The organism is Nocardioides gansuensis, assembly GCF_003076135.1.
Taxonomy (GTDB): domain Bacteria; phylum Actinomycetota; class Actinomycetes; order Propionibacteriales; family Nocardioidaceae; genus Nocardioides; species Nocardioides gansuensis.
In genome coordinates, this window is record NZ_QDGZ01000006.1 from 166375 (window position 1) to 224045 (window position 57671).

General features: G+C 71.8%; 46 protein-coding genes and 2 pseudogenes. 31 read left to right on the top strand and 17 right to left on the bottom strand.

Features of this window, described 5'->3' with window-relative positions:
- The first annotated feature begins 117 nt into the window (after window positions 1-117).
- Window positions 118-522 carry a hypothetical protein gene (locus tag DDE18_RS14790; protein WP_116573034.1) on the top strand — a complete coding sequence of 135 codons (405 nt, stop codon included), beginning with the start codon at window positions 118-120 and terminating at the stop codon, window positions 520-522.
- A 61-nt stretch (window positions 523-583) separates the two neighbouring features.
- Here the strand turns inward: DDE18_RS14790 and DDE18_RS14795 are convergent, their stop codons facing one another.
- Both DDE18_RS14795 and DDE18_RS14800 read right to left on the bottom strand, forming a co-directional pair.
- Window positions 584-1996, bottom strand: a complete 1413-nt coding sequence (locus tag DDE18_RS14795; RefSeq protein ID WP_116573035.1) for a phytoene desaturase family protein — start codon at window positions 1994-1996, stop codon at window positions 584-586.
- Between the two features lie 85 nt (window positions 1997-2081).
- Window positions 2082-2741, bottom strand: coding sequence for a FadR/GntR family transcriptional regulator (locus tag DDE18_RS14800; RefSeq protein ID WP_116573036.1), 660 nt, complete (start codon window positions 2739-2741; stop codon window positions 2082-2084).
- Between the two features lie 47 nt (window positions 2742-2788).
- Between DDE18_RS14800 and DDE18_RS14805 the strand changes: the two genes are divergently transcribed.
- Entirely contained in the window at window positions 2789-3997 is a 1209-nt protein-coding gene (locus tag DDE18_RS14805; protein WP_116573037.1) for a CynX/NimT family MFS transporter, read from the top strand.
- Here DDE18_RS14805 and DDE18_RS14810 read toward each other — a convergent pair.
- From DDE18_RS14810 to DDE18_RS23005, 5 genes and pseudogenes are all read right to left on the bottom strand, one after another.
- Window positions 3994-5001, bottom strand: coding sequence for a 5'-3' exonuclease (locus tag DDE18_RS14810; RefSeq protein WP_116573241.1), 1008 nt, complete (start codon window positions 4999-5001; stop codon window positions 3994-3996). The two genes, DDE18_RS14805 and DDE18_RS14810, sit on opposite strands and share 4 nt — an antisense overlap.
- Window positions 5002-5329: 328 nt before the next feature.
- Window positions 5330-5698: a YciI family protein gene (locus tag DDE18_RS14820; protein WP_116573038.1), complete on the bottom strand. Its 369-nt coding sequence runs from the start codon at window positions 5696-5698 to the stop codon at window positions 5330-5332.
- A gap of 247 nt (window positions 5699-5945) precedes the next feature.
- Window positions 5946-6512, bottom strand: a complete 567-nt coding sequence (locus DDE18_RS14825) for an HNH endonuclease signature motif containing protein (RefSeq protein ID WP_116573039.1) — start codon at window positions 6510-6512, stop codon at window positions 5946-5948.
- A gap of 16 nt (window positions 6513-6528) precedes the next feature.
- Window positions 6529-7215 (bottom strand): annotated as a pseudogene (locus tag DDE18_RS24265) (DUF222 domain-containing protein); the annotation flags it as partial.
- A gap of 248 nt (window positions 7216-7463) precedes the next feature.
- The gene (locus DDE18_RS23005) at window positions 7464-7634 is read right to left on the bottom strand and encodes a hypothetical protein (RefSeq protein WP_165821177.1); all 171 of its coding nucleotides are present in this window, start codon (window positions 7632-7634) and stop codon (window positions 7464-7466) included.
- 96 nt (window positions 7635-7730) lie between these two features.
- Between DDE18_RS23005 and DDE18_RS14835 the strand changes: the two genes are divergently transcribed.
- The 4 genes from DDE18_RS14835 (at window position 7731) to DDE18_RS14850 (ending at window position 14006) form a co-directional block, all read left to right on the top strand.
- Window positions 7731-8432 (top strand): hypothetical protein, encoded by a 702-nt coding sequence (locus DDE18_RS14835; protein WP_116573040.1) that lies wholly within the window; start codon window positions 7731-7733, stop codon window positions 8430-8432.
- A 92-nt stretch (window positions 8433-8524) separates the two neighbouring features.
- Window positions 8525-10576, top strand: coding sequence for a GAF domain-containing sensor histidine kinase (locus DDE18_RS14840; RefSeq protein WP_116573041.1), 2052 nt, complete (start codon window positions 8525-8527; stop codon window positions 10574-10576).
- Complete coding sequence (locus DDE18_RS14845; RefSeq protein WP_170313287.1) at window positions 10573-11226, top strand: response regulator transcription factor; 654 nt, start codon at window positions 10573-10575, stop codon at window positions 11224-11226. The genes DDE18_RS14840 and DDE18_RS14845 overlap by 4 nt, the downstream gene beginning before the upstream one ends.
- A gap of 605 nt (window positions 11227-11831) precedes the next feature.
- Window positions 11832-14006 (top strand): acyltransferase family protein, encoded by a 2175-nt coding sequence (locus DDE18_RS14850; RefSeq protein WP_116573042.1) that lies wholly within the window; start codon window positions 11832-11834, stop codon window positions 14004-14006.
- 280 nt (window positions 14007-14286) lie between these two features.
- On the opposite strand, the gene DDE18_RS14855 is transcribed toward DDE18_RS14850, so the two are convergent.
- Entirely contained in the window at window positions 14287-14727 is a 441-nt protein-coding gene (locus tag DDE18_RS14855; protein ID WP_165821178.1) for an ester cyclase, read from the bottom strand.
- A 145-nt stretch (window positions 14728-14872) separates the two neighbouring features.
- Between DDE18_RS14855 and DDE18_RS14860 the strand changes: the two genes are divergently transcribed.
- A complete protein-coding gene (locus tag DDE18_RS14860) occupies window positions 14873-15097 on the top strand; it encodes a hypothetical protein (protein ID WP_165821179.1) in 225 nt (74 codons plus the stop codon).
- 1359 nt (window positions 15098-16456) lie between these two features.
- Here DDE18_RS14860 and DDE18_RS24045 read toward each other — a convergent pair.
- The gene (locus tag DDE18_RS24045; RefSeq protein WP_281258395.1) at window positions 16457-16591 is read right to left on the bottom strand and encodes a hypothetical protein; all 135 of its coding nucleotides are present in this window, start codon (window positions 16589-16591) and stop codon (window positions 16457-16459) included.
- A gap of 17 nt (window positions 16592-16608) precedes the next feature.
- Here DDE18_RS24045 and DDE18_RS24050 point away from each other — a divergent pair.
- The 4 genes and pseudogenes from DDE18_RS24050 to DDE18_RS14875 form a co-directional block, all read left to right on the top strand.
- Window positions 16609-16824 (top strand): annotated as a pseudogene (locus DDE18_RS24050) (PKD domain-containing protein); the annotation flags it as partial.
- Window positions 16825-16863: 39 nt separating this feature from the next.
- Complete coding sequence (locus tag DDE18_RS23385; RefSeq protein ID WP_281258391.1) at window positions 16864-17667, top strand: metallophosphoesterase family protein; 804 nt, start codon at window positions 16864-16866, stop codon at window positions 17665-17667.
- A gap of 302 nt (window positions 17668-17969) precedes the next feature.
- Window positions 17970-18644 carry a CBS domain-containing protein gene (locus DDE18_RS23705; RefSeq protein ID WP_245916726.1) on the top strand — a complete coding sequence of 225 codons (675 nt, stop codon included), beginning with the start codon at window positions 17970-17972 and terminating at the stop codon, window positions 18642-18644.
- A 180-nt stretch (window positions 18645-18824) separates the two neighbouring features.
- Window positions 18825-21575 carry a DEAD/DEAH box helicase gene (locus DDE18_RS14875; RefSeq protein WP_116573244.1) on the top strand — a complete coding sequence of 917 codons (2751 nt, stop codon included), beginning with the start codon at window positions 18825-18827 and terminating at the stop codon, window positions 21573-21575.
- A gap of 67 nt (window positions 21576-21642) precedes the next feature.
- Here DDE18_RS14875 and DDE18_RS14880 read toward each other — a convergent pair whose 3' ends face one another.
- From DDE18_RS14880 to DDE18_RS23390, 4 genes are all read right to left on the bottom strand, one after another.
- Window positions 21643-22410, bottom strand: a complete 768-nt coding sequence (locus DDE18_RS14880) for a MerR family transcriptional regulator (RefSeq protein ID WP_116573046.1) — start codon at window positions 22408-22410, stop codon at window positions 21643-21645.
- Between the two features lie 15 nt (window positions 22411-22425).
- Window positions 22426-23235: an ABC transporter permease gene (locus DDE18_RS14885; protein ID WP_116573047.1), complete on the bottom strand. Its 810-nt coding sequence runs from the start codon at window positions 23233-23235 to the stop codon at window positions 22426-22428.
- A complete protein-coding gene (locus DDE18_RS14890; RefSeq protein WP_425437571.1) occupies window positions 23232-23888 on the bottom strand; it encodes an ATP-binding cassette domain-containing protein in 657 nt (218 codons plus the stop codon). Before DDE18_RS14890 ends, DDE18_RS14885 begins: the two co-directional genes overlap by 4 nt.
- Window positions 23889-24044: 156 nt before the next feature.
- Window positions 24045-24407 carry an ATP-binding cassette domain-containing protein gene (locus DDE18_RS23390; RefSeq protein ID WP_116573049.1) on the bottom strand — a complete coding sequence of 121 codons (363 nt, stop codon included), beginning with the start codon at window positions 24405-24407 and terminating at the stop codon, window positions 24045-24047.
- 220 nt (window positions 24408-24627) lie between these two features.
- On the opposite strand from DDE18_RS23390, the gene DDE18_RS14900 reads away from it, so the two are divergent.
- The 8 genes from DDE18_RS14900 to DDE18_RS14935 are packed head-to-tail and all read left to right on the top strand — an operon-like array spanning window position 24628 to window position 36002.
- Window positions 24628-25905 (top strand): alanine racemase, encoded by a 1278-nt coding sequence (locus DDE18_RS14900; protein ID WP_116573050.1) that lies wholly within the window; start codon window positions 24628-24630, stop codon window positions 25903-25905.
- Window positions 25906-25929: 24 nt separating this feature from the next.
- Window positions 25930-27303, top strand: coding sequence for a diaminobutyrate--2-oxoglutarate transaminase family protein (locus tag DDE18_RS14905; RefSeq protein ID WP_116573051.1), 1374 nt, complete (start codon window positions 25930-25932; stop codon window positions 27301-27303).
- The gene (locus DDE18_RS14910; RefSeq protein ID WP_116573052.1) at window positions 27300-28679 is read left to right on the top strand and encodes a pyridoxal phosphate-dependent decarboxylase family protein; all 1380 of its coding nucleotides are present in this window, start codon (window positions 27300-27302) and stop codon (window positions 28677-28679) included. The genes DDE18_RS14905 and DDE18_RS14910 overlap by 4 nt, the downstream gene beginning before the upstream one ends.
- On the top strand, window positions 28676-30391 hold the full coding sequence (locus tag DDE18_RS14915; RefSeq protein ID WP_116573053.1) for an IucA/IucC family protein: 1716 nt from the start codon (window positions 28676-28678) through the stop codon (window positions 30389-30391). Before DDE18_RS14910 ends, DDE18_RS14915 begins: the two co-directional genes overlap by 4 nt.
- Window positions 30388-31674, top strand: coding sequence for a lysine N(6)-hydroxylase/L-ornithine N(5)-oxygenase family protein (locus tag DDE18_RS14920; protein WP_116573054.1), 1287 nt, complete (start codon window positions 30388-30390; stop codon window positions 31672-31674). Before DDE18_RS14915 ends, DDE18_RS14920 begins: the two co-directional genes overlap by 4 nt.
- A complete protein-coding gene (locus tag DDE18_RS14925) occupies window positions 31671-32903 on the top strand; it encodes an MFS transporter (protein WP_133241230.1) in 1233 nt (410 codons plus the stop codon). Before DDE18_RS14920 ends, DDE18_RS14925 begins: the two co-directional genes overlap by 4 nt.
- A complete protein-coding gene (locus DDE18_RS14930) occupies window positions 32881-34650 on the top strand; it encodes an IucA/IucC family protein (protein ID WP_116573056.1) in 1770 nt (589 codons plus the stop codon). Before DDE18_RS14925 ends, DDE18_RS14930 begins: the two co-directional genes overlap by 23 nt.
- An 8-nt stretch (window positions 34651-34658) precedes the next feature.
- Complete coding sequence (locus DDE18_RS14935; protein ID WP_116573245.1) at window positions 34659-36002, top strand: glutamine synthetase family protein; 1344 nt, start codon at window positions 34659-34661, stop codon at window positions 36000-36002.
- A gap of 49 nt (window positions 36003-36051) precedes the next feature.
- On the opposite strand, the gene DDE18_RS14940 is transcribed toward DDE18_RS14935, so the two are convergent.
- Window positions 36052-39252: a response regulator gene (locus tag DDE18_RS14940; protein ID WP_116573057.1), complete on the bottom strand. Its 3201-nt coding sequence runs from the start codon at window positions 39250-39252 to the stop codon at window positions 36052-36054.
- 156 nt (window positions 39253-39408) lie between these two features.
- Window positions 39409-40734: an MFS transporter gene (locus DDE18_RS14945; RefSeq protein ID WP_116573058.1), complete on the bottom strand. Its 1326-nt coding sequence runs from the start codon at window positions 40732-40734 to the stop codon at window positions 39409-39411.
- A 182-nt stretch (window positions 40735-40916) separates the two neighbouring features.
- On the opposite strand from DDE18_RS14945, the gene DDE18_RS14950 reads away from it, so the two are divergent.
- From DDE18_RS14950 to DDE18_RS14995, 10 genes are all read left to right on the top strand, one after another.
- Window positions 40917-41741, top strand: coding sequence for a PaaX family transcriptional regulator (locus DDE18_RS14950; RefSeq protein WP_116573059.1), 825 nt, complete (start codon window positions 40917-40919; stop codon window positions 41739-41741).
- Window positions 41742-41827: 86 nt separating this feature from the next.
- Entirely contained in the window at window positions 41828-44191 is a 2364-nt protein-coding gene (locus DDE18_RS23015; protein WP_165821180.1) for a hypothetical protein, read from the top strand.
- 15 nt (window positions 44192-44206) lie between these two features.
- Window positions 44207-45316 (top strand): cupin domain-containing protein, encoded by a 1110-nt coding sequence (locus DDE18_RS14960; RefSeq protein ID WP_245916728.1) that lies wholly within the window; start codon window positions 44207-44209, stop codon window positions 45314-45316.
- Window positions 45313-46137 (top strand): fumarylacetoacetate hydrolase family protein, encoded by an 825-nt coding sequence (locus tag DDE18_RS14965; protein WP_116573060.1) that lies wholly within the window; start codon window positions 45313-45315, stop codon window positions 46135-46137. Before DDE18_RS14960 ends, DDE18_RS14965 begins: the two co-directional genes overlap by 4 nt.
- Window positions 46134-46721, top strand: a complete 588-nt coding sequence (locus DDE18_RS14970) for a maleylpyruvate isomerase family mycothiol-dependent enzyme (RefSeq protein WP_116573061.1) — start codon at window positions 46134-46136, stop codon at window positions 46719-46721. Before DDE18_RS14965 ends, DDE18_RS14970 begins: the two co-directional genes overlap by 4 nt.
- A gap of 20 nt (window positions 46722-46741) precedes the next feature.
- Complete coding sequence (locus DDE18_RS14975) at window positions 46742-48256, top strand: FAD-dependent monooxygenase (RefSeq protein WP_116573062.1); 1515 nt, start codon at window positions 46742-46744, stop codon at window positions 48254-48256.
- On the top strand, window positions 48253-50325 hold the full coding sequence (locus tag DDE18_RS14980) for an acetate--CoA ligase family protein (protein ID WP_116573063.1): 2073 nt from the start codon (window positions 48253-48255) through the stop codon (window positions 50323-50325). Before DDE18_RS14975 ends, DDE18_RS14980 begins: the two co-directional genes overlap by 4 nt.
- On the top strand, window positions 50306-51979 hold the full coding sequence (locus DDE18_RS14985; protein WP_116573064.1) for a (2,3-dihydroxybenzoyl)adenylate synthase: 1674 nt from the start codon (window positions 50306-50308) through the stop codon (window positions 51977-51979). The genes DDE18_RS14980 and DDE18_RS14985 overlap by 20 nt, the downstream gene beginning before the upstream one ends.
- Before the next feature lie 31 nt (window positions 51980-52010).
- Window positions 52011-52514: a nucleoside deaminase gene (locus DDE18_RS14990; RefSeq protein ID WP_116573065.1), complete on the top strand. Its 504-nt coding sequence runs from the start codon at window positions 52011-52013 to the stop codon at window positions 52512-52514.
- On the top strand, window positions 52511-52918 hold the full coding sequence (locus DDE18_RS14995; protein WP_245916729.1) for a VOC family protein: 408 nt from the start codon (window positions 52511-52513) through the stop codon (window positions 52916-52918). Before DDE18_RS14990 ends, DDE18_RS14995 begins: the two co-directional genes overlap by 4 nt.
- Window positions 52919-52938: 20 nt before the next feature.
- On the opposite strand, the gene DDE18_RS15000 is transcribed toward DDE18_RS14995, so the two are convergent.
- Both DDE18_RS15000 and DDE18_RS15005 read right to left on the bottom strand, forming a co-directional pair.
- A complete protein-coding gene (locus DDE18_RS15000) occupies window positions 52939-54408 on the bottom strand; it encodes an NAD-dependent succinate-semialdehyde dehydrogenase (RefSeq protein ID WP_116573248.1) in 1470 nt (489 codons plus the stop codon).
- An 82-nt stretch (window positions 54409-54490) separates the two neighbouring features.
- The gene (locus DDE18_RS15005) at window positions 54491-55768 is read right to left on the bottom strand and encodes an NAD(P)/FAD-dependent oxidoreductase (RefSeq protein WP_116573066.1); all 1278 of its coding nucleotides are present in this window, start codon (window positions 55766-55768) and stop codon (window positions 54491-54493) included.
- A gap of 180 nt (window positions 55769-55948) precedes the next feature.
- Here DDE18_RS15005 and DDE18_RS15010 point away from each other — a divergent pair, with 180 nt between their 5' ends.
- Window positions 55949-56629, top strand: coding sequence for a haloacid dehalogenase type II (locus tag DDE18_RS15010; RefSeq protein WP_116573067.1), 681 nt, complete (start codon window positions 55949-55951; stop codon window positions 56627-56629).
- 118 nt (window positions 56630-56747) lie between these two features.
- Window positions 56748-57428: a GntR family transcriptional regulator gene (locus tag DDE18_RS15015; protein WP_116573068.1), complete on the top strand. Its 681-nt coding sequence runs from the start codon at window positions 56748-56750 to the stop codon at window positions 57426-57428.
- Window positions 57429-57671: the final 243 nt, after the last annotated feature.

Consider the following 57671-nt stretch of genomic DNA (forward strand, 5'->3'; position numbering starts at 1 on the left):
CACGGTACGGCGTGCGACGCGCTGTCGGACCGTGTCCAGAAGACCGTCTCACCAAGTTTTCGGACACAGTGGGTCGAGGCGCTGGCCTGCGACCGCGGTTCGGCCGAGGGTGGGGCCATGACGACCACGACCCACACCACCACGACCACGTCGATGGGGCGCGCCCTGGCGCGGCACTACCTCGAGATGGTGGTCGCGATGTTCGCCGGGATGCTCGTCCTGGGCTCTCTGCGCAGCGTCCTCGGCCTCGACGTCGAGCTCGGCGACCACCCCGGCACCTGGTACGTGCTGATGGCCACCGACATGTCGGTCGGCATGGCGGCATGGATGCGCTACCGCGGACACGGCTGGGGGAGCACCCGGGAGATGTGCGCGGCGATGTACGTGCCCGCGGTTCTGGTGGTCCTCGTCTGGAGCGGCGCGATGGGCGCGTCGGCGTTCATGACAGCCACCCACGTGCTGATGTTCGTCGCCATGGCCGCGGTGCTCTGGCGCCGTCGCCACGAGTACGCGCACTGCTGATCCGAGGCCGCGGCGTGCGGGGGCTCTCCGCCTCACGTCTGCCCGACCCGGTCCTAGCTGGTCAGCGCAGCAAGGCGAGCGCCGCCTTCGCTGCGTTGTAGCCGCACATCCCGTGCGCACCCGCCCCCGGCGGGGTGGCGGCCGAGCACAGGTAGACGCCGGGCACGCCGAGGGCGTACGGGTTGAGCGCGGCCCTCGGCCGGAAGACGAGCTGGCGCGGGGAGTTGGCCCCGGTCACGACGTCGCCGCCGACGTAGTTGGGGTTGTGCTCCTCCATCTGCGCGACGGAGCGGACGTGCCGCGCCAGGATCCGCTCCTTGAAGCCGGGGGCGAACCGCTCGATCTGGCTCTCGATCGACGCGGTCGCATCACCGGTGTATCCGGCCGGCACGTGCGCGTAGGCGTAGAGCGGGTGCCGGCCGTCCTGGGACCGGCTCGGGTCCGCGAGGTACTGCTGGCCCACCAGCACGAACGGACGCTCCGGCATGGTGCCGCGGGACACGGCGTGCTCTGCCTCCGCGATCTGGGCCAAGGTGCCGCCGACGTGGACCGTCCCGGCACGCCGGGAGTCCTCGTGGAGCCAGGGCACGTCGCCGTCGATCGCGAAGTCGACCTTGAAGACCCCGGGTCCGTGCCGATACCTGCTCAGCGGACGGCGTACCCGATCCGGCATCCGGTCGCCGACGAGGGACACCGCCGCGGCGGGAGTGGTGTCGAGCATGACGATGTCGGGGTCGTCGAGCTCGGCCAGGGAGCGCACCCGGCTGCCCGTGACCACCTTGCCGCCGGCGCCCTCGAGCGCTGCGACCATGGCGCGGCTGATGGCCGCCGAGCCGCCCTCGGCGACGGGCCAGCCGTACGCGTGCGCAGCTGTCCCGAGGGCGACCCCGATGGCCGATGACATCGGCGAGGACAGCGGACGCATCGCGTGCGCAGCCACGCCGGCGAACAGCGCCTTCCCCTCGGGGGTCCGCCACCCGGCGGCCAGGAGCGAGGCCGGAAGGCTCGAGAGGACACCGAAGCGGGCCAGGGCCAGCGGGTGGGCGGGCACGTGGATCATCGGCCGGAGGAAGTCAGCGGTGATCTGGTCGAACCGCCTGGTGAGCGGCCCGAAGACCGCCGACCAGCGGCGTCCGTCAGCGCCCAGCCCCGCCGCGGTGTCCTCCACCGAGCGGAGGCTCGCCGCCCCCCGCCGGCCGTCGAGCGGGTGCGAGTACTGCACCTCGGGCCACCGCCAGCGGAGGCCGTACGCCGCGAGGTCGACGTCGCGGGAGAACGCCGTGTCGACCGCGAGCGGGTGGAAGCCGGAGCACTCGTCATGGACCACGCCCGGCAGGGTCAGCTCGCTGCTCCGGGTGCCGCCGCCGGCCACGTCGGCTGCCTCGAGCACGGTCACCCGGACCCCCGCCCGCGCAAGGGTGACCGCCGCGGCGAGCCCGTTGGGCCCGCTGCCGACGACGACCGCAGTGGTCACGAGGTCACCTCAGGCTTCGACTCGGCGGTGTGCCGGGCACGTGGGGATCGGCTGCGATTCCCCCAGCAAACCACGGCCCACGTCGTCAGTGGCCCACACCAGCAAGCAGCCGGCCGGTCGCGGCTGCGGCTGCCTCCGGGTCGCGTGACCGGATCGCCTCGAGGAGGGCGACGTGCTCGCCGCGAAGCGCGTCGTCGTGCGCGAGCGGGAGCAGGATGCTGCTGCGGAGGTTGTCGGCGAAGCCGCCGTAGAGCTCGACGAGCAGCGGGTTGTGGGCCGCGGCGACCACGCCGAGGTGGAAGTCGGCGTCCGCGTCGACGAAACCCTCTTCGTCCTGCGTCGCGACCGCGCGGTCGCGACGGCCCAGCGCGCGCTCCAGGACGCGGAGGTCCTTGGCGGAGCGGCGCTCCGCTGCGAGCGCCGCTGCTTGCGACTCGATGGCGTGCCGCACCTCCAGCACGTGGCGCAGGTCGGTGCGTGCGAGCTGTTGCCGCACCAGCGCGGTCACCTCGTTCGGCGCCGCGACGTAGGTGCCGTCACCGCGGCGGACCTCGAGCACACCTGTGTGCGCCAGGGCCCGCACTGCCTCGCGGACGGTGTTGCGGCTGACGCCCAGGGCCTCGGCGAGCGCCGGCTCCGGCGGGATCCGCATGCCGACCTGCCACTCGCCGCTGGCGAGCAGGCCGCGCATGCCCTCGATCGCCTGGTCGACGAGGGAGAGGGCCGTAGTGGGGGAGAGAGGCATCGCCCGTCCTTTTCGTCCAATCATCCGATGTTTGTCATCATAGGGTCATGGCAACGGAACTCCAGCACTGTCCGGTCCCTCCCGTCGGCTCCCCGGAGCACGTCGGCGTGCGGGTCCGGACCGGTGTGCTGCTGGTCGCGGTGCTGCTGATCGCGGTCAACCTGCGGATCGGGATCACCAGCCTGGGCGCCCTGCTCGAACGGCTCGAGGACACGGGCGTGTCGGCCGGCGTCTCGGCGTTCCTCACCTCGCTGCCGGTGCTGTGCTTCGCCGTGTTCGGCGCCGCGGGCATGACGCTCGCCCGTCGCGTCGGCATACACCGCGGCGTGGCCGTGGCACTGGTGCTCCTCACGGTCGGCCTGGTCGCGCGGGTCCTCGGCGGGCCGATGGTGCTCGTCGTGGGCACTCTCGTCGCGTGCTCCGGCATCGCGCTGGCGAACATCCTGCTGCCCGCCGTGGTCAAGGAGCACTACCCGACGCGGGTCGGGCAGGTGACTGGCGCCTACAGTGCGGTGCTGTCGATCGGGGCCGCCCTCGGAGCCGCCGCGACCGTCCCGGTTGCGGACCTCGCAGGGGGGTGGCGTGCCGGGCTGGCCGTCTGGGCGCTCCTGCCCGTGGTCGCTCTCGTGCTCTGGCTGCCCTGGTGCCGGGCGCGCGACCGCGCCCAGCGGAGCGGCAGCCGCACGCGCCTGTGGCGCAACCCGATCGCCTGGTCGGTGACGGCCGTGTTCGGCATCCAGTCCGTGTTCGCGTACGTCGTGATGAGCTGGGTGCCGAGCATCTACGCCGATGCCGGCTTCTCCGATGCCCACGCAGGGCTGCTCCTCGCCGTCTCCATCCTGGTCGGGGTGCCGGTCTTCTTCGTGGCGCCACCGCTGGCCGCCCGGCTGCGGGCGCAGGGACACCTGATCGCGGCGCTCTCCTCGATGATGGCGCTCGCGTTCCTGGGCCTGTGGTGGGCCCCCGTCGGCGGAGCCCTGCTGTGGGCGGCGCTGCTGGGAGTCGGTGGAGCCGTGTTCCCCGTGACCCTCACGCTCTTCGCGCTGCGGACCAGGACCGCCGCCGACACCGCGGCGATGTCCGCGATGGCGCAGAGCGTCGGCTACCTGTTCGCCGCGGCCGGTCCGTTCGTCGTGGGGCTGGTCAGCGAGGCGACGGGCTCCTGGGCCTGGCCCTGCGGCCTGCTCGCCGCGCTGGCCGTGGTTCAGGTCGTCGTCGGCTACGTGGCCGGCCGGCCGGTCGTCATCGAGGGCTAGCGCGAGGCGGATGCCGGGTCCCCGCTGAGCACGCGGATGGCGAGTGCGGTGGTCGCCTCGACGTTGAGGAAGCCGACCACATGGCCGACGTGGTGCGGGTCGAGGGGGAGCAGCCCCGGGCTCCCGGGCACGTGCGGAGTGAGGCCGAGGTCGAGGTCGTCGTGACCCGACATGATCCGCACGTTGAAGTCGTAGCGCTGCCGGGCGCCCGGGGCGCTGAGCCGGCGTACGACGCCGGCACCCAGTCGCCGCGCGCCGGTCTCCTCCGCCCACGAGTCCAGGGCCGCGGCGAGTGCGCGCCCCTCGTTGTGGTCGATGTCGGCCCAGACCGCCTGCATCGACCCGGCCTGCTCGAGCAGGATGGCAGCGGTCTTCTCCCCGATGCCGTGTACGCCGGGCAGGTTGTCGCTCGCGTCACCGCGGAGCGCGGCGTACTCGAGGTAGCGCTCCGCGGGGACGCCGTACATGGTGCGCAGCCGTGCGGGGTCGAGGAGTGGAGACCCCTGGATGCCACCATCGATCAGGCGCAGCACCCGCGTGTGGTCGCTGATGTGCGCGAACGCGTCGCGGTCCGAGGTGATGATGATGCAGTTCCAGTCGTTGCTGCGCGCCCAGGTGGCCCCGGACGCGTTCACGTCGTCCGCCTCGAGGCCCGGGGGAGTGAGCGTGGCCAGGCCGAGGGCGTCGAGCAGCGGGCCCGCACGCTCGAGCTGCTCGACCAGCTGCGGGTCCTTCTCGGCCCTCCCGGCCTTGTAGGCGGGGTAGTAGTCCCTGCGCACCGATGCGGTGCGGTCGTCCAGCCCGAAGATCACGGCGTCCGGTGCGAAGGTGTCGATGGCCTCGATGATCTGGCGCACCATGCCGTGCAGCGCCCAGGCGGGCCGGCCCGAGCGGTCCGAGATCCTGGTGTGGGCCCGGGCGTGGTGGTTGCGGTGCAGGAGCGACGGGGCGTCGACGACGAGCAGCAGCTTGCGGCTGGGGGCCTGCGCTTCGGATCGGGGCATGAGGATCGACGTCATCGTAGAGGCCCCGACCGCCAGTGAGGGCCGGGTCGCCGCGAACCCGCAGTTCTTTGCTGGCTGCGGCACGTCTCAACCGCTTCCGCACCTTCCAGCCGGCGATGCCGCGCGTCCACGGACATGGGCAACGTCCCCCGGATGGTGCCGGCCATCCACCCCTACGTCGGCATCGGCTCGCTGCCCGCCCTCAACCACCAGCCTGAGTTCGCCGCCCACTGCGTCGGGGAGACGCGGAGAAGGCGCTGCTGGAGGCGGCGACGGCCCTCGCCTGGACCGCTCTCGACGTCGCCGGCGCGGGCGGCTTAGTCGAGGATCACTCCGGCAGCCCGGTCTGGAAGGCACGCACCTCGACCTTGCCCCTGCACGCCTTCGAGGCCTGGGCCGCGAGGTCCATGGCGACGTCGCGGCTCGGAACGTCGATCACCCAGAAGCCGCCGAGGTGCTCCTTGCTCTCGAGGTAGGGGCCATCGGCGACGAGCGGCTGCTCACCCTGCGCGTCGACGACGGCCGCGGTAGTCGCCTGCTCGAGGCCGTCGGCGAACACCCAGTAGCCGGCGTTCCGCAGCCGCTCGTTGAAGGCCTCCGTCTCGGCCATCGACTGCTGCATCTCCTCGCGCGAGGCGTAGCCGAAGTTCTCGTCGTACTCGGCCGGTCCGTAGACGGACATCATGTACTTGGTCATCACTGCTCCCTGGTCGTGGATCCGTGGCGGCCCCTCTGGCCACCCTCCACCTAGACCACGGACGGGCTCAACCCGATACGACACCTACCGCGCCAATTCTTCTTCGCTCATGCCCCAGGACCCGCTCGAGGTAGGCCTTGGCGAAGAGGCGGCCCGGGGGTCGACCGGTTATCCACAGCGATCAGGACCGCCCCTTGTCGGGGGAGGCGGGAACGACGCTGGTGCGACGTTCTTCCTGCCTCTGCCCCTAGGTCCGACGGCTGAACCTGACATCGCCGTTGGGAAGGCGTTCGGGGTTGTAAGCCTGGTCGTGGGCGCGGTGGTGGTGGTGGCTGCACAGGAGTACGGCGTTGTCGAGGTCGGTCTTGCCGGCGAGTGTCCAGGCGATCCAGTGGTGGGCTTCGGCCCAGGTGCCGGGGATGTCGCAGCCTTCGGCGCGGCAGGTCTTGTCCCGGATGAGCATCGCCTTGCGCTGGGCGGCGGTGTAGAGGCGTCGCGCGCGGCCGAGGTCGAGGACCTCGGCATCGCTGCCGAGGACGGCGGGGATGAGGTTGGCGGTGCAGGCCAGGCGGCGGGCTTCGGCAGCGGTGATCGCCTGGCCCGAGTTGAGGTCGCCCGGCACGAGGGTGTTGTCGAGGAGTCCGGCGGTGGCGAGCTCCTTGCGGAGTGCCTCGAGGGTGATGGTGACGATGAGAGTGGTGGCGTCGCCGCCGTGGATGGGCAGACGCTTGGGGTCGGCCGCCTCGAGGAACTGGCAGAAGGCCTCGCCGAGCCGTCGGGGATAGGGACAGCCGGGCGACCGGGTCGACCCCATCAGGGCTCTCCTGGCCCGTGGCGTGGTGACGGGGGTTGGTGAAGGCCTGGAGGTAGGTGGCCAGCCGGGTCGCGGCGGCGTCGGGAAGCCGGCCCGACAGCCGGGTGGTGCCGTCACCGAGGCGGCGCAGGGTGAGTCGGGTGTGGCGGCGGGCGGCGGACTCGAGCTCGGCTAGTCGGCGGGCCTCGGCCTCGTCGACCACGTCGGGGGCGACGACTTCGAGGATGTGCCGGCCGAGCCGGGCCAGCTGGCGGGGGTCGAAGTCGGCGGCATAGCCCACGAGGGCCGCCTCCGCCTTGGCCAGGATCTCGGCGGGAGTGGTGTCGGGGAGGTCATCGAGGGCCCGGACGATGACCCGCGCCTGGGGCAGGTTGACCCGCCCCTCGGCCAGCCCGGACGCGACCTCGTCCCAGCGGCGGTCCAACGCAGTCGCCAACGCAAGCTCGCCGCGCATGGCATCGGGCCGCAGCCGGGCGTAGCGGGCCAGCCATGCCGCGGCATCCCGGCTCCCGTCCTGCGCAGCGACATCGGTGGCGTCGGCGAGGATCCGCAGCCGCAGCTCGGCCACCCGCGCCTCGAGAGTCGCGAGCTCCAGCAGCGCGGCTGCCTTGTCGCCGGTGGTCATGAAGGTCGGGTTGGCGTCGGCGACAGACTTCAACGCCTCGCTCATCGCCGCGGCGGCCGCCAGCACGGGATGCGACATCGGGGTGGCCTCCTCTCGACGACACCCGCACACACATAGGCATGTGGCAGTAGGGGTGATCGCCGCTCCTGGAGGCCCTCATCGGGCAATTACTGACCCTCGCGACTCGGCCGGAGCGCCGCTGGGCGGGTTCACTCGAGCCTTGGCTCGATCCTGTCATCTGCGCGCACTATTCGCCAATATGTTCGCCCACGGCGAAACGCGGCGAGACGGCTTGAAGCGGATGATCTCGCGCCGATGATCCGTCGTCAGGTCCGGACCGCGCCCAGGTTCGCCTCCAGTGGCGCGTGGCCGAACACCTGCCGGATCCGCCGCGTCTCTGCTGACGTCAGCTCATGGAGCGGCTGCTGGAGGACGAGTCCATGGACCACGGGCGCCGGCTCCGCCTGGTCGAGCGAGGTCGAGAACACGCGGGACACGCCCGGGACAACACCTGCCCCCTTGTCCCTGCCGCGCGGGACACCGCGCCCGGCAGATTCGGGTCATCGCACCACCCACCAACGAAGGATTCCACGATGACCACCATCACCACCCACAACCCCGTCCGCTCCGACGTCCCGGCCGCCCCGGCTCCGACACCCCGCGCGGGGCAGGGACGCGGCTGGGCGCTCGCCGGCGTCGGTGCGGGCCTCGCCGGCATCGGCACGATCGTCACCAGCAGCGCCGTGAGCGCCGTCTACGACGAGGACCTCCTCGGCGACGCCGCCGGGATCGCGGCCAAGCTGGAGACCCAGGCGGGCTGGATGTTCGCCTTCCACTCGATCACCGTCGTCGGCGCCCTGCTCACGGTGATCTTCGCCGCGGGCCTCTACCGACGGCTCGCCGGCGCCATGCCCGACAGCTCCGTCCCGCTCGTCGCGTTCGCCGGCCTCTTCGGCACGGCGGTCGTCTCGGTGCTGGGCTCGGGCCTGGACACCGAGTTCATGATGTCGTTCGCCTTCGGCGACGGGGTCGTCGCGGCGGACAACGCCGCGATGTACAACCACTGGATCGGCACCATTCCGTGGGTCTGGGTGCTCTCCGGGCTGACGGGCACGGGCCTGTACGCCGCCGCGCGCCGTGGCGTCGTACCGCGCTGGATCGGCCGGGTCGGCCTGGTCCTGGGCGGCCTGACCCTGGCCTTGGGCATCTCGCCGCTGGAGTACATGGCCGCCGCACCCGGCGCGCTCTGGCTGCTGGCAACCGCCGCCGGCTTCGCCTTCGGCGACCGCGCCTGACTCTCCCTGGTCGAGCGAAGTCGAACCCAACCATGCAGGAGCAATCCGCCGGTCCGGCCACGCGCGGGCCGGACCGGCACCACAATGACGCCGTGCTCCGCGATCAGTTCACGAGGCCGGCCGCCGCCCGCTGGGCGGGGGCCGGCTTCGTGGTCGTCACCGGGGCGCTCTTCGTCGCCACCGTGCTGCTCGACGTCGCCACGGACCCGGCAGGCACCGGCGCCCGGCTCGCCCCGGGCTGGGGCTGGAGCTATGCGCTGCTCGGCCCGATCCTCGGCGTACTCGCGACCGTCATCCTGGTGCGCGACCCGCGCCAGGGGTTCGGCTGGGGGCTGGCCTGGCTCGGCTGCTTCTGGTCGCTGGACGGCGTCGCGCAGTCGTGGGTCCGCTACGCCGTGCGCGCCGACGAGGCACTCGCCGGGGTGAACCTCGCGCTGTGGTTCCTCAACCGGGTCGGGGCGTTCCTGCCGGCGACCGTCGCGCTGCTCCTTCTGCTTTTCCCGACCGGCCGCTTCCTGCCGGGCGGGTGGCGGATCGCGTCCTGGGTCGCGACCGTCTCCATGGCGCTCGGCGGCCTGCTGGTCGTCCTCGCCCCGGCGCGCAACCTGCCCGAGGTCGCCCTCCCGCCCGGCGTCGACCTCGACGCCGGCGCGCTCCCGCTGTCGGACGCGGTCGCCGACGCCGCATTGCCGCTCATGATCGCGGCCTCGGTGGCGGGGCTGCTCCTCGCGATGACGACGGTGCTCGTCCGGCATCGCCGCTCGCGCGGCCTCGAGCGCGACCGGATGCGCTGGCTGCTCTGGTCGGTGCTCGCGATGGCGGTGCTGATCGCCGCCTCCTTCGGGGCCGAGCTGCGGACCCTGCAGGACCTCGCGGTCTTCCTCATCATGGCCCTGCCCGCGGTGGCGATGACGATCGCGATCGTCGACCCCACCCTGGTCTCCATCGAGGACCTGCTGCTGCGCACGCTCGTCTACGGCGGCCTCTCGGTGCTCGTCGTCGGCGTCGACCTCGCTGGGCTCGCGCTGCTGACCGAGCTGCTGGGGGACCGGCTCGACGACCGCCAGGTCGTGCTCACCGTCGTACTCCTCTCCGCTCTCGTGTATGCGCCGCTCCGGCGGCGCGTCGCCCGCTGGGTGCGGCGGCTGATGCTGGGGGAGCGGGCGGACCGGTACGACGCCGTCGCGGGCCTCGCCTCCACCCTGGAGACCACCGACGAGGGCGGTGAGCAGCTGGCGGCGGTCGCGCGGGCCGTGGCCGACGCGTTCCGGGTCGGGTTCGTCAGCGTGGAGGTCGACCGCGGCAGTGGCGGGACGCTGGCGGCGACCTACGGCGAGCACCCTGCGGAGGCGCGCAGCCTGCCGATCACCTACCGGGGCGAGCGGGTCGGGCGGCTGGTGCTGCCCGCACGCGGCCTGCGCAGCCGGCTCTCGCCGCGCGACGAGCGGCTGCTCGGCGACCTCGTGCGGCAGGCCGCGACCGCCGCCCGGACCAGCCGGCTCGCCGAGGAGCTGCAGGCCAGCCGGGAGCGCCTCGTGGTCGCGCGGGAGGAGGAGCGGCGCCGGATCCGGCGCGACCTCCACGACGGCCTCGGCCCCGCCCTGGGCGGCGTCGTCTTCCAGCTCGAGTCCGCGCGCCTGCTCGTCGAGCGCGACCCCGCCCGGGCGCAGGAGCAGCTCGCGGCCACGACCACGCTCGTGCATGACGTGGTCGCCGACGTACGCCGCCTCGTCCACGACCTGCGGCCGCCAGCCCTGGACGACCGTGGGCTCGCCGGGGCGCTCGCCCAGCAGGCGGAGCGGGTCAGCGCGTCCGGGCCCGCGACGGCGGTATGTGCCGGCGACCTCGGCACCCTGCCGGCCGCGGTCGAGGTGGCTGCCTACCGGATCGCCAGCGAAGCGCTGGCCAACGTCGCGCGGCACGCCGACGCGCGGCGCTGCGACATCCACCTGGCCGTGGACCGCGGCGCCCTCGTCGTCACCGTCCGCGACGACGGTCGCGGCATCGCCGACGACGCCGAGGCCGGGATCGGCCTGGTCTCGCTGCGCGAGCGCGCGGCCGAGCTCGGCGGGCACGCCGAGGTCACCTGTCCCTCCTCCGGCGGCACCCTCGTGACCGCCGTACTGCCCCTGGAGCGCCCATGAATCCCATCAGGGTGGTCGTCGTCGACGACCACCAGATCGTCCGCGACGGCCTGGTCGCCCTGCTCGGCGCGCTGCCCGGCATCGAGGTCGTCGGGGCGGCCGCAGACGGGCAGGAGGCGATTCATGTCGCGGGGGAGACCCGGCCCGACGTGGTGGTGATGGACATCCAGATGCCGCGCCTGGACGGCATCGAGGCCACTCGCTTCGTCACCGGCCGCTTCGAGGGCGTGCGCGTCGTGATGCTCACGATGAACGAGGACGACGACACCATCCTCGCGGCGATGCGCGCGGGCGCCGCCGGCTATCTCCTCAAGGGCTCCGGCGCCGAGGAGGTCGAGCGGGCAATCCGGTCCGCGGCCGCCGGCGGCGTGGTCTTCGGTGCCTCCCTGGCCGCCCGGGTGGGGGAGTTCTTCGCCCGCGCCGGGGCTGCTCCGCGGCAGGTCGAGCACCCCTTCCCGGACCTCACCGAGCGCGAGCGCGACGTCATCCGCCTCCTCGCCGCAGGCCGCACCAACGACGCCATCGCCTCCGAGCTCTACGTCTCCGGCAAGACCGTCCGCAACGCCGTCTCGTCGATCTACGCGAAGCTGCATGCCTCCGGGCGGGCAGAGGCGATCGCGAAGGCCCGGGCGGCGGGGTTGGGGGAGTGAGGCGCGTGCGCAGTTGTTCGACGCGCGTGAGGCGGGGCGGTTGACGCGCGCGTGAGCCGTTTTGGCATCGGCAGACCCGGACAGACCTTCGCGACCGCGCCGGAAATGACGCTTCCCGCCACTTGACGACCACAGCGTCTGGCCACCACGGACTAGAGAATGACGCGACAGTTGGCCCATCGGCGCCGGGACCCTCCCCATTTAATTCTTGTCGGCTCTTGTCGACGGTCCAGCTGGCGCGGTTCGGAGGCGTCGCAGTAGTGCATGCCAGCCGTTCGGTCCCGGCAACGTCGCCGGTCGATTGCGGTGTCGACCTCGAAGTCAGGCGTCCTACGCGGGCCGCGCCCGCCTCCTTCCGCGTCCCGCCACAGGGGCGTTTCCTCCCGGGCGCCCGGGTCCGCAGGCCCATGACACGCGCACCTCAGCCATCGACGATGGTCAAACGGGCGCGGATCGTCGGGTGCTACCTGGAGGCGGAACATGCGAGTCATGGCCTGCACCACCACCATCGTGGTGGACACGAGCTCATCGAGCGCTTGGTCGGCCAGTCCCCCCGACCTTCAAGAGCCGCGGATGCGACGTACCGGTCCTGGTGGTGAGCGCGCATGACCGCCGCGACCACCGCCCAGGGCCGCGCCAGAACCGCGCCAGAACCCCGCCATCCCCAAGCCGATGCTCCCAGCGAGGCTCCGGCCCACGTGCCGGCCCTGGACGGAATCCGGGGCGTGGCCGTCGCATCGGTGCTTGCATTTCACGGCGGGCTGCCGTGGGCGACCGGCGGCTTTCTCGGTGTGGACGCGTTCTTCGTGCTCTCCGGCTACCTGATCACGGCGCTCTTGTTGGCCGAGTGGACTCGCAGCGGAGGACGGATCGACCTAGCTGCTTTCTGGGGACGGCGGGTACGGCGGCTGCTCCCGGCGCTGCTCCTGATGGTCACGGCCGTCGCGATCGGTGCGCGGGCGCTGCTGCCGCCCGAGGAGGTTCGGCTGCTGCGCGGTGACGGGATGGCAGCCCTGTTCTACGTCGCCAACTGGCGGATGACCTTCCGGGGCGGTGACTACTTCGCTCAGACGGCTGCGCCGTCGCCGCTGGAGCACACTTGGTCGCTGGGCATCGAGGAGCAGTTCTACCTGGTGTGGCCACTGGTGCTGTGGGCGGTGCTGTATCCCGGGCGGCCAGGCCGCACGTCGATGCGCGCTCTTGCGAGGGGTCGGGTGCGGGCTCATCTGTGCTGGCTCGTCGTCGTGTGCGGCGTGGGAGCTGTTGCTTCGACGGCGGCACTCGCGGTGACGTACTCCGCGGAGGACCCGGGCCGGGCCTACTACGGGACCGACACCCGCGGTGCAGCCATCCTGATCGGGGCTGCGCTTGCGGCCTTGTTGGCGCTCCGGAGCCAAGGGCACACCGAGCTGCGCGGCGAGTCGGCGGCGCCGGTCAGTCCACGGTCGGTCACCCCGGGGTGGCGTCGAGTGGGTCTGGGTGGGTTGGCAGCGGCGGCGGCCGTGGCCGCGTTGTGGACGTCGACCCATGTGTCGGGCACGGACGAGGTGCTCTACCACGGAGGGATGGCCAGCTTCGCGCTCGCCGTGGCGGTGGTGATCGCGCACGTGGTCTTGGTCCCGTCGGGGTTGTCCGCCCGGCTGCTCTCGGTGCCGCCGCTCCCGGCGCTGGGTCGGATTTCCTACGGCGTCTACCTGTGGCACTGGCCAGTGTTCATCGCTGCCAACGCGGATCGGACCGGACTGACCGGCCTGACCCTGTTCACGGTGCGTTGCCTCCTGGCCGTGGGCATCGCTTACCTCTCCTATGTGCTCGTTGAACGCCCGATCCAGCTACGAGTGCGGTCGAGGCGCCCGGTGTTCGCCGCGACCGGGGCAGGCGTCGCGCTTGCGGCCGGAGCTGCGGTGTTGGTGGTCACGACAACAGTGCCTCCGCTGCCGGCGCGGCCGGCGGACGCGTCGGTCGTCGCTGCGGTGGACCGTTTCCTGGAGGGCGATGGGGACGCCGAGGACGGGGCCACCAATGACCGCCGGAACAATCCGTTCAGAATGACGACCAAGCCGCCCCGGTCCCGGCCGAAGCCGCCACTGCATCACCGGCGGCCCGGACAGCCGGTTGTGGTCGACGTGTTCGGCGACTCGATTGCCTGGACGCTGGTGAACTATCTGCCCAGCCATCCCGACCTCGACGTTCGCGACCGCACGCTCATGGGCTGCGGGGTGAGCAGGACTGCCCCCTTCCGCTACTTCGGCCGCCTCTACCCCGGGCTGATGCCGACGTGCCGGGACTGGCCCCGGATCTGGCGGGCTGCGATTGCCAGGGACAATCCGGACGTCGCGTTCATCCTGGTCGGGCGGTGGGAAACCATGGACCGGGTCCTCGATGGGCGGTGGACGCACATCGGCGACCCCGAGTTCGACGCGCACCTACAGTCCGAGCTCGACCTGGCCATCCGCGTGGCCGGCGCCCGGGGGGCGCACGTGCTGCTCGCGACCGAACCCTACAACCGGCGCGGCGAACAGCTGGACGGGAGCCTGTATCCGGAGGACGAGCCGCAGCGCGTGACCGACTGGAACCAGCTGCTGCGCAGTGTCGCGAGCCGCCATCCGAATGTGACCGTCATCGGCTTTGGCGAACGAGTCTCCCCGGCGGGCCGCTTCACATGGACCGCCGGCGGCTATCAGGTCCGGTCGGACGGGCTGCACCTGACCCCGTCCGGCGTCCAGGGCTGGATAGCCCCATGGCTCCTGCCGCAACTGATCGGCGCCGTACCGAAGTGACGTCTTCGCGCCAGCCCCTGACGTAAGCGACGGACGTCATCTCGGCGGATCCGGTAAAGCAGCGTTTGGCGGCGGCATGGGGCCACTCTGCAGCGACAAGTTTGCGCTCAAACAGCGTTCAATTGGTCCGACATCCGACGCCAACGCTCCTTGGCCTGGCGCTGCACGCACGCTGACCACGGATATCCCAGCGGGACTTCCAGGCATGACCACTGGCGACGCCGACTTCGAACCCGGGCATGCGGCGGTGGCAGGTGCCGTGGTCGTGTCGTGTGTTGGGCTACTGAGTTGTGGCTGCCTGTCCGGCGCTGACTCCGAGCTGCGCCATCAGCGCGCCGGTGTCGAGGTAGCTGCGTTGCGCCTTGATCTTGCCGTCGGCGAACTCGATGACGTCGCACAAGTGCAAGGTGACCGACCGTCCAGTCGCCGGGAGAGAGCCGGCGGGGGAGGACAGAGTCCCGGTGTGGGTTCCTTGGCCGGTGTACTCCACGGTGACGAAGTCGTCTTGTGCGATGACCTTGTCGACTGTGATCCGGCCGTCTGGGAAGGCGTCCGCCCAGGCGGTGTTGTACTGGCGGGCGCCGTCGGGGCCGCGGAAGGTCTGACCACTGCCGACGTCGGTGATGGAGCCGTCGGCGGCCATGCAATCGGAGAGATAGTCGAAATCGCGGTTGTTCCAGGCCTCGTACAGGCTGCGTGCGAGGTTGGTGTTGTCTGCCATGAGAGCCTCCGCTCTGGCACCTGCCCACCCTGACCTTGGCAATCTAGTTTCCCGGGCCAGTGGGCGACAATAGCGCCATCGGGCGGTTCTCGCGCGGGGGAGAGACTCGCTCCCGGAACCCGGCTTGAAGAGGAGGTGTCGGCTAGTGTTCTGGTCCCGGTACATGCCCTGTGAGCGCTGTGGCGCGTCGCTGGACCGGACCGCCGCGGCGTCCCATGAGTGTGACCCCGAACGGCTGGCCGAGTACCAGATGTTCGGGATGCGGCACGAGATCGCGGGCTTCGAGAAGCGGCTGCGGGATTACCTGGACCGTGCGCATGGGCGGTTCGAGGTCTGGCTGGCGGCCCACCACGTCCGCCGCAAGACCTGATCGGGTGCAACTCACGGAGGCGCATCGCGCTCACGCTGGATTTCGTGACGGTTCGCGCGCCGCAACCCCGAGCAAGCAGTGCGTCGAAGTCCCCGGCTTGAAGGGAGCGCAGCCGCATAGGCATCCAGGACTTCGCACGGCATGCGAAGCGACCACGACCGGGGAGCGGGTGGGCTGGAGCTCGGTGAGCCGGAGGGCGAACTGGTGAGGCTCGATGTAGCGCGGGATGCGGGCGCGGGACTCCGGCAGCGCCCATTCGGTGGGCCCATTGGCTCAACGCCTCCGCGAGCCGGACCTGCCCGGCGGCGAAGGTGGGGGCGTCGAGCAGCCCCGTCCCCGAGGTCCGCCTCCGCTGAACGTGTGCCGGGAACCGCCGGGCGACCAATGTCCGCGTGTCTATCGCGAGCGGACCAATCGACCACCGGACACAACCCTGGAGGTCGCAGGGGCTTGCCGTTTATGGGTGATGCGACGACCGATCGTGCCGTTCTAATCTGGCGCGACGGCAAGACGGACGAGTCTGCGCGGATTTTCTTTGCCCCCGGAGCCAGGCGCACGTCCCCTGGCTGACCTGAAGGACCAGCTGCGCCCCCGGGAGGATCTCCATGGCTGCGACAGCTGTCCCGTCTCGACACCCGCGACCGGGAGTCGGTTGGCCCTGGGGGTTGGCGATCGCGGTGATGCTCACCATGGCCTGGGTCGGGGTGGCGCCGACCCAGCCGGCCACGGCGGCAGGAGTCGTGAGCTACGGGGGCGCCACCTCGGTCGCGCAGACCACGAAGACGCGTTCGGTGACCCTCACGAAGCCGGCCCGTGCGGCGGTCGGAGACGTGCTGGTCGCGAGCTTCACCACCAACAACACGCCGAAGATCGGCTCGAGGCCGGCGGGATGGACCTCCCTGCTCCCGGGCAGGTTGAGGGCAGGAAGCAGCAGCAGCTTGTTCGCCTTCTACCGCGTGGTCACCGCCACGGACGCCCAGCGCACCAGCTGGACCTGGACCCTCTCCTCACGCCAGGGCTGGAGCGGCGGTATGGCGCGCTACGTGGGTGTGGACCCGGACCGTCCCATCGACACCTCGGTGTCGGTGGCGAGGAGCTCGAGCAGGACCACGATCAGGGTGCCGAGCGTGACGACGACGACGAGCGGGACGATGCTCATCGGCGGCATCGGCGCCAACGCCGGCAGGTTCACCACGACCCAGCCCGCGGGGTGGACGCAGGCCTGGGAAAGAGCCCGCGGCGAGGCCTCGGCGCACGCCTACCGTCCACAGCAGAAGGCTGGAGCCACCCGTGGGCAGACCTGGACCGTGAGGTCGGCGCGCACGCTGGCTGGCTGGATGACCGCGCTACGGCCTGCACCTACGGCACCGACAACTCCGGCACCGACAACTCCGGCACCGACAACTCCGGCACCGACAACTCCGGCACCGACAACTCCGGCACCGACAACTCCGGCACCGACAACTCCGGCACCGACAACTTCGGCACCGACATCCCCGGCACCCACAGCCTCCTTCACCGTGACCCCAGCCAGCGGCACGGCGCCGTTGGCGGTGACCTTCACCGACACCTCCACCGGCAGCCCGACCAGCTGGCTGTGGGACTTCGGCGACGGCACCACCTCCGCCACCCAGCACCCCACCCACACCTACACGACCACCGGCACCTACACCGTGTCCTTGACGGCCACCAACGCCGCAGGCTCCGACACCGCCACCCGGACCGAAGCGGTCACCGTGCAAGCACCACCCCCCGGCGATGTCCCCGTGCTGGTCGGTGCCGGCGACATTGCCGACTGCAGCCTGTCGGAGGACAGCGCCACCGCGGCGCTGCTCAGCTCGACGCCCGGCACGGTCTTCACCCTGGGAGACAACGCCTATCCCGACGGCACTACGGCGGACTTCGCCGACTGCTACCACCCCACCTGGGGGATCGTGAAGGACCGCACCCGACCGGTGGCGGGGAACCACGAGTACCACACCACCAACGCCGCCCCCTACTACGCCTACTTCGGTGCCGCCGCCGGCGACCCGACCAAGGGCTGGTACAGCTACGACATCGGCACCGACTGGCACGTCGTCGTGCTGAACAGCAACTGCTCCTTCGTCGGCGGGTGCGGAGCAGGCTCGCCACAGGAGCAATGGCTCCGCGCCGACCTCGCCGCCAGCACCCGCGCCTGCACCGTCGCCATGTGGCACAACCCGCGCTTCAGCTCGGGCATCTACGGCGACGACTCCTCGACCAACGCGTTCTGGCAGGCCCTCTACCAAGACGGCGCCGAGCTGATCCTCACCGGCCACGAGCACCATTACGAACGGTTCGCGCCCCAGAACCCCGCCGGCGTCGCCGACCCGGCATACGGGATCCAGCAAATCATCGTCGGGACCGGCGGCAAGGACCTCCGCTGGTTCAACACGATCGCAGCGAACAGCCTGGTCCGCAGCGTGACCTCCCACGGAGTGCTGAAGCTGACACTCCACAGCGCCAGCTACGACTGGAACTTCCTGCCGATCCCCGGAGACGCCCTCAACGACAGCGGCACGAACACCTGCCACGGCGCCCCTTCCTAGAACGCCGCAGGTTCAGGTTGGTGGTCCCTGAGATGCGCGACCGCCCCGGGTCGCCTTCGGCAGAGTCGTCACGGTGGGGAGGACTTCCAAGCCTGGACGGTACGCGGCGGTCACATGGGCGACGGCGTCTGGGCCCGGGATTTTTCGTTGTGCGAGTGTGGGGCCGAGACGGCCCCTGACCGCGCTTCCACCCGGGACGCCGCGTCACATCAGCCGGCCTGGGCACTGTACGGCGACCCTGCCACGGCATAGCGTCAGAGATGATGCAACAGCGCATCTGTCAACGCTGGAAGGAGGAGCAGATGACATTCCTCGACAAGGCGAAGGCGACAGCCGAACGGGCGCGGGAGCAGGCCACACACGGCGTCGAGCTGGGCCGGACCCGGTTGGAAGGGGTGCAGGTCCACCGGAAGTACCTCCGGCTCCTGGAGAGGCTCGGTGAGGCGTACTACGCCGAGCAGAAGGGCACCGGGACGCACGAGAAGGTGGCTGCGGTGCTCGAAAAGGTGGACGCTCACACACGGTCGCACCCAGAGGTGACAACGGGCGTGGCCCCGACCCGCGCCGCGCGAGACATCATGCACGCCGGTGCCGAGTGCGTCGGCGAGAGCGACAGCCTGCTGACCGCAGCGCAGAAGATGCGTGACCTCGGCGTGGGTTCGATACCGGTCTGCGGCGCCGACGACCGCCTGCACGGGATCATCACCGATCGGGACATCACCATCCGTTGCGTGGCTGAGGGCCGTGACCCGGCCACGATGCGGGCGGTCGACCTGGCCCAGGGTGAGGTCTTCTGGGTGGACGCCGCTTCTGGGATCAACGAGGTGCTCCGTGAGATGGAGACCCACCAGGTCAAGCGGCTCCCGGTCATCGAGGACCACCGTCTCGTAGGGATGATCAGCGAGGCCGACCTGGCCCGGCACCTCAGTGAGGACCAGCTCGCGGAGTTCGTCGAGAAGGTCTACGGCGCAGCCTGAAGTCGCCGACATGAAGTGGCCGGGTGCTACCAGAAATGTGGCACCCGACCACACCACGGCGCAACCGGGCGGCTGAGCGCATGGTCATGCGCGCGGGGCGCCAGCCACCTCCTCGCTCGTTGGCTTGGGGGTGCGGCAGAGTTGGGCCGCGGCACGCGCACGCCGCCCTACGCTGGCCGCGTGACCCCGAGCGTCGAGGCAGCGCCGCCGCAGCTCCGCCACCACCAGCGCCTGGCACTCGACTCCCTCGACGCGGCCTGGGCGGAGGGGTGCACGCGCGCGTGGATCGTCCTCCCGCCCGGCGCGGGGAAGACGCTCGTCGGCGTGGAGACGGTCAGGAGACTGGTGGGCGAAGGCAAGGCCCGGCGGGGCGTCGTACTCAGCCCGAACACGGCCATCCAGGGGCAGTGGGTGGCGGCCGCGCAGAGCCGTCGGCTCACGGCCGGCACGGGAAGGGCGCTCGACCACGAGCTGACATCGCTGACCTACCAGTCCGTCGCGACGTTCGACCCGGACGACGAGGACGACGTCGACAGGGAGGGCGAAGGCTCGCTCATCACCAGGCTCCACCCCAACGGCGAGGCGCTCGTACAGTCGCTGAAGGACGCCGGCGAGCTGATCCTCGTCCTTGACGAGTGCCACCACCTGCTCCAGGTGTGGGGCCGGCTGCTGGCCGAGATCCTGCGCGAGCTGCCCAAGGCGACAGTCCTCGGGCTGACGGCGACGCCGCCCGACGCGATGACGCGGGAAGAGTCCGAGCTGGTGGCAAGCCTCTTCGGGCCGACGGTCTTCGAGGCGTCGATCCCCGGTGTGGTGCGGCAGGGCGACCTGGCGCCGTTCGCCGAGCTGGTGTGGCTGACCGAGCCGACTTCGGGGGAGCGGGACTGGCTCGCCGAGAGCGCCGTGCGCTTCGCCGAGCTGACCACGGACCTCCTCGACCCGGCCTTCGGCTCGGTGCCGCTGCTGCATTGGCTCGACCAACGGTTCGGCCCGAGCGGGCCGTCGTGGGCGGCGCTCAGCAAGGCCGAGCCGGAGCTCGCCCGCGCGGCACTCAGGCTCCACTACGCCGATGTGCTCGCCCTCCCGCAGGGCGCGACCCTCCACGAGGAGCATCGCCGGCCGCCGACAGCCGACGACTGGGTCCGCCTCGTCGACGACTGGGCCCGCGGCCACCTGCTGAGCAGTGACAAGGAGGAGGACGAGCGGGTCGTCCAGTCGCTCAAGCGGGCGCTGCCTTCGGTCGGCTATGTCTGGACCCGGCGCGGCATCCGCGCCGGCCGTTCGCCCGTCGACCGGGTGCTCGCGCGCTCGGAGTCCAAGACCACGGCGACCACCGCGATCGCCGCGCGCGAGTGGCTGGCGCTGGGGGAGCGGCAGCGGCTGCTCGTGCTCTGCGACCACGAGCAGGCCTCGGCGACCCTGCCGGCCGACCTCCACGGGGTCATCACCGCCCAATCCGGCTCGGCCCGCGCCGTGCTCCACGCGCTGCTCGACGACCCAGCCACCCCCGCCGCCCTGCTCGTCACCGGGGCCAACGTCGCCGGCGCCAAGGACACCCTCGCCGCACTCGTCGACCACGTCGCCGCGACCGACCCCCAGCTCGCCGCCGGCTTGGTCATAGACACCTCCGACGGCCTGCCCCGCCTCGTCGGCTCGTGGAGCAGCCGCGCGTGGGTGCCGCACGTGACCCGCTTCTTCGAGGCCGGCGGCGTCCAGGTGCTCGTCGGCACCCGCGGCCTGCTGGGCGAGGGCTGGGACGCGCGCCGGGTCACCGGCATCGTCGACCTCACGGCCGTCACGACCACCACCGCAGTCACCCAGACCCGCGGCCGGGCGCTGCGCACCGACCCAGCCCACCCCGACAAGGTCGCCATCAACTGGACCGTCGTCTGCGTCGCCGCCGGCCACCCGCGCGGCGACGGCGACTGGGGACGGCTGGTGCGCAAGCACACCGGCTACTTCGGCGTCGACCCCGACGGCTCCGTCGTCGACGGGGTCGCGCACATCGACGCCGCGCTCTCGCCGTACGCACCCCCGCCCGCCTCCGACTTCGACGCCATCAACGCGAGGATGCTGGCCCGCGCGGAAGCCCGCGCGATGATGCGCGAGCGCTGGCGCATCGGGGAGCCGTACGACGACCAGGCGGTGCGCACCGTCCGGCTGCGCCCTGGCGCCCCCGATCGGCTCGGCAGCGTCACGACGGTGCCGGCCGTCGTCGTACGCGAACAGGGCCTGGACGTGCGCGCCGACCTGCCGTGCCCCCTGCGCCCGGTGCCGCCCGCGATGACGTGGAGCGGGATCGTCGCCAGCGCAGGCTGGCTCGCCCTCGAGCCGCACTGGCTCGGCGCGCTGCCCCTCGCCCTGCCCGCCCTCGCGCCGCTGGTGCGCCGCTGGTCGTACGCCGAGCGCGGGCGCGCGCTGGTCGAGGCCGCCGCGGTCTCCCCGAGCCCGCTGCAGGTCGCCTCCGCGGTCGCGGACGGCCTGCACGAGGCAGGGCTCGTCTCGCAGGGCGCGGAGGCGCTGACCGTCTCGCTCACCGCGACGGGGGAGTACCGCATCCGCCTCGGGTCCGTCCCGGAGCAGCAGTCAGGCGCCTTCGCCGCCGCCCTGGAGGAGGTCTTCGCCCCGATCGCGTCGCCGCGATACGTGCTGCCGCGCTACGTCGTGGTGGAGGGCGAGCGGACCACGAAGGAGCTGGCCTCCATCGGCCGCGGCCGATCCTTCGCCGCCGACGGCGTCGTCTGGCACGCGGTTCCGTCCTGCCTGACCACGCGCCGTCGGGTCGAGGACTACGCGAAGGCGTGGGACCGCTGGGTCGGCGGCGGCACGCCCGTCTACACCGGGTCGCCCGAGGGCGCCGGCGTCCTGGCCGCCCAGCGTGGCAGCGACCCCTTCGACGTGACGACCGTGATCCGGCGGGAGTGGAGCTGAGGCTGATCACTCCAAGGCCCACGCCGAGCAGGCGAGGACGGTCGACTGGATGTCCGCGTCACCGACCTCAGGGGAGCCGCTCCAGCCGGGTCCAGCCGGTCCACCCGCGCTCGCGCATCAGCTCCATCAGCCGCTCGCCCCGGGGATCGGACTCGACCACGAGCGCATCGAGCAGATCGACGAACGGCACGTCCTCGAAGGCCTCGTCCTTGTGGTCCAGCTCACCGCGTGCGGACGCCTGTTCGACTATCTCGACCAGGATGTCGGCGGCCTCCGCCAGCCGTGAGTCGTCCGCGCCCGGCTCGAGGACGTCGCCGAGGAGGCGGTAGAGCCGGACGGTCAGCGGGTCCTCGAGCTGGGCGAACTTCTCCGGCATCCATGCCGCGATCCGGTCGGGCCAGCGAGCCGCGATCAGGATCCAGCCGTCCCGCTCGCCCTCGACCATCCGGTCCGACACCCCGAGCTCCCGGAGCCGGTCCAGGTAGGCGACCACCTCCGCGGGGAGGGCCAGGCTGTCTCCCGCCGCCAGCTGCGCGATCTGCTTCCGGTTGGTCTGCAGGCGCCTGATCTCGCTGCGCAGCCGCTGGTCGATCTCACGGACGGCGTGGCCGAAGGTCTCCTCGTCGGCGTCGAGCAGCTCGCCCACCTTCGCCAGCGGGACGCCGGCGTCGGCGAGGGTGCGGATCTTGATCAGCTGCACGACGGCCAGGGCGCCGTAGCTGCGGTAGCCGGAGGCGTCCCGCTCCGGCTCCGGCAGCAGCCCCACCTGGTGGTAGTGCCGCACCGCCCGCACCGTGACGCCGGCATAGGCCGCCAGCTGGCCGATCGTCAGCATGACCTGATCATGCCCTCAGCTCGCCTGGACCCGGGTGAAGAGGCGGCGTGCCCACAGGTTGCTCAGCACGCCGATGAGCACGCACCAGCCGACCGCCCACGCCGCGTCCGAGCCGGCCGAGCCGCCGCTCATCCACGCCCGCAGGGTGTCGATCATCGGCGTGAACGGCTGGTATTCCGCGAACCAGCGCAGTCCGGCCGGCATCGAGTCGGTGGGCACGAAGCCACTGGAGAGGAAGGGCAGGAACATCAGGGGCATCGGGGTGTTGCTCGCCGTCTCGGCGTTGGGCGCGGCAAGGCCGAGGCCGACGGTGAGCCAGGTGAGCGCGAGCGTCATCGACAGCACCAGCAGGGCCACGCCGAGCCAGCCGAGGGCCGTGCCGCCGCTGCGGTAGCCGAGCAGGAGGGCGACCCCGAGCACGACGACGAGGGCGACCACGGTCTGGATGATCGCGCCGAGCACCCGGCCGGTGAGGACCGCCGACTTCGCGATGGCCATGGCGCGGAAACGGTCGATGATCCCCTTCTCCATGTCCAGGGCGATCGAGTAGGTGGTGCTGAGCGACACCGACGCGATCGTGATCATGACGATCGCCGGCAAGATGAACGCCAGGTAGTCCGCGCGGTCGTCACCACCGGGGAGGCCGGCGCCCATGGTCCCCCCGAAGACGTAGACGAAGAGCAGCAGGAAGAGGAGCGGCTGAGCGATCAGCATCAGCGTCAGCGACTTGTAGCGCACCATCTGCAGCAGGTTGCGGCGCAGCATTGTCCAGCTGTCGCGCAGGGGCTGGGGGCCGGCGTTGGTGGCGATGCTTGGCGCGCTCATCGGGCGGCCTCCTCGGTCTCGTGGTGCTCGGATGCGTGGGTGGGGTGGCCGGTCAGGGCCAGGAAGACGTCGTCCAGGTCGGGCGTGTGCACCTCGAACCCGGTCACGGCGTCGTCGTCGAGCCGGCCGACCAGGGACTGCAGCGAGCTGAGCTCGCCGTCGTGGGGCACGCTGAGGGTGAGGCTCTCCTCGTCGGCGGTGGCACCGGGGAAGGTGGCCATTGCGGCGGACAGGCCTTCCCACGAGGTGAAGGTGATCTCCACCCGGCCGCCGGGCACCAGCCGCTTCAGCTCGGCCGGCGTGCCCTCGGCGACCAGGGTGCCGCCGTCCAGCACGCCGATGCGGTCGGCGAGCTGGTCGGCCTCCTCGAGGTACTGCGTGGTGAGGAGGATGGTGACGCCGTCGGCGACCAGCTCCCGCACGATCTGCCACAGCTCCCGGCGGCTGCGCGGGTCGAGGCCGGTCGTCGGCTCGTCGAGGAAGATCAGCCGCGGTGAGCTCACCAGGGTCATGGCGAGGTCGAGGCGGCGCTTCATGCCCCCGGAGTACGTCGCGGCGCGACGGTCGGCCGCGTCGGTGAGGTCGAACCTGGCGAGCAGCTCCGCGACCCGGCTCGTCGCCTCGGCGGCTCGCAGGTGGCCGAGGTCCGCCATCAGCCGGAGGTTCTCCCGCCCCGTGAGGAGCTCGTCGAGCGCGGAGAACTGCCCGGTGACGCCGATCGAGCGGCGTACGGCGTCGGACTCGCGGCGTACGTCGAAGCCGGCGACCCTCGCCTCGCCCGCGTCGGTGAGGTCGAACCTGGCGAGCAGCTACGCGACCCGGCTCGTCGCCTCGGCGGCTCGCAGGTGGCCGAGGTCCGCCATCAGCCGGAGGTTCTCCCGCCCCGTGAGGAGCTCGTCGAGCGCGGAGAACTGCCCGGTGACGCCGATCGAGCGGCGTACGGCGTCGGACTCGCGGCGTACGTCGAAGCCGGCGACCCTCGCCTCGCCCGCGTCGGCGGTGATGAGGGTCGAGAGGATGCGGACCATGGTGGTCTTGCCGGCGCCGTTGGGGCCCAGCAGGGCGTAGACCGTGCCCGTGTGCACGGTGAGGTCGATGCCACGCAGGACGGCGTTGTCGGCGTACGACTTCGTCAGCCCGGCGACCTCGATCGCAGTGGTGTGGTTGGTCATGACAGCAGCGTGCAGGGTTGACGCTGCGTCAAGGTCAAGCCGCAACCTCGGGCGCACTCGGCGCTGCCCCCGTCGCCGAGGTGGCTGCGCTGCGTCGGGATGTGCCGCAACGAGGAGTGAGTCGATGGTCACAGCGTCCCTCCGTGACGCGTGACTTGACTTGCAGGGCCGACACTGGGTTGGCTGCCACTTAGGTAAGGCTTACCTAAGGAGAATCTCGGTGCTTTCCCCTGTCACCGCTGCCGGCACCCGGTGTGCCCGCGCGCTGGACGCGGAGTCGCTGCCTGCCGTCGTGCGCGACCACCTGCTCGAACGCGCCGGCCGGGAGCCGATCAGCGGCTATGTCTACGACGCGAGCGTCGCAGCCTCGCGTGCGCGCATGTTGCGCGCTGCGCTGCCGCCGTGGGCGACGCTGCTTTTCGCGGTGAAGTCCAACGGGCACGCTCCGGTGCTCCGGGCACTGCTCGCCGAGGGCGGCGTCGACGGCCTCGAGGTCGCCTCCGCCCACGAGGCGCGCCTGGCCGCGACGCTCCTGCCTGCGGGTGCCCCGCTGGCCGCCGCGGGTCCCGCCAAGCACCCGCAGCTGCTGGGTGAGCTGCTCGACGCCGGCGTCACCGTCCTCCACGCCGAGAGCGAGCTCGAGCTGCGCCGGATCTCCGTGGCGGCGCAGGAGCGGGGCGTCCGCGCTGCCGTCGCGCTGCGGGTGAACCCGGCGGAGGTCGCGGTCACCGGCACGCTCGCCATGGGTGGCCGCAGCTCCGCGTTCGGCATTCCCGAGCCGGACGTGCCCGCCGCGATCGAGCACGCCTTAGGCCTGCCGGGCATCGACCTGGTCGGCTTCCACATGCACGCCGTCTCCGGCAACAGGGACGCCCGAGCCCACGCGGCGTACGTCGGCTGGGTGCTGGACTGGTCGCTCGAGACCGCGCGCACCCGCGGCGTGGACCTGCGCTGGGTCGACGCCGGCGGCGGCCTCGGCGTGTCCTACGACGGCTCGCCGGAGCTCGACCTGGCCGTGCTCGCCGAGGAGCTGGACCGCCTGCAGCCGCCCGCAGGCGTCGAGGTGGTCCTCGAGCCCGGACGCTGGCTCGTCAACTCGTGTGGCTGGTACGCCGCCGAGGTCGTCGACATCAAGGACTCCTACGGCCAGACGTTCGTCATCGTCCGCGGCGGCATCGGCGGCTATGCGCTGCCGGGCACCGAAGACTTCCCGTTCCCCGTCGCGGTGCTCCCGCGCGAGGAGTGGGCGGGCCCCGGCCCGCGCCCGGAGCGTCGTACGACGGCGGTGACCGTCAGCGGCGAGCTCTGCACGCCGGAGGACGTCCTCGTCCGCGACGTCGTCATGGAGCGCGTCCGCGTGGGCGACCTCCTCGTCTTCCCGCAGGCGGGCGCCTACGGGCACGAGTTCGCCCTCAACGCCTTCCTCGGCCACCCCGTGGCGACCCGCCACGTCCTCGCCGGCACGCCCGTGCCCGGCGCCCTGTCCAGTCCCGCCTGATCCCTCCCAAGAACCGGAGACCCCATGTCCGTCGACGTCCAGTCCCGATCCCGGCACCACGACCGCGAGCAGGTGATCAGCCGCCAGGACACCCGTGAGTCGTCGGCGCGCACCTACGCCCGCACGCTCACCATGGTCCCGGTCAAGGCCCGTGGCATGACCATCACCGGTGCCGACGGCCGCACCTACCTCGACTGCCTCTCCGGCGCCGGCACCCTCGCGCTCGGCCACAACCACCCGGTGGTGGTCGAGGCCGTACGCCGCGTCATCGACGACGGCGCCCCGTGGCACAGCCTGGACATCGCGACGCCGCAGAAGGACGAGTTCACCGACGAGCTCTTCGCCACCCTGCCCCGCTCGCTGCAGGAGAAGGGCCGGATCCAGTTCTGTGGACCTGCCGGCACCGATGCGGTCGAGGCCGCGCTCAAGCTGGCCCGCACCGCCACCGGCCGCCAGCCGGTCCTCGCCTTCACCGGCGCCTACCACGGCATGACCGCCGGGGCGCTGGCGATCAGCGGCGGCGTCTCCGCCAAGACCCCCATGGCCGGCGTCGCGGCCGAGGGCGTCCGCCTGCCGTTCCCCTACGAGTACCGCTGCCCGTTCGGCGTCGGCGAGGGACGCACGGATGCCCTCTCCGCGGCGTACGTCGAGCGCTTCCTCGACGACCCGAACGGTGGCCTCGTCGAGCCCGCCGCCATGATCATGGAGGTCGTCCAGGGCGAGGGTGGAGTCATCCCGGCTCCGCACGCCTGGATGCTGGCGATGCGCCAGATCACCGCCGACCGGGACATCCCGTTGATCGTCGACGAGGTGCAGACCGGCGTCGGCCGCACCGGGACGTTCTGGGCGAGCCAGGGCGCGGGCATCGAGCCCGACGTCATGGTCATGTCGAAGGCGATCGGCGGCACCCTGCCGCTCGCGGTCATCGTCTACGCCGACCACCTCGACGCGTGGGCCCCGGGTGCGCATGCCGGCACCTTCAGGGGCACGACCCTGGCCATGGCTGCCGGTGCCGCGACCCTGCGCCACGTCCGCGTGGAGGGCCTCGCCGACCGCGCCGCCGAGCTCGGCGAGCGCATCGTCGGCCGCCTCCGCGCCCTCCAGGCGCAGCAGTCCTGCATGGGCGACGTCCGCGGCCGGGGCCTGATGCTCGGCGTCGAGATCGTCGAGCCTGGCTCCGCCCCGGACGCCGCGGGCAGCCGCCCGGCCGCTCCGGCCCTCGCGCTGCGGATCCGCCAGGGGTGCCTGTCGCGGGGCCTGATCGTCGAGCTCGGTGGCCGCCACGACGCCGTCGTCCGCCTGCTGCCGCCGCTCGTGATGACCGACGAGGAGTGCGAGACCGTCCTCGAGCGACTCTCCGAGGCGATCGCCGTCGCGGAGCGGGAGGCGACCACGTGAGCGCCTCCCTGCCCCTGGAGTCACTCGTGGCGACCGCGCTCACCGCGCTCGCTGCCGGCCGCAAGGAGCGCGGCGGCCCGCTGCCCGCGGCCACCCCGGCCGAGGTCGAGGCGGCAGTCGATGCTGCCCTGGCGGGGGAGGCGCTCCCGCTCGACGGCGTGGGGGAGGAGGAGGCGCTGGCGACGCTGGCCGCCACCGTGGCCGCCGGCGCTGCCGACCCGGCCGACCCCGCCTGCACCGGCCACCTGCACTGCCCGCCGCTCGAGGTCGCGGTCGCCGCCGACCTCGTCGCGAGTGCCCTCAACCAGTCGATGGACTCGTGGGACCAGGCGCCCGCGGCCACCGTGCTGGAAGAGCGCGTGGTCGAGGCCCTCGGCGACCTGGCCGGCCTTTCGGGCGCCGCCGGGGTGATCACCACCGGTGGCACCGCGAGCACCTACACGGCGCTGATGCTGGCCCGCGACGCCGCTCCCGACCCGGTCACCGTCTTCAGCTCGGAGCTCGCGCACTTCTCCGCCGACCGCGGCACGCACCTGCTCGGCCTGGGCGAGGTCGTCAAGGTCCCGTGCGACGCGGACCAGCGCATGGACGTCACCGCGCTCGCCCGCCTGCTCGCCGGGTGCCCCGCCGGCACCCGCCCGATCGTCGTGGCCACCGCCGGCACGACCGACTTCGGCAGCATCGACCCCCTGCGCGAGATCGCCGGCCTGGTCCACGCCCGCGGCGGCTGGGTGCACGTCGACGCGGCGTACGGCGGCGGCCTGCTCTTCTCGCAGCAGCACCGCCACCTGCTCGACGGCCTCGAGCTGGCCGACACCGTCTCGCTCGACCTGCACAAGCTCGGCTGGCAGCCCGCGGCGGCCGGCGTGCTGCTGGCCCGAGGCCCGGAGCTGTTCGGCCCGCTGGCCCGCCGGGCGGCGTACCTGAACCCGCTCGACGACGAGGAGTCCGGCTACACCTCCCTGCTCGGCCGCTCGCTGCGCACGACGCGCCGTGCCGACGTGCTGAAGATCGCGGTCACGCTGCGTGCCCTCGGCATCACGGGCCTCGGGGAGCGGGTGGACACGTGCCTCGAGCTGGCCGGCTACGCCGCCGAGGCGGTCCGCCGGCGCCCTGACCTGCAGCTGCTCTGCGACCCGGTGCTGTCCACCGTCGTCTTCCGCTACGTCGGTCCGGCCGGCACCGCGGACGACGAGGTCAACGGCCGCCTGCGCCGGGCGCTGCTGGCGTCGGGCAAGGCCGTCGTCGGCCGCACCGAGCACGAGGGCCGCGTGCAGCTCAAGCTCACCGTCCTCAACCCGGTGGCGACGCGGGCGGACGTGGACTCCGTCCTCGACCTGGTGGTCGCCGCCGGCCGGGCGGAGCAGGCCCGATGAGCACCACGCAGGCCGCCTCGTCGGCACGGTCGGCGGAGGTCGTGCGGGCGCGCGCCGGCCTGCTGGCGCGCGACGTGCTGCTGCGCTGCTGGCTGCGCGAGACCGGGCAGGAGGTGACCCGCACCGGCCCCCTCGAGGTCGAGCTGCCGGCGACGGGGGAGCGGGTCGAGGTGGAGGTGCTCGCGGTCTCGCCGATCGGCGCCCACGGCCTCGGTGTCGTTCTCGACCGCGAGCGCCGGGTGCTCTCCCTCCCGGCGCTGGCCGGGATGCTCACCCGCGAGGCCGCGGCCCGTGGGGGCGGCGACGCCGCCGACGCCCTGGCCCGCATCGTCGAGTCCGCCCGGCGCCTGGAGGGGTACGCCGTGGCGCGCGCCGAGGAGGTCGGGGCGCCGGACCTGCCGCGATGGCTGCTCGGCGAGCAGGACCTGGTCTCCGGCCACCCGTGGCACCCGATGACCAAGAGCCGCGACGGCCTCGCCGACGAGCTCGACGCCCGCTACGCGCCCGAGGCCCGCGGTCGCTTCGCGGTCCACTGGCTCGCCGCCGCGCCCGAGGTGGCCGCCTTCGGCGGCACCGGGCTCGACGTACCTGCCTTGATGCACCGGCTCGCCGGTCCGCTCGCCGAGGACCTGCCCGAGGGCTGGCTGCCGGTGCCCGCCCACCCGTGGCAGGCCGACGACCTCAGGAGCCGCCCCGCAGCCGCGGCCCTGCTCGACGCAGGCCTGCTGCGCGACCTGGGCCCCGGTGGCGCCCCCTGGTGGGCGACCTCGTCCCTGCGCACCGTCGGTCGTCCCGGCGAGGACGTCATGCTCAAGCTCAGCATGGGGCTCCGGGTCACCAACAGCCGCCGCGAGAACACCCGGGACGAGGGCCGGCTGGCCGTTCACACCGCGGAGCTCGTCGACGCCGGCCTCGGCGACGCGCTGGCCGCCGCGCACCCGCACTTCGGCCTGGTCCTCGACCGCGGCTGGCTCGGCGTCGACGGCAACGGCCCGGTGGGGCTCGAGACCGTGCTGCGCCAAGTGCCGTTCGATCCGGCCGCCGACGTGACCTGTGCCGGTGCCCTGCTCGACCCGCGCCCCGACTGCTCGCGCCCGCCGGTCGCCGAGGCGGTCTCGCGCACTGCGTCGGCCCACGGCCTCGGTGTCGTCGAGGCTGCGGAGCTGTGGCTCCGCCGCTGGCTCGAGGTGGTCGTCGAGCCGATCCTGTGGCTGCACGGCACCTGGGGCATCGGCCTGGAGGCGCATCTCCAGAACGTGCTCGTGGAGCTCGACGCGGACGGCCTCCCGTGCCAGGGCTGGTATCGCGACAACCAGGGCTGGTACGCCGCCGAGTCGGCCGTGCCGCGCCTTGCGACGATCCTGCCGACCGTGGGCCGGGACGCCCCGCTGGTCTTCGCCGACCGGCTCGTCGTCGACCGCGTCGCCTACTACGTCGGCGTCAACCACGTGCTCGGCGTGGCAGCGGCGGTGGCAGCGGCCACCGCGGTGCCGGAGCAGCGGCTGCTCGCCGTCCTCGCGGAGCACCTCGAGGCCCACCTGGCCGGTCCGGCCCCGTCGGCCGTCGCGGAGCTGCTGCTCCACGCCCCGACGCTGCCGACCAAGGCCAACCTGCTCACCGGCGTGGATGGTCGCGACGAGGTCGCCGCCCCCGTGGAGACCCAGTCGGTCTACGTCGAGATCCCCAACCCCCTGCGTGAGGTGACCCGATGACGCACGACCTGGTCGGAGTCGGCCTGGGCCCGTTCGGCCTCTCGCTGGCCGCGCTCGCCGACGGCGTACCGGAGCTGGACGCGGTCTTCGTCGACCAGCGTGACTCCTTCTCCTGGCACCCGGGGCTGCTGATCGAGGGCGCGACCCTCCAGGTGCCGTTCCTCGCGGACCTGGTCACCCTGGTCGACCCGACGAGCCGCTGGTCCTACCTCAGCTACCTGCGCGAGCAGGGCCGGCTCTTCCGGTTCTACTTCGCCGAGCGGTTCCTCGTGCCCCGCCGTGAGTACGACGCGTACCTGCGCTGGGTCGCCCATGCGCTGCCGTCGTGTCGCTTCGGCACCCGCGTCGACGCGGTCGTCTGGGACGAGGTGGGCGAGGTCTTCCGCGTGACCACGACCGAGGTCGCCAGCGGCCGCAGCGAGACGCTCGAGGCGCGGGCCGTCGTCCTCGGCGTCGGCACGGAGCCGGTCGTGCCCGAGGCGTTCGCCGGCGCGCTGGGCAAGCAGGTCGTGCATGTCGCGGACTACCTCGACAGCCGCCCGCTCCTGCTCGATGCGGGCAGCGTCACGGTCGTCGGCTCGGGCCAGTCGGGTGCCGAGGTCTTCCTCGACCTGCTCCAGGCCCAGGCCGAGACGGGCAGCAGCTTGCGCTGGCTCAGCCGCACCCAGGCGTTCGCACCGATGGAATACTCCAAGCTCGGGCTGGAGCACTTCACGCCGGACTACACGGCGTACTTCCACGGCCTGCCGGAGGAGACGCGTGACGCGCTCGTGCCGTCGCAGTGGCAGCTCTACAAGGGCATCAGCGCCGACACGATCGCCGAGATCTACGACCTGCTCTACGAGCGCACCGTCGACGGCCGCACCGTCGACGCGGAGCTCCGCCCGGGGGTCGGCGTCACCGCCTGTGCCACGGACGGCGACCGCCTGCGGCTGACCTGCCGGCACCTGACGCAGCAGCGCGAGTTCGAGGTCGGGACCGAGGCCGTCGTGCTCGCCACCGGGTACGCTGCCCGCCGGCCCGCCTTCCTCGAGCCGCTGCTCGACGTCCTGGACCTCGACGACCGCGGCCGCTACCAGGTGGCCGCGGACTACCGGGTCGCCACCGCCCCGTCGGTCACGGGCGGCCTCTACGTGCAGAACGCCGAGGCGCACACCCACGGCGTCGGTGCGCCCGACTTGGGCCTCGGCGCCTGGCGTGCCGGGACGATCCTGTCCGCGGTCACCGGCCGGCAGCTGCTGCCGGCGCACCAGGGCGCGTTCACCACCTTCGGGGCGCCGTGAGCAGCCCCCCGGCCGGGGGCGGCCACGCCCGCGCCGTGCTCGCCGGCGTGGTGGCCCTGCAGCTGGTCGCCGAGACCGCGCTGACGCCGTACTGGCCGCTGCTGTTCCGCGAGCTGTTCGGCATGCACGAGCTCGCGGCGACCGGCAGCTACCTCTCGGTGTGCCGCTTCGCCGGCCTGCTGGCGATGCCGCTGTGGGGGCTGCTGGCGCTGCGGCTCCCCGCGCGGAGCCTGATCGTGGCGGGCCTGCTGGGCAGTGCGGTCTTCGACCTTGCGCTCGCCCTGGCGCCGACCTGGTGGACGTTCACGGCGTGCTCTGCGGGGGTCGTCGCCTGCGGCTCCTCGCTGGTGCTGGCCTACCCGGCGCTCGTCTCCGTCGTCGAGCAGGACGGCCGGCGGGACCGCCGGAGCGCGGTCGTGCTCTTCTGGGCGGTCTTCCACGTGGCCGCGGTGGGATCGACGCTGGTCGGAGCCGCGGTCGTCGGGATGGAGCAGCCGCGCTGGGGCCTCGGCGCCTTCGCCGTGGTGGACCTGCTCCTGGCTGCGCTCGTGTGGGCGAGGGTCGAGCGCCGGCCTGCGGTCGAGACCGCGGCGCCGGCCGAGCAGCCAGCGGTTGCCGCGACCACGGCGCCCTCGCGGCGCTCGTTGCTCCTCCTCGTCGTGGCCGTCGTCGCGGCCGATGCGGCGATCGCCGTGGCGCGCCCGTTCTTCGTCGAGCTGCTGGTCGCCGGCGGCACGTCGGTCGAGGTCGCGGGCTGGATGTTCCTGCTCCCGGCCGTCGGGTCCCTGGCGGTGCTCCCGGTCGCAAGCCGCCTGCTCGACCGCCCGGGTGTCGCACTGGTCCCGGCGTGCGCCCTGATCGCCGCGGCGGCCTACCTGGTGCAGGCAGCCACCAGCGACCACCTCCTGGCCCTCGCGGCCGGGCGGCTGCTGCTCGGTGCCGCCACCGGCGTGCTGCTCGTCGCGCTCGACCTCGCGGTCTTCGCGCAGGTGGGCACCGCCGGGCCGGCGTTCACGGCGGTCGAGACCGGGCGCTCCGCCGCTCTGCTGGCCGCCCCACTGCTCGCCACCGTCCTCGCCGGCCCCTCGCTCGGCGGGCCCCTCCTCGGTAGTGCCCTGCTCGTCGTGGTGTCCGGTGTGCTGCTCGCGCTGCACGGCCGCCGCACCCGTGTCCCTTCCGTCCCTCCGACCCCCCAGGAGCCCCTCCATGTCGTCGACCCTGTCGCCTGAGACCCAGGTCGCGCTCGCTCCGTCGGCCGAGCAGTTCGCGCGCGCCGGCGCGCACCTCGTCGCGCGCGCCCTCTCCGAGCTCGCCCACGAGGAGCTGGTCCGTCCCGAGTCCGACGCCGACGGCCACCAGCTCCGGCTCGGCGAGGTCACCTACACCTTCGCCGCCGAGCGTGACGCGTTCACCGCGTGGCACGTCGACGCGGCCAGCGTCCGCCGCGACGGCGTGCCCGCCACCGACCCCGTGCGGTTCTTCCTCGACGCCCGCCACGTCGCCGGCTTCGACGCGGTCACGCTGTCGGAGATCGTGACTGAGGCGACCCGCACCTGGGCCGCCGAGGCGCGCTGCCTCGCGGCCAGTCGCCCGGTCACCGAGCTGCTCGAGCTGTCCTACGCCGAGCTCGAGCAGCATCTCCCGGGCCACCCCGTGCTGGTGCTCAACAAGGGCCGCATCGGTCTCGACGCCGACGACCTCGACCGCTTCGGCCCCGAGGCCCGCCGCACCGTCACCCTGGTCTGGTACGCCGCCCACCCCGACCTCGCGACGTACGCCGCGGAGCACGGGCTCGACCTCGGTCGCCTCCTCGCCGAGGAGCTCACCGACGAGGAGCGCACGACCTTCGAGGCCGCGCTCGCCGCCGCCGGAGCAGGCAGCTGCGACTGGGTCTGGTTCCCGGTGCACCCCTTCCAGGACAAGACCGTCGTCCGGACCCTGTTCGCCCCCGAGCTCGCCGCGGGCCGGCTGGTCCGCCTCGGCGAGGGCGTCACCGACTACCGACCCGTCCAGTCCGTGCGCAGCCTCGTCGGGGAGGCACACCGCGACGTGAAGACGTCGCTGCTCATGCGCAACACGCTGGTCTGGCGCGGCCTGGGCGCGGACGCCACCGAGGCGGCCCCGCTCGCCAGCGAGTGGCTCGGCCGCCTGCACGCCGAGGACCCGGAGCTGCAGGCGACCGGCATCGCGTTCCTCCGCGAGGTCGCCACCGTCGTCGTCCGGCACCCGCACTTCCGCGACGTCCCCGACGCCCCCTACCGGTACGCCGAGCTGCTCGGCGCCGTCTGGCGCGAGCCGGTCGAGCGCCAGCTGGCGCCGGGGGAGCGGGCCCGCTCGCTCGCCACCCTCCTCTACGTCGACCCCGGCGGCCACGCGCTCGTCGCGGAGCTGGTCCGGCGCTCGGGCCTCGACGCCCGCGCCTGGCTGCGGCACCTGTGCGACGCGATGCTGCCGGGCCTGCTGCTGTGCCTGACTCGCCACGGTGTGGCGTTCTGCCCGCACGGCGAGAACACGATCCTGGTCTTCGAGGGCGCGCTGCCCACGCGGATCCTGCTCAAGGACTTCGCGGAGGACATCACCCTGCTGCCCGGTCGCGACTACCCGGGCCTCGACCCGGTCGCCGAGAAGGTCCTGGTGCGCTGGCCGCTGGCCGAGATGGCGCACAGCATCATCAGTGCCGTCTTCACCGGCCACTTCCGCTACCTCGCGCCGCTCATGCGCCAGCACGCCGGCCTGGCGGAGGACGCCTTCTGGGCCGAGGTCCGTGCCTCGCTGCTGGCCTGGCGTGCCGCCCACCCGGAGCTCGCCGAGGCGTTCGACGAGCTCGGCCTGCTGGCGCCCCACTACGAGCGCATCGCCCTGAACCGCGAGCAGCTCACCGGCGGGGGCTTCCACGACCGCGCCGAGCGCGACGCCGAGCCGGACCAGATGCACGGCCACATCCCGAACCCGCTCCACGTGGGGGAGGAGGCGTGACCGGGCCGATGACGATCGACGCCCTGCGCGAGGCGGTCGCGGCCGGACAGGTCGACGAGGTCGTCCTCGCGCTGCCCGACCTCGCCGGCCGCCTCCAGGGCACTCGCCTCGGGGCGCGGTACTTCCTCGACCACGTCCTCGACGACGGGTTCGGCGCCTGCACCTACCTGCTCACCACCGACGTCGAGATGAACGTCGTGGCCCAGGTCGCCCAGCTCGACCCCGATGGCACCGGCTACGGCGACATGGTGCTCCGCCCGGACCCGTCCTCGCTGCGGCCGCTGCCGTGGGACGAGGGCACCGTCCTGGTCGTCGCCGACGCCCACCACGCCGACGGGCTCCCGGTCTCGGTGGCGCCGCGCCAGGTGCTCCGCGACCAGGTCGCCGCGCTCGCCGAGCGCGGGCTGACGGCGTACGCAGGCTTCGAGCTGGAGTTCCGGGTCTTCACCGAGAGCTATGCGCAGGCCGCGGCCGCCGGCTGGCGCGAGCTGACCCCCGCCACCCGCCACGGCGTCGACTACGCGCTCAACGGCCTCGAGGGCCTGGACCGGCTGACCCGCCGGCTGCGCCGCGAGATGGGCGCCGCCGGGCTGCTGCTCGAGTCAGCGCGCGGCGAGTGCGCCCCGGGACAGTACGAGATCGTCTTCCGGTACGACGAGGCGCTCGCCGCCGCGGACCAGGCGGCGTTCTTCAAGACCGGCGTGAAGCAGGTGGCCGCCCAGGAGGGCTTGGCCGCCACCTTCCTCCCGAAGTACGACGCGGGGGAGGGCAGCTCGTGCCACTTCCACGTCAGCCTCCGCGACGCCGACGGGCGGCCGGTCTTCCCGGGCGAGGGCCCGCACGGCATGTCGGAGCTGCTGCAGCACGCACTGGCGGGCCAGGTCGCGCTGCTGCCGGAACTCACCCTGCTCTTCGCGCCGACGGTCAACGCGTTCAAGCGGCTACGGCCGGGAGCCTTCGCGCCCGTCCACGCCGCGTGGGGGCCCGACAACCGGCTCACCGCGCTGCGGCTGGCCGGCCGCGGTGGCTCCCTGCGCATCGAGCACCGGGTGCCCGGATCCGACGCCGACCCTTACCTCGCGCTCGCGGGCATCCTGCTCGCCTTCCGCCACGGCATCGAGGAGCAGCCCGACCTGCCGCCGGCGACGGTCGGCGCCCCGGCCGCCGACGCGGTCGCGCTGCCGGACAGCCTGCCGGCGGCCGCGCGCCTGCTCGAGCAGAGCCAGGTCGCGCGCAAGGGCCTCGGCGATGCCGTGGTCGACGCGCTGGTCGCCGCTGCCCGCGCCGAGTGGGCGGCGTACTGCTCGGTCGTCAGCGAGTGGGAGCGCGCCCGCGGGTTCGAGCGACGCTGATCGCGTGCCGCTCCGGGTGTCCGATGCGGAATGCCCGCCCGAGCGGGCGTCAGCGAGACCCGTTGGTGCGGTCCCGAAGTGCAGCGACCGCGGCCTCCACCTCGTGGGTGAGCCTGGCGAGGATCTGCCCTGATCCCTGGATCTGGCCGGCGTCGCCGAGTGCCTCCAGCTCGGCGGCGGAGTCGGCCACCCGGGGGAGGCCGAGATTGAGCGCGCTGCCCTTGAGCCGGTGGGCGGAGGCGACCAGCGAGGTGGCGTCGCCCTGGTCGAGGGCGGCGCGGATCGCTGCAAGGTGGTCGGCGGCGTTGGCCATGAAGGAGGCTGCGGTGCGTTCGAAGAAGCTGATGCCGTCCTTGACGAGCTCGTCGAGCATCTCGATCCGGTCGGGGTCGAGGACGCCCGGGTCGGGCGCGTCAGCTCTGGCGGGCGCGGCGGACCAGTCTGGTTGCGCGGGTGGATCCGTGGCCGCCTGACCCGTGGACGGCCGGGTCCTGGTCCACTCTCCGATGGCGCGGGCCAGCTCGTCCGCGTTCACGGGCTTGGTGAGGAAGTCGTCCATGCCGGCCGCGAGGCAGCGCTCGCGTTCTCCCTCCAGGGCGGACGCAGTCATCGCGATGATCGGCACTCGCTGGCCGGCGGGCTCATGCTGTCGCACGATCCGGGTGGCATCGAAGCCGTCCATGCGGGGCATCCGGCAGTCCATGAGGACGGCACCGTAGTCGTGCGGGCGGGTGAGCCTCTCGACCGCCTCGATCCCGTCACCGACGACGTCGACGGCACATCCCATCTGCTCGAGCAGGCCGATGGCGACCAGCTGGTTGACGGGGATGTCCTCGACGAGGAGCACGCGGACGCCGAGTCCCGGCGCTTCGTCCCTGCCGGGCTCGACGAGGTCGAAGGGTGACCCGAGGAGCGCGTGGAGCCGGTTGTGCAGGTCGGCGTGCCGCACCGGTTTGGCGAGGGTGTGCTCCGGCCGGAGGTCTCCGGCTTCCGGGAGCGCCAGCGCGGGGTCGGGGGAGAGCAGCAGGATCGACGTCTCTCGCAGCGCGGGATCGTCGCGCATGTGACGGGCGAGCGCGAGGCCGTCACGCCCGGGCATCTGGTGATCGACCAGGGCGATGTCGAACGGCTCGCCCGACCCGACCGCGTCCGCGAGGATCTTGATCGCGGCGTCGGCTGACCCGGCTGACATGGTCGTCATGTGCCAGGCGGAGAGCTGCCTCTCGAGTCGCAGGCGGCTGGTGTCGTTGTCGTCGATGACAAGCACGCGTCGACCGCGGAGCTTCGGGACCGGGGACGTGCGTGCCGTGGCGGGATCGGCCCGCTCGAGCGTGGCGGTAAAGGAGAAGGTGCTGCCGGCCCCGGGCTCGCTGGTCACCCAGATCTCGCCGCCGAGCGCCGCGACGAGGCGCTTGCAGATCGCCAGCCCGAGCCCGGTGCCGCCGTGCCTGCGGGTGGTGGAGGCGTCGCCCTGGATGAAGGCGTCGAAGAGTCGTTCGCTCTCGTCCGGCTCGATGCCGACGCCGGTGTCGATGACGTCGACACGCAACGCCACGTCGGTGGGCGTTTCGCGCTCGATGCGGGCGTCGATGACGACCTCGCCCTTGTCGGTGAACTTCACCGCGTTCGACCCGAGATTGATGACGACCTGCCCGAGGCGCACCGGGTCACCACGAAGCCGGAGCGGGACGTCAGGATCGCAGGCGACGACCAGCTCGAGGCCCTTCTCGTGCGCGTGTCGGCTCAGCACGGAGGCGGCCCGGTCGAACACGGCACGGACGTCGAACTCGGCCGTCTCGAGCTCGAGCTTGCCGGACTCGATCTTCGACAGGTCGAGGATGTCGTTGATGAGGTCCAGGAGCGTCAGGCCCGCACCCTGGAGGTTCTCCACCAGTCGGCGCTGCTGCTCGTCGAGGCCGGTGCTCAGCAGCAGCTCGGTGAGCCCGATGACGCCGTTCAAGGGAGTGCGGATCTCGTGGCTCATCGTGGCCAGGAACTCCGACTTCAGGCGAGAGGCCTCGAGCGCGGCGTCCCGTGCCTCCCGGAGCTCGATCGCGGAGCGCTCGCGCCCGGCCACCAGCGCCAGGTGGGCCGCCATCTGCTCCATGATCTGCTGGGAGTTCTCATCAGGTGGCTGCTTGTCGGTGAGCAGTTCTACGACGCAGATCACCTCACCATCGAGCACCACCGGCATGGCCACCAGGCTCTGCGCCTCATCGATCGTCGAGGGAGTGCCGACCTCGATCTCCCCGGATGCGCGGGCGGCTTCCGCCAGCAGGTGATCGGGTGCCACACCCTGGTCGACGTCGAAGACCACGACGTCGCGCGAGCCAGCCGGACCGCTGAAGAGATGGGCACACACCGCCGTCCAGTTCGTGAGCTCTGGCAGCCCGTCGGCAGCCATCTCCAGCGCCTCGCGAAGGGTTGCTGCGCTGTTCGCAGCGGCGAGCATCTGCTGCTGGACATAGAGCCGGCGGGTCGCTTCCCGTGCCTGCTCATCGGCCCTGCGCATCTCGGTGATGTCCTGCGCGGTGCCGCTCAGACGCACGACCGCCCCGTCGGCGCCGTACTCCGCGACGCCCCGGCCGCGGACCCACCGAAGTGTGTCGTCGGCCCGCACGACGCGATGGTCGAAGGAGTAGGCCTCGCCGGTCTCGACCGCACGTGCCACCGCGCTCGACGCGAGCTCCCGGTCATCTGGATGGATCAGCTCGAGGTAGGACTCATAGGATGCCGGCGCCCCTTGGGAGACACCGAAGATTCGGTACAGCTCGTCCGACCACCGGATCACATTGCTTCCGACGTCCCACTCCCAGCTGCCGACATGGGCGATCCGCTGCGCATTCTCCAGCTGTTCGAGGAGCTTCTTGCGCTCGGTGTACGGCGTCACCCGGTGCAGCCAGCCGATGCGCCGCCCCTCGTGGTGGACCGGCGCGAAGCTCACCAGCCCCCACACGGTCGTGCCGTCAGGGCGCACGAGATAGGAGTCGATGTTGGTGCCGCCCTCGCCGGTGGCGCGCATCCGCGCGAGGGCTCGTTCGAAGTCGTGACGCCCCTGCTGGTCCAGTGTCTCCACGACCCGCAGGCCGACCATCTCCTCGAGCCGACGGCCCAGCATCTGCGCCATTCGCTCGTTCGCCCACCGGGTGACCCCCTCGTCGTCGATGAGCCACAAGCCGTCGGGGACTGCGTCGAAGAGGCGGAGCTTGAAGTCCTCGTCCTCGGAACCGCCCGGTCGGTCGTTGGCCATGCCTCAATTTCTCACACTCCGCGGTCGAGCCTGATCACCCTCGGCCGGGAAACGGCTCGGTCTGCGACGACCCGTGGATGAGTCGGTGGCCCGGCCTGCTGAGCAGACCGGGCCACACGGGGGGAGCGGCGGGGGGCTCTGGGCGCGGTGCGTGTGTCAGTGCTGGAGGCTGAGCTCCGCCGGCCTGGATCGAGCGCCCGCGAGTCGGACGGCGGGCACCAGCGCGATCAGGACTGCGCCGATCACGGCGGGGATGGCGAAACCGTAGAAGTTCCACTCCAGTCCCTTGCCGGAGGCCAGCAGCCAGGCACCGTACGTCGGGCCGACGATCGCGCCGATCCGGCCGACACCGAGCGACCAGCCCAGCGCGGTGGCGCGTGCGCTCGCCGGGTAGTGCGTGGCGACGTACCCGTTGACCAGGATCTGGGTGCCGACGGTGCCGAACCCCGCAATCGCGACCAGCAGCATGAGCAGGCCGGCGCCGGGCTTCGCGGCGAGCAGCCAGAGGGAGACCGCGGCCGAGCCGAACGCCGCCACGGTGACTACCTTGGAGCCCCACCTGTCGGCCAGCATCGAGACCACCAGCGAGCCCACCACGGCGCCGATGTTGAGCACCAGGAGGAACTTGAGTGCGGAGCCGAGCGGGTAGCCGGCGGTCGTCATGATCTTCGGCAGCCACTGGTTGAGGCCGTAGACCAGCAGCAGGCCAACGAAGCTCGCGGCGCCGAACAGCACGGTGGCCACGAACCGGTTCGCGGAGAAGAGAGTCGCGAGGGCGGTCTGCTTCTCGTCGGACTCGGCCGTGCCGGGCGCCGCCAGGGTGAGGCCGTACTTCGCCGCGAGGGCTTCGGCCTCCGAGCGGCGGCCGCGGGCGAGGAGGTACGCCGCCGACTCCGGAAGGAACTTCCATGCCAGGGGGACCACCACGAAGAGTGGGGCGATGCCGATCCAGAACAGGACCCGGAAGCCCTCGGTCGGCAGCAGGTTGATCGCCAGGACGGCTGCCAGGACGCCGCCGATGGAGAAGCCCGAGAACATCAGTGCGTTGTTGAAGTTTCGACGGTGGGCGGGGGCGCACTCCACGGTGAGGGCGATCGCGGTCGGCACTACGCCGCCCAGACCCACGCCGGTGACGAAGCGCATCAGGCCGAAGATCTCGGGGTTCGGCGCCATGGCGGTGAGGCCCATCGCGACGGAGAACCAGGTGATGCTTGCGAGCATGATCTTGCGACGGCCCAGGATGTCGGTGAGCGCTCCGGCGATGAGGGTGCCGATGACCATGCCCACGAGCGCATAGCTGCCGAGGGCGCCGGCCTGGGAGAGCGACAGGTGCCACTCGGAGGTGGGCGCCGTCAGCGCCGGGACGACGGTGCCGTACACGATGAGGTCGTAGCCGTCGAAGATGATCGTGACCAGGCAGATGGCCACGACCCAGAGGCCGGCGGAACGCCCGCGGGTGCGGTCGTGCGCAGTGTCGAGCATGGGGGTCCTCGTTTCGGGAAGTGTGACGTGCGACACGAATGTATGACTATATTCAGACGGACGTCAACGATGTGACACGAATGAGTTTCCACGTGGGTGCGCCTCCGCGGCCCGACGGTGATGGTGGATCGTGTGGTATTCACGTGGTGAACTCCGATCGGGGGTTCAAGGGAGGAGCTGTCATGAAGCCGCGGTCCATCGTCTTCGACCTGTTCGGCGACTACGTCCGGTATGACGGCGGAGAGATCCGGCTGCGTGCCCTGACCCAGCTCCTCGACGCCTTCGACGTAGGCGAGAGCACGGTCCGCGTCGTGATGAACCGCCTGCGCAAGGAGGGTTGGTTCGATGCCCGCCGCGACGGGCGCGAGACCGTCTACCTGCTCACGGACCGCAGCTGGCGCCTCCTGGACGAGGGTCGCGAGCGCATCTTCGAACGCCCCTCCGGGGACTGGGATCGTCGCTGGTCGATGGTGATCTACACGGTCCCGGAGTCGGATCGGGCTCTTCGCGAGGAGCTTCGCAAGGACCTCGCGTGGCTGGGCTTCGGCTCCCTGGCGGCCTCCACCTGGGTGAGTCCCTGGGATCGCCTCGGCATGGTCGAGGAGCGATTCGCGGACAAGCCGGGGATCCGCCTGGACCTGCTCCGGTGCGAGTCGACCGGGCTGGCCAAGGATCGCGAGATGGTCGGCCGGTGCTGGGACCTCGAATCACTCAATGCCGACTACGAGGAGCTGCTGCGCAGCTATCGGCCGCGGATGTCGGACTACCGCAGCGGTCGCCTCGAGCCGCGTGACGCGCTGGTCGAGCGGATGCGCCTGACGCACGACTACCGACTCTTCCCGTTCCGCGATCCCGGCCTCCCGGACGAGCTGGTGCCGGCCGGGTGGAAGGGTGCCGAGGCGCACGAGCTCTTCCTGGCGGCCCACGACCTGCTCCGCGAGCCGGCAGAGGAGTACTTCCGCTCGGTCGCCGGTGCACCGTCTCAGAAAATCGTGACAAAAGGTTGACGGTCGGTGTCAAAGTGAGTTGAATCCCTTCCTGTCGGGCAGTGCTGCCCGTCACAGGAACGATTCGACTCCCTCTGGAGGTCCCCATGCGGCCCCTTCGCCTCGCCCTGGCGGCAGCCTCGGCCGTGCTGTCTCTCCTCGCAGTTGCTGCGAGCACGGCCGCTGCCGGCGCCCCCGACGCGGCCGACGCGGCCGACGCGGCCGTCTCCGCCGTCGAGCAGAGCGCGCCGTCGCTCGACCTCGAGGACCTGCTTGCTGCCCCGGCGGTGGCTCCCCAGCTGCAGAACGCCGGCTTCTGGAAGGCCGCGCCGACGATGGTGTGCCACACGTCGGCATACCGGAAGGGAGAGTTCCTCAACCAGGGGTGCGTGTACGACGACCAGGGTGCGCAGGCAGTCCCGACCAACTGGCCCGAACACGCGATGACCCCGGCGTACACCTACCCGGAGAACCCGGCGTACCGCGCCAACGCGGCCGACATCGTCGAGGTCCGGGTCAAGCCGCTGCGCGACGCCACCGCGTTCCGGGTCACCTTCAACACGATGCTCGACCCGGAGCTGGTCGGCACCACGATCGCGCTGGGCAGCTCGCTGTTGTCCCGGCCGGCCCCGCACGGCGCCAACACCTCGATGCCGGCCCAGGTCTTCGTGACCGTGCACGGCAGCCGCGGCGACATCGTCGACGCGGCCACGGGGAAGACCCTGCCCGTCACCCCGGAGGTCGCGGTCGACATCTACCGGCGCCAGGTCACCATCCGGGTCCCGAAGACCGCGTTCGACCCGGGCACCCGCACAGTGCGCGTCGCCGCGGCTGCCGGGCTCTGGGACGTCACCGCCAACGAGTTCCTCGTGCCCCGGGCGGTCGCCGACGCCCAGCACCCCGGGGGTGCGGTCGCGACCGACCCGACGCCCAGCGCCTACTTCGACGTCGCCTTCCGGTACGGCGAGCCGTTCGACTCCCCGTGGCGCAACGACGACCAGAAGGTGGCGCTCGCCGCGGGCGACATCTCCCGGTTCCACGCGAACGTGGACTTCGGCAAGCTTGCCGCGGGAGCCAACGACGACCTGACCGACACCAGGATGGGCATCCCGAGCGCGGGCTACATCGAGCGCATCTACCCGACGCACTTCGAGTCCCGCCAGGGCCGACGGCTCCCGTCCGACCCCGCCGGTCCTCCTGCCCTCGCCCTCACCCAGCAGAACGGCATCATCGACGGCGCTGACGGTGAGAAGGTCAGCTCACAGTTCGGCTGGGTCTGCCGTGACGCGTGCGTCCCCGACCTTCCCGGCCAGCTGCAGCGCTACGTCGCCTACGTCCCGCGGATCGAGGCGCCCGCCGGCGGCTACGCCAGCCTGCTGTGGACGCCGGGCTTCGCGCAGACGGCCAACGACCAGGTCCACGACCCGGGAATGTTCCAGGCCCTCCCGACCCAGGACAAGGACCTCTTCCACAAGTTCGGAGAGCGCCCCAACGCCCCCACCGTGGTCATCTCCGTCGACGGACGCGGCAACGACGAGTGGTTCTACGGGCAGTCCGGTGCCAGCGTGATCGAGGCGCTCGGCGACGCCCGCCGGGCCTTCGACCTCGACCCGCAGCGGACCGTGATGGGCGGCTTCTCCTCCGGTGCCTTCGGTGCCAACAAGCTCTCCCTGCAGTTCCCCGACCTGTTCAGCAAGGCATTCATCTGTGACGGCCTCAACAAGGCCCCGTCGATGGCCGGTCTCAACGGCGTCTTCGACGTCACGCCCATCGATACCGGAACCCAGCACGAGCCGGGCTCCACGCTGACCCCGCTGCTCCCCTCCCGCCGCAACCAACCGGTCGTGGAGTGGGCGGGCCTGCCGAACAGCTACATCCCCTACAACATCCCGCGAGAGCGCGCAGACGCCTACCTGGCCGGTGACTACGACTACCAGTTCACCACCTGGATCGGCGCCTCCTCGGAGCACGTCGTGCTCTGCGCGAACGGCACGTGGGACGTCGCCACGAAGCACCTGGGCGACATGCGCGGCGTACAGGACCCGTTCCACGTCACCTATGTCCGCAACCCCGCCATGGACGACCCGGCGTCGGGTCTCGTCGGCAACCGCGCCTACTGGGTGAGCGGCATCGAGACCCGCAGCAACGACCCGCTCCAGCTCGGCACCGTCGACGTGGTCTCCAGGGCCTTCGGGCTCACCGAGGCGCCGGTCGAGCCCGTGGTCCTGGGATCGGGCACCGAGGAGGGGACCACCGTGCCGCTCAACCCGTACACCACCGAGACCCGGCAGCCGTTGGCACCACTGGCCATCGCGGCCTCCAACACCCTGGTGATCAACGCAGCCAACATCTCCGAGATCACCATCGACCCTCGCCGCGCCCAGGTGACCTGCTCCGCCGACCTCGACGTGACGAGCGACGGCCCGCTCACCGTGCACCTGACCGGGTGCGGCGACCGGACCTTCGACTGACAAGGAACCCATCAGATGACCATGACGTCCAGCCCCGTGAAGATCGCCGCGTCGGAGGCTCCCGACCAGCCCGACAGCTCTCCCGAACTCGAGGCCCTCTACCGCGGGTTCGAGGCCGAGCTCCTCGTCCCGCTGTGGACCGAGATCGGCGACCTGATGCCGGCACACCCGCGGTCGAAGGCGCTGCCCCACCTGTGGCGATGGGCCGACCTCCTCCCGTTGGCCGCCGAGTCCGGGCGCCTCGTCCCGGTGGGGCGAGGCGGCGAGCGCCGCGCGATCGCCCTGGCCAACCCGGGTCTGGGTGGCCGCCCCTTCGCCACCCCGACCCTGTGGGCCGCGATCCAGTACCTCAACCCCGGCGAGGACGCCCCGGTCCACCGGCACACCCAGAACGCCTTCCGCTTCGTGGTCGAGGGCGAAGGCGTCTGGACCGTCGTCAACGGCGACCCGGTCGCGATGCGGCGCGGAGACTTCCTGCCCCAGGCCGGCTGGGCCTGGCACGGCCACCAGAACGCCACGTCCGAGCCGATGGCATGGATCGACGGCCTCGACATCCCCTTCCAGTACGCCGTCGACGCCAGCTTCTTCGAGTTCGGCCCGGACGCGGTCGACAACACGGAGACCCCCGCACGCTCTCGGTCCGAGCGACTCTGGGGACACCCCGGCCTCCGTCCGCTCACCCACCTCCAGCCCACACCGGCGACACCGCTGCTGGCCTACCGGTGGGAGCACACCGACCGGGCGCTCGACGACCAGCTCGCGCTCGAGAAGGAGGGCGTGACAGCCACGCTCGGCCCGGGCCACGCCGCGGTCCGCTTCACCAACCCCACCACCGGCGGGGACGTGATGCCCACGTTGCGGACCGAGTTCCATCGGCTCGCCCCCGGCACCGAGACCGCCACCGTCAGCGAGGTCGGATCCACCGTGGTCCAGGTCTTCGACGGCATGGGGTCGGTGACCGTCGGCGAGCACAGCTGGTCCGTCGAACGCGGCGATCTCTTCGTCGTGCCGTCGTGGCAGCCGCTCACCGTCCGCTCGGAGGGCGGGCTCGACCTCTTCCGGTTCAGCGACACGCCCGTCTTCGAGGCCCTCAACCTCAACCGCCGCCAGGAGGCAACCCGATGAAGCTCGCCACCGTCCGCACCGCACACGAGACCCGTGCCGTCCGGGTCGAGGACGACCGGTACGTCGACCTGGGGTACGGCGACGTACGCGAGCTGCTCGAGCAGCCCGACTGGCGCACCCTCGCCGCGGCCGACGGCGCGGCGCTGCCCCTGGAGACCGGGCTCGCCCCCGTCGTACCCGCCCCCGGCAAGGTGGTCTGCGTCGGCCTGAACTACCGCAGCCACATCCTCGAGATGGGCCGCCCCCTGCCCGAGTTCCCCACCCTGTTCGCCAAGTTCGCCGACGCGATCATCGGCCCGAACGACGACATCGTCGCCGCGCCCGAGTCGGAGTGCGTCGACTGGGAGGCCGAGCTCGTCGTGGTCGTAGGCGAGACCGTGCGGCGCGCCGACCGGGCGCAGGCCACGGCGGCGATCGCCGGCTTCACGGTGATGAACGACGTGACCATGCGCGACTGGCAGTTCCGCACCCGCGAGTGGCTGCAGGGAAAGACCTTCGACTCCACCACACCGCTGGGCCCGGTCCTCGTCACGCCGGACGAGCTCCCCGGCGGTGACGCACCGGCGCTCGGCATCTCCACCTCCGTCAACGGTGAGCTGATGCAGTCCGCCCAGACCTCCGACCTTCTCTTCGCGCCGGTTGCCCTGGTGGAGTACGTCTCGACCATGACCACGCTGCGCCCCGGCGACGTCATCGCGACCGGTACGCCGGCCGGCGTCGGCCACGCCCGCGACCCGCAGGTCTTCCTGGCTCCCGGCGACAAGGTCGTGACCGAGGTCAGCGGCATCGGGCGGCTTGAGAACACGGTGGTGGCCGGGTGAGCGCGCTGGCCTGGACCGAGGGCGGCACGCGGCTCTTCCTCGACGCGCTGAGCCGGATCGGCGACGAGCGCTTCGCCGCTCCGACGAGCCTTCCCGGCTGGACCACCGCTCACCTCGTCGCCCACGTCCACTTCAACGCCCAGGCGCTGCGACGGCTGGTCTCCTGGGCGGTCACGGGGATCGAGAACAGGATGTACGCCTCGGCCGAGCAGCGGACCGCCGAGATCGAGGAAGGGGCATCGTGGGCGCCCGCCCAGCTGCGCGACGTCGTGGCCGGCTCCGCCTCGGCGCTGGCCGAGGACCTCACCGCCCTGAGCGATCGGGCCTGGGACGCCGAGGTCGTCACCGCCCAGGGCCGCACCATCCCGGCCAGCCAGATCCCGTGGCTGCGGGCGCGCGAGGTGATGGTCCACGCTGTCGATCTCGGCGCTGGCCTGACCTTCGCCGACCTGCCCGCCGACTTCACCGCCGAGCTGCTCGCCGACGTGGTCCGCAAGCGGGCCGCAGCCGGCGAGGGCCCGGCCCTGGCCGCATGGCTCACCGGCCGCTCCGTCACCCCTCCCGCACTCGGCCCCTGGCTCTGAGCCGAACCCAAGGACATGACATGAACCTCCGCATCGCCTGTGTCGGCGGCGGCCCCGGCGGGCTCTTCTTCGCCGCGCTGGCGAAGCAGGCCCACCCCGAGGCCGACATCACCGTCTTCGAGCGCAACCGGGCCGAGGACACCTTCGGCTTCGGGGTCGTCTTCTCCGACGCCACCCTCGCCGGAATCAACGCCGCCGACCCCGTGCTCCGCACCGCACTCGACGAGTTCGGGATGCACTGGGACGACATCGAGGTCCGTCTCAAGGGAGAGACCTTCTCGTGCGGTGGCAACGGCATGACCGCGATCGTCCGCAAGACCCTGCTCCAGCTCCTCCAGGAGCGGGCGACCGCGGCCGGCGTGGACCTCCGGTTCTCCACCGAGGTCGACCTCGAGGACCTCGACGACTACGACCTCGTCGTCGCCTGCGACGGCGCGAACTCGAGGATCCGCGAACGGCTCGCCGACCGGCTGGAGCCGTCGTACGAGACCGCCACGGCGAAGTTCATCTGGTTCGGGACGACGTACTCCTTCGACGGTCTCACCTTCGTGCACGTGCGCGGTGAGCACGGCGTGTTCGCGGTGCACGGCTACCCGATCGCACCGGGGCTGAGCACGTTCATCGTCGAGACCGACGAGGAGACGTGGCGCCGGGCCGGCCTGGACGACTTCGACGTCACCCAGCCGCCGGGCGCGAGCGACATGAGGTCGAAGGAGTACCTCGAGAAGCTCTTCGCCGAGCAGATCGACGGTCATCCGCTGGTGGTCAACAACTCCCGCTGGGCCAACTTCCGCACTCGCCGCGCGGCCCGCTGGACCCATGGCAACGTCGCCCTGCTCGGCGACGCCGCGCACACCGCGCACTTCTCGGTCGGATCGGGCACCAAGATGGCGATGGAGGACGCGATCGCGCTCGCCACAGCTCTGGGTGACCACCCGGACGACGTCCCCGGTGCGCTCGCGGCCTACGAGTCCGCCGCCCGGCCGCCCGTGGAGCGGATCCAGTGCTCGGCCCGCCCCAGCCTCTCCTGGTGGGAGCACTTCGGCCGCTACCACGACACACTGGAGCCGTGGCAGTTCGCCTTCCACTTCCTCAGCCGCAGCATCGGGGCCGAGAAGCTCGCACGTCGGGACCCCGGCTTCGTCGCCGGCGCACGGCGGGCCTGGACCGCTGCCCATGGTGCCGGGGTGCTCGCCAGCCCGCTGACCATCGGCATCTGCACCTTCGCCGGCCGCCGGGTCGCCCTCGACCAGGTCGCGGAGTCCGGGCTGCGCCTGCTGCAGGTGAGCGCCCCTCCGGAGGAGTCCGGCCTGGCCGAGGCGCGAGTGGCACTGCACGACGGTCTCGCCGACAAGCCGGACCTGGTGGTGGTCCGCGGCGGCTCCCCGCTCTGCCGGATCCAGCTCTCCGAGGAGTCGCGGCTCGGTCGCGGCGTTCCGACGCTGCTGGTCCTGCCCGACGCCACCGACGACGTGGTGGAGACCCTCGTCCTCGCCGGGCGGGCCGACCTGGTGGCAGGGGAGGGCGTGCGATGAATGATCTCACCAGGCTGTTCGCGCCCCGCGGCGTCGCGGTCGTCGGTGCCTCCGCTGACCCGGCCAAGATGGGCTCGGTCATGATGCGGTCGCTGTCGAGCTTCGACGGCCCCGTGGTCGGCGTCAACGAGCGACTCAGCTCTCCGGCTGACGGTCTGTACCCCTCGGTCGCCGCCGCGCTCGAGGCCGGCCAGGGGCCGATCGACCTCGCCGTCCTCTGCATCCCCGCGCCCCTGTGCCCCGGCGCCCTGGAGCGGGCCGCCGCGGTCGGCGTCTCGGCCGCCCTCGTCTGTGCCGGCGGCTTCGCCGAGGTGGACGACACCGGTGCCGGGTTCCAGGCCGAGCTGGCCGCGGTGGCCGCGCGGCACGGCGTCCGGCTGCTCGGTCCGAACACGTCGGGATTCCTCGCGCCGCACCGCCAGATCCACGCCACCTTCGTCCCCGGCGCCGGCACCGTTCCCGCGGGTGGGGTGGGCGTTGTGGCGGCCAGCGGTGGCGTCAACCACGCGCTCGCGTTCCTGCTCGCCTCCGCCGGGTACGGCGTCTCTATCGCGGTCGGCCTCGGGAACGCCGTTGACGTCAGCACCGCGGACGTGCTCGACCACCTCGCCGATGATCCCGACACCACGGCCATCGCCCTGCACATCGAGGCGGTCGCCGACGGCCCACGCCTGCTGGCCTCCGTACGCCGCGCGGCCGGCGTCAAGCCCGTGGTCGCCCTGGTCGTGGGTCGGGCCGACGTCGGCGACTTCGCCAGGTCCCACACCGGGGCCCTGGCCACCGCCTGGCGGACCACCCGGGCCCTGCTCGCCCAGGCCGGAGCCGTGCTCGTCGACGACGAACGCCAGCTGGTCTCCGCGGTCGGACAGCTCTCGCAGAGCCGCCTCGCGCCGTCGGCCGAGCCGGGGGTCGTGCTGGTGACCGCGCAGGCCGGTCCGGGGCTGCTCGTCATGGACGACCTGCGGTCCGCCGGCGTCGCCATGCCGGCGCTCACCCAGGCCACCCAGGAGCGGCTCGGCGATCTCCTGCCGCCTATGACCTATCAGGCCAACCCGGTCGACACCGGCCGTCCGGGCGACACCTTCGACGAGGTGCTCGCCGCGGCGGCCGACGACCCGGGTGCGGACCTTGTCGCGGTCTACGCCCTCTCCGAACCGGACGCGGTCGACCTCGCGGTGACGCTCCGCGCCCTCACCGGACCAGGGCGGACCTTCGCGCTCGCCACCGGCGGTGTCGAGACCGAGACCCAGCCCCAGCGGGACAAGCTGATCGCCGACGGCATCGCGGTCCACGACGGACCCACCGGACTCGCCGTGGGCGTGCGGGCGCTCGTCACCGACGCCCGGGCCCGCCACCGAGCTGCCGCGCCGGCGACGCCGGACGTTCCCGCCGTCGGCGCGGCCTTCCACGTCGCAGGGCGCACCAGCTGGGACGAGGACGACGCCAAACAGCTGCTCGACGCGATCGGGGTCACCACGCCCCGTCGCCGTGCCTTCGACTCGATGGAGTCCGCCGGACGTGCCCTCGACGAGCTCGCCGGTCCCGTGGCGGTGAAGATCCTCGACGCAGCCGTCCTGCACAAGACCGACATCGGGGGCGTGCACCTCGGGGTGCGCAACCGGGCCGACCTCGACGCCGCACTTACCGCGCTGGCCGGGATCGGCGCCACCCGGGTGCTCGTCGAGGAGATGGCCCCGGCAGGTGTCGACCTGATCGTGGGCGCTCGCCGTGACCCTGTCTTCGGGCCGGTCGTCCTGCTCGGGCTCGGCGGCACCATCGCGGAAGCGCTGGCAGACGTCGCCATCGCTGGCGTACCGCTCTCGGCGGCTGACGGGTCCGCGCTCGTCGACCAGCTCGCCGGTGCCGCGGTGCTCCGCGGCTGGCGGGGAGGCCCGGCCGTCGACGTCGACGAGCTCACCGCAGTCCTGGCCGCGCTCGGGCAGCTGCTGGTCGACCACGCGCACCTCGACGAGATCGAGATCAACCCACTTCGCATCACCCGGCACGGGCTCGTCGCCCTCGATGCCGTCATCACCACGAGGAGTACCGATGGTCAGCCCCATCATTGAGGGTGTCGTTCCGTGGCCCGCCGATGTCGCCGCGCAGTACGTCGACGCCGGCTACTGGGAGAACCGCGCCCTGGGCTCGCACCTGTGGGAGCAGGCCGATCGCACGCCCGACGCCGCCGCGCTCGTCGACGGTGACCTGCGGCTCAGCTACGCCGAGCTGGTCGACCGCGCGGACGCCGCTGCGACCCGGCTGGCGGCGCTCGGCCTGGAGCCCGGGCACCGCGTGCTGGTGCAGCTGGTCAACGGCTGGGAGTTCGTGGTCCTGACGCTCGCGTGCCTGCGGGCCGGCGTGGTGCCCGTGATGGCGCTGCCGGGCCACCGCCGCCACGAGCTGGAGTATCTCGCGAACCACGCCGAGGCCACCGCGATCGCCGTACCCGACTCGTTCCGCGGCTTCGACCACCAGGCACTGGCGACGGAGCTGGTCGCCGCGGTGCCGTCCCTCGAGAGGGTCCTCGTTGCCGGTGACACGGCCGAAGGTGCGGTCGACCTGCGCTCGCTGCTCGCCCAGTCCGACGGCAGCGGAGAGGACCGCGCCCGGTGGGACGCCGAGCAGCCGGCACCGGACGAGGTGGCGGTGTTCCTGCTGTCGGGTGGGACCACGGGCCTGCCCAAGCTGATCGCCCGGACCCACAACGACTACGTCTACAACGCGAAGTGCGCGGCGTCGGTCTCGGGCTTCGACAGGGGCACCGTCTACCTCGTGGCGCTGCCGGCGGGACACAACTTCCCGCTGGCCTGCCCCGGCCTCCTGGGCGCGCTGCTGGTCGGCGGCACCGTGGTGATGCTGGACAGCCCCGAGCCCGTGCAGGCCTTCGCCACCATCGCCCGCGAAGGCGTCACCCACACCGCCGCGGTGCCTGCCGTCGCGCAGAAGTGGATCGACCACGCGGCCGCGGTGGGGGCCGACGAGCTGGCGACGCTGCGGGTGCTCCAGGTGGGCGGCTCGCGGCTCGTCGACGAGGTCGCCAGGCGGGTCCGCCCGGTCCTCGGGTGCACGCTGCAGCAGGTCTTCGGCATGGCCGAAGGACTGCTCAACTACACCCGGCTCGACGATCCCGACGACGTCATCTGCTGCAGCCAGGGCCGACCGATGTCCCCGGGAGACGAGGTGCTGCTCGTCGACGAGCTCGACCGTGCGGTGCCCGACGGCACACCCGGAGCGTTGCTGACCCGCGGGCCCTACACGCCGCGTGGCTACTACCGGGCGGCCGAGCACAACGCGCGTGCCTTCACCGCGGACGGGTGGTACCGCTCCGGCGACATCTGTGTCTGGGACGCCACCGGCAACCTCGTCGTCGCGGGACGCGACAAGGACCTCATCAATCGCGGCGGGGAGAAGATCTCGGCCGAAGAGGTGGAGAACCTGGTCTACCTGATCCCCGACGTGGAGCAGGTCGCCGCGGTGGCGATGCCGGACAGCGACCTCGGTGAGCGGGTCTGTGTGTACGTCGTGTGCCGCGAGGCGTCCGGGCTGGACCTCGCCGGCGTCCGTGAGGCGCTCCAGGCCCGCCAGATCGCGGCGTACAAGCTCCCCGAGCACCTGGTGGTGGTCGACGCGCTGCCCCAGACGAAGGTCGGGAAGATCGACAAGAGGGCTCTGCGCGAGGACATCGTGGCCCGGCTGCAGGCCGATCCCCGCGTCTCCCGCTGACAGCCCGACCCTGACGTCCTAGTGTCGGCGGATGGACGAGCTGCCGGAACTGACCTCTCAGGACCTGACCCACCTCCGTCGCTGTGTCGACCTCGCCCGCGAGGCGCTCGCCGACGGCGACGAGCCCTTCGGGTCGGTGCTGGTAGACCCCCAGGGCGCAGTGTTGCGCGAGGACCGCAACCGCACTGCCGGCGGCGACCAGACCCGCCACCCCGAGCTCGAGCTGGCCCGCTGGGCGGCGGCGCACGTGGCGCCGGAGGTGCGGCCGGCCTGCACCGTCTACACCTCGGGGGAACACTGCCCGATGTGCGCGGCCGGCCACGCCTGGGTAGGGCTCGGCCGGATCGTGTACGCGGGTTCGACCGCCCAGCTCACCGAGTGGCGGCACGGCTGGGGCTTGCCGGCCGGACCGGTGGCGCCGCTGCCGATCAACGACGTGGCCCCCGGCCTGCCCGTCGCCGGACCGGCCCTCGAGCTTGCCGACGAGCTGCGCGAGCTGCACCGGCAGTGCGCCGAGCGGGACGTGGCGTCGTGAGCAGGATCCGACAGCTGCGGCTGGTCGTCCATGCGAGCGACTACGAGCAGGCGGTGCACTTCTTCAGGGATGTGCTCGGGGCGCCGGTCGCGGAGGAGTACGCGAGCGACGGCGGCGCCCATGTCACCATCCTCGACGTCGGCCGTGCCACGCTCGAGCTCGCCAACGACGCCCAGGTCGAGCTGATCGACCGGGTCGAGGTCGGACGACGGGTGGCGCCGCACCTTCGGGTCGCGCTGGAGGTCGACGACTGCGAGGCGAGCACCCACGACGCGGTCGAGGGTGGGGCGGCGCAGATCGCGCCGCCCACCCGCACGCCCTGGGACTCCCTGAACTCACGGCTGCACGCGCCGGCCGGCATCCACTTGACGCTGTTCCAGGAGCTGGGTCAGCCGGACGGGTAGTGGTCCCCGAGCAACGGAGGTCACCACTCCACGGCGACGTACTTGCTCTCGGTGAACTCCAGCATGCCCTCGTGCCCGCCCTCGCGGCCGAGGCCCGACTGCTTGGTGCCGCCGAAGGGGGCCGCGGGATCCGAGACAACCGGTCGGTTCAGGCCGACCATGCCGCTGTCGAGGCGCTCGGCGACCCGCAGGCCGGTGCGAAGGTCGCGCGTGTACACATACGAGACGAGGCCGTACTCGGTGTTGTTGGCCAGGGCAACGGCGTCGTCGATGTCGTCGTACGCGACCACCGGGGCGACGGGTCCGAAGATCTCCTGGGACAGGATGTGGGCGTCCTGAGGGACGCCGCCCAGCACCGTCGGGGTGTAGTAGTACCCGACCCGGTCGGGGGCCGACCCGCCGGTGACCGGGTTGGCGCCCGCATCGAGCGCCGACTGGACCAGCTCGGCGACCTTGTCGCGGGTCTTCGCGTTCACCAGCGGCCCGACCTTGGTCGCCTGGTCGAGGCCGGGGCCCACGGGGAGACAGCGCACGGCCTCCGCGAACCTTTGGGTGAACTCGTCGGCAACCGAGGCGTGCACGATGAACCGGTTGGCCGCAGTGCAAGCGGAGCCGCCGTTGCGGAGCTTCGCCACCAAGGCGCCGGCGACGGCCTCGTCCAGGTCGGCGTCGGGGAGCACGACGAAGGGCGCGTTGCCGCCGAGCTCCATGGCCGCGCTGACGACGGTACGGGAGGCGTGCTCGAGAAGGACGCGTCCGACCTCGGTCGATCCGGTGAAGGACACCTTGCGCACCAGGGGGTGGTCGAGCAGTGCCGAGCTGAGGTCGTTGGACCGGGTCGACGGAACGACGTTGACGACGCCGTCCGGTACGCCGGCTTCGGCAAGGATCGCCACGATCGCGAGTGCGGTCAGAGGCGTCTCGGATGCCGGCTTGAGGATGACCGAGCACCCGGCCGCGAGCGCCGGCCCGATCTTGCGGGTAGCCATGGCAGCCGGGAAGTTCCACGGTGTGATGAGGAGGGAGACGCCGATCGGCTGGCGCAGGACCATGATCTTGTTCGTCCCAGCCGGAGCGTGCTCGACCACGCCGCCCAGGCGCACGGCCTCCTCGGCGTACCAGCGGAAGAACTCCGCGGCGTACGCGACCTCGCTCCGCGCGTCCGGGAGGGCCTTCCCGTTCTCCAGCACGATGAGCCGGGCCAGGGCCTCTGCTCGCTGGGTCATGAGGTCGAACGCGCGACGCAGGATCTCGCTGCGCGACCGGGGGCTGAGCTCGGCCCAGGCGTCCTGCGCCTGGTGTGCCACCCCGACGGCTGTCATGGCCTCGGCCACGGTGCCGTTGGCGATCTCGGTGATGACCTCCTCGGTGGCCGGGTCCACGACCGGGATCACCCCGTCCCCGTCGAGCGGCTTGCCGCCTACGACCGGGCCGAGTGGGATCGGCCCGAGGGCCCGCTGGATCTCGTCGAAGATGTTCGTGGTGGTCATGCGACCGAGGGCACGCTCGAATTCGTCGAAGCTGTTCATGGTGGTCCTTCGTGGTGGGGGATGTGTCTGTCGCGACAGGGACTCAGCTCACGCGGTCCTTGAACTTGTAGTAGGCGCCGGCGGCGGGCAGGAACCAGGGCGGACCGAAGTGTCCGGGGATGCGACGGAACTCGAAGTCGCGCCAGATGTTCGCCTCGGGAGCGCCGGACATGTACTCGGCCATCTGGCGGCCCATGTACGTGGCCATCTGGACTCCGTGCCCGGCGTAACCCATGGAGTAGTAGACGCCGTCGTGCTGACCGGCCTTGACCATGCGGTCGAGGGTCATGTCGACCAGACCTCCCCAGCAGTAGTCGATCCTGGCGTCGGACAGCTGGGGGAAGACGTGCACCATGGCGTCGCGGAGGAGCTTGCCGCTCTTTTCGTCGGACTGCGGATTGGACATCGCGAACCGTGCTCGGCCGCCGAACAGCAGGCGGTTGTCGGGGGTGATGCGGAAGTAGTTCAGCAGGTTCTTGGAGTCCGAGGCCACCCGTCGGGTGGGCAGCAGGTCGTCGCACACGCTCGCGTCGAGCGGTTCGGTTGCGATGATGAAGCTGCCGACAGGGGCGATGCGGACCTGGTGCCAGCGGAACGGCCGGCGCGTGTACGCGCCCGTTGCCAAGAGCACCTGATTCGCCGTAATCCGGCCTCGAGGGGTCTCGAGCTGGTGACCGGAGCCGAGCTTGGTCAGTTTCAACACCGGGGCCTCCTCGTGGATCGTCACGCCGGCGCGCTCTGCTACTTCGCCGAGTCCCCGGAGGTACTTGCCCACGTGGAGGCTGGCGCTCTTCGAGTCGACCATCCCCCCGTGGAAGACGTCCGATCCGATCTCGCGACGCAGCTCCGCCTTCGGGACCAGCTGCGTGTCCGACCCCAGGCGCGTGTTCAACAGCTCGGCGGTCTTCTCGAATCCCTGGAGGTGCGCCGGCTTGGAAGCAAGGATCAGCTTGCCGGGGCGCGCGAAGTCACAGTCGATGCCCTCCTCCGTGACGAGCTCCTCGATCAGGTCAACCGCTTGGCCGTACGTGCGGTACAACGACGCCGCCTTGTCGAAGCCCATCTTGGCCACTGCGCCCCGGATGCCGATCGACATACCGGTGGTCGCCATGCCGCCGTTGCGACCGGAGGCGCCGAAACCGACCGTGTGCTGCTCGAACAGGTGCACCCGTGCTCCACGTCGAGCGAGATGCAGCGCCGCCACGACACCGGTCAGGCCACCGCCGATGACGGCCACGTCGGTGTGCCCCGCCACAGTGGTCTTCGCCCGCTCCGGGGAACCCTTGGGCGCGGTGTCGAGCCAGTAGGACGTGAACTTCATGCGTACTCCTCACATGGGCTCGGGAGGCCAGCGATGGCCACCGAGGGACGGGGCAAACAGCGCTACGGGGGAGTCGCGGCCGGACCCGGGGAACTTGTTGACAGTCGACCACGATACACGTATGGTCGACAATCGACCAGAGCGGTTCGAAGCCGCTCGCCTGAGCAACCAGGAGGACCCGTGGGATTCGATGTGAAGCCGAAGTTCGTGACGTTCGACATGAACGGGACGCTGATCAAGTTCAGCATCAACGACGCGATGCGTGAGGTCCTGGGCGACCGGCTGCCGGCCGAGCTCGCCGAGGAGTACCTGCGGATCTGCAAGGCGTACCGGATCGACGAGTGCATGGGCGACTACAAGCCGTTCCACCAGATCGTCGCCCGCTCCATGGAGCGCGCCTCGCGCTGGGTCGGCCTGGAGTACCGCGAGGAGGACGCGCGGGCGGTCTACGAGATCGTCCCCACCTGGGGCCCCTACCCGGGCGTGACCGAGGCGCTGAACCGGCTGGCCGAGGCGGTCCCGCTGGTGATCATCACCAACAGCGACACCGCGCACGCCGAGCGCCTCTCGAAGAACCTGGAGGCCCCGTTCGAGGTCGTGATCAGCGCCGAGGAGATGGGCGCCTACAAGCCGCGGCTCGGTGCGTTCGAGTACATGTTCAAAAAGCTCGGTGTGACGCCCGACGAGCTCGTGCACGTCTCGGCCAGCCCGATGTACGACCACCGCCCGGCGGCGCTCATGGGCATCGAGAACAAGGTGTACGTCGACCGGGGCTTCGAGCACGATGAGCACTGGCTCGGCTACGAGCGGATCACCGACATCGCCGACCTCCCCGTCCTCTTCGGCCTGCCGCGTCCCTGAGGGGAGGGTGCGCCACTGACTCGGCCGGGAATTTCGCGGGTGTTCGCGGCGGGGATGCCCCGGGGGAGCCCGGGGCCCGCGGTATGGTCGACAAACGACCAGGAAAGGCGGCGGCGCGATGAACCCCAAGCTCGGAGGGCTGGAACGGACTACGACCCCGGAGGGTGTGTACCGCGTGCTGCGGGCAGCCATCCTCGATGGCACCGTCCCTCCTGGTGGACAACTGCGCGAGAGGGACATCGCGGAGGACCTCGGGGTCAGCCGCTCGCCCCTGCGCGAGGCACTGAGCAGGCTCGAGGAGGAGGGCCTGATCGTGAAGATCCCGTTCCGCGGGGCGTTCGTGGTGGAGGTGAGCGCTCAGGACGTCGCGGAGATCGCCTCGATCCGCCTGCTCGTTGAGCCGTACGCCGGGGAACTGGCCCTCGAGGCGCTGCGCGGTCCCGAGCGGTCCAGGTTGACCCAGACGATCAGCGATTTTCATCGGGCGACGGAGCAGAACGACATCCCGGCCAGCATCGATGCCCACCTCCAGTTCCACAGGCTCTTCTACGACCTCTCGGGACACGGCGTCCTGCGCGGCCTCTGGGCGGGTTGGGAGACCAAGCTGCGCCTGTACCTCTCGGTCGACCATCGCTCCTACAGCGACCTGCACGACATCGCCGACGAGCACGAAAGGTTGGCTGCGGTCGCGCTGGAGGGGGACGTGGAGGCGTTCCGACGGGAGCTGGCACGCCATTTCCAGTCCGCGCTGAGAGCCGGCACCGAGGACCTCGGTAACGCGCCTGCCGGGAACGCTTGAGCCCAGGGGGACGGCGCCAACCAGCATGTTGACAAGAGACTGTGGTGGTGTATGGTCGACAATCGACAAACGAGGTTGTCGCCGACCAGGTGATTCTGGAAGCGGGCGGCATCGAGTGCTTACGCGGCCTGCCAGGAGCTCGCCGCCAAGCTCCAGAGCGAGGCCGCCAGCGTCTTCACATCCACGAGAGCGCCGTCTGGGCATCCAGGCCGACGTCGCGAGCTTCCAGCCGCATCCGCTGGA

Excerpts from the sequence above, each read along its gene's own strand:
- DDE18_RS14940 (WP_116573057.1), bottom strand. The coding sequence starts at position 39,252 with ATGGCCAACGACCGACCGGGCGGTTCCGAGGACGAGGACTTCAAGCTC.
- DDE18_RS14980 (WP_116573063.1), top strand. The coding sequence starts at position 48,253 with ATGAATGATCTCACCAGGCTGTTCGCGCCCCGCGGCGTCGCGGTCGTC.
- DDE18_RS14805 (WP_116573037.1), top strand. The coding sequence starts at position 2,789 with ATGGCAACGGAACTCCAGCACTGTCCGGTCCCTCCCGTCGGCTCCCCG.
- DDE18_RS14930 (WP_116573056.1), top strand. The coding sequence starts at position 32,881 with ATGTCGTCGACCCTGTCGCCTGAGACCCAGGTCGCGCTCGCTCCGTCG.
- DDE18_RS23015 (WP_165821180.1), top strand. The coding sequence starts at position 41,828 with ATGCGGCCCCTTCGCCTCGCCCTGGCGGCAGCCTCGGCCGTGCTGTCT.
- DDE18_RS15000 (WP_116573248.1), bottom strand. The coding sequence starts at position 54,408 with ATGACCACCACGAACATCTTCGACGAGATCCAGCGGGCCCTCGGGCCG.
- DDE18_RS24045 (WP_281258395.1), bottom strand. The coding sequence starts at position 16,591 with ATGTCGGTGCCGAAGTTGTCGGTGCCGGAGTTGTCGGTGCCGGAGTTG.
- DDE18_RS14975 (WP_116573062.1), top strand. The coding sequence starts at position 46,742 with ATGAACCTCCGCATCGCCTGTGTCGGCGGCGGCCCCGGCGGGCTCTTC.
- DDE18_RS14800 (WP_116573036.1), bottom strand. The coding sequence starts at position 2,741 with ATGCCTCTCTCCCCCACTACGGCCCTCTCCCTCGTCGACCAGGCGATC.
- DDE18_RS14845 (WP_170313287.1), top strand. The coding sequence starts at position 10,573 with ATGAATCCCATCAGGGTGGTCGTCGTCGACGACCACCAGATCGTCCGC.
- DDE18_RS14790 (WP_116573034.1), top strand. The coding sequence starts at position 118 with ATGACGACCACGACCCACACCACCACGACCACGTCGATGGGGCGCGCC.
- DDE18_RS15005 (WP_116573066.1), bottom strand. The coding sequence starts at position 55,768 with ATGAAGTTCACGTCCTACTGGCTCGACACCGCGCCCAAGGGTTCCCCG.
- DDE18_RS14915 (WP_116573053.1), top strand. The coding sequence starts at position 28,676 with ATGAGCACCACGCAGGCCGCCTCGTCGGCACGGTCGGCGGAGGTCGTG.
- DDE18_RS14850 (WP_116573042.1), top strand. The coding sequence starts at position 11,832 with ATGACCGCCGCGACCACCGCCCAGGGCCGCGCCAGAACCGCGCCAGAA.
- DDE18_RS14920 (WP_116573054.1), top strand. The coding sequence starts at position 30,388 with ATGACGCACGACCTGGTCGGAGTCGGCCTGGGCCCGTTCGGCCTCTCG.
- DDE18_RS14950 (WP_116573059.1), top strand. The coding sequence starts at position 40,917 with ATGAAGCCGCGGTCCATCGTCTTCGACCTGTTCGGCGACTACGTCCGG.
- DDE18_RS14810 (WP_116573241.1), bottom strand. The coding sequence starts at position 5,001 with ATGCCCCGATCCGAAGCGCAGGCCCCCAGCCGCAAGCTGCTGCTCGTC.
- DDE18_RS23390 (WP_116573049.1), bottom strand. The coding sequence starts at position 24,407 with ATGACCAACCACACCACTGCGATCGAGGTCGCCGGGCTGACGAAGTCG.
- DDE18_RS15015 (WP_116573068.1), top strand. The coding sequence starts at position 56,748 with ATGAACCCCAAGCTCGGAGGGCTGGAACGGACTACGACCCCGGAGGGT.
- DDE18_RS14905 (WP_116573051.1), top strand. The coding sequence starts at position 25,930 with ATGTCCGTCGACGTCCAGTCCCGATCCCGGCACCACGACCGCGAGCAG.
- DDE18_RS14945 (WP_116573058.1), bottom strand. The coding sequence starts at position 40,734 with ATGCTCGACACTGCGCACGACCGCACCCGCGGGCGTTCCGCCGGCCTC.
- DDE18_RS14935 (WP_116573245.1), top strand. The coding sequence starts at position 34,659 with ATGACGATCGACGCCCTGCGCGAGGCGGTCGCGGCCGGACAGGTCGAC.
- DDE18_RS23705 (WP_245916726.1), top strand. The coding sequence starts at position 17,970 with ATGACATTCCTCGACAAGGCGAAGGCGACAGCCGAACGGGCGCGGGAG.
- DDE18_RS14825 (WP_116573039.1), bottom strand. The coding sequence starts at position 6,512 with ATGGGGTCGACCCGGTCGCCCGGCTGTCCCTATCCCCGACGGCTCGGC.
- DDE18_RS14985 (WP_116573064.1), top strand. The coding sequence starts at position 50,306 with ATGGTCAGCCCCATCATTGAGGGTGTCGTTCCGTGGCCCGCCGATGTC.
- DDE18_RS14960 (WP_245916728.1), top strand. The coding sequence starts at position 44,207 with ATGACCATGACGTCCAGCCCCGTGAAGATCGCCGCGTCGGAGGCTCCC.
- DDE18_RS14890 (WP_425437571.1), bottom strand. The coding sequence starts at position 23,888 with ATGGCGGACCTCGGCCACCTGCGAGCCGCCGAGGCGACGAGCCGGGTC.
- DDE18_RS14820 (WP_116573038.1), bottom strand. The coding sequence starts at position 5,698 with ATGACCAAGTACATGATGTCCGTCTACGGACCGGCCGAGTACGACGAG.
- DDE18_RS14965 (WP_116573060.1), top strand. The coding sequence starts at position 45,313 with ATGAAGCTCGCCACCGTCCGCACCGCACACGAGACCCGTGCCGTCCGG.
- DDE18_RS14990 (WP_116573065.1), top strand. The coding sequence starts at position 52,011 with ATGGACGAGCTGCCGGAACTGACCTCTCAGGACCTGACCCACCTCCGT.
- DDE18_RS14835 (WP_116573040.1), top strand. The coding sequence starts at position 7,731 with ATGACCACCATCACCACCCACAACCCCGTCCGCTCCGACGTCCCGGCC.
- DDE18_RS14880 (WP_116573046.1), bottom strand. The coding sequence starts at position 22,410 with ATGCTGACGATCGGCCAGCTGGCGGCCTATGCCGGCGTCACGGTGCGG.
- DDE18_RS14855 (WP_165821178.1), bottom strand. The coding sequence starts at position 14,727 with ATGGCAGACAACACCAACCTCGCACGCAGCCTGTACGAGGCCTGGAAC.
- DDE18_RS14885 (WP_116573047.1), bottom strand. The coding sequence starts at position 23,235 with ATGAGCGCGCCAAGCATCGCCACCAACGCCGGCCCCCAGCCCCTGCGC.